58 protein-coding genes and 1 pseudogene (2 of these 59 only partly in view) are annotated in these 55,812 nt (G+C 61.6%); 30 read left to right on the forward strand and 29 right to left on the reverse strand.

The window, feature by feature from the left end; genetic code table 11:
- On the reverse strand, positions 1–383 hold the 5' portion of the coding sequence (locus tag AC1U7K_RS18205; protein ID WP_480253257.1) for a zf-TFIIB domain-containing protein. It extends 166 nt beyond the left edge of the window; 383 of the gene's 549 nt are visible here — the first part of the coding sequence; the start codon lies at positions 381–383; its stop codon lies beyond the left edge, outside the window.
- Between the two features lie 108 nt (positions 384–491).
- Between AC1U7K_RS18205 and AC1U7K_RS18210 the strand changes: the two genes are divergently transcribed.
- Both AC1U7K_RS18210 and AC1U7K_RS18215 read left to right on the forward strand, forming a co-directional pair.
- Complete coding sequence (locus AC1U7K_RS18210) at positions 492–1,382, forward strand: CoB--CoM heterodisulfide reductase iron-sulfur subunit B family protein (protein ID WP_480253258.1); 891 nt, start codon at positions 492–494, stop codon at positions 1,380–1,382.
- A gap of 30 nt (positions 1,383–1,412) precedes the next feature.
- Positions 1,413–1,733 (forward strand): cupin domain-containing protein, encoded by a 321-nt coding sequence (locus AC1U7K_RS18215; protein WP_480253259.1) that lies wholly within the window; start codon positions 1,413–1,415, stop codon positions 1,731–1,733.
- A gap of 66 nt (positions 1,734–1,799) precedes the next feature.
- Here AC1U7K_RS18215 and AC1U7K_RS18220 read toward each other — a convergent pair whose 3' ends face one another.
- From AC1U7K_RS18220 to AC1U7K_RS18265, 10 genes are all read right to left on the reverse strand, one after another.
- Complete coding sequence (locus tag AC1U7K_RS18220; RefSeq protein ID WP_480253260.1) at positions 1,800–2,123, reverse strand: hypothetical protein; 324 nt, start codon at positions 2,121–2,123, stop codon at positions 1,800–1,802.
- The gene (locus AC1U7K_RS18225; protein WP_480253261.1) at positions 2,120–3,280 is read right to left on the reverse strand and encodes a sulfite oxidase; all 1,161 of its coding nucleotides are present in this window, start codon (positions 3,278–3,280) and stop codon (positions 2,120–2,122) included. The genes AC1U7K_RS18220 and AC1U7K_RS18225 overlap by 4 nt, the downstream gene beginning before the upstream one ends.
- 157 nt (positions 3,281–3,437) lie before the next feature.
- Positions 3,438–4,418 carry a multicopper oxidase domain-containing protein gene (locus AC1U7K_RS18230; protein ID WP_480253262.1) on the reverse strand — a complete coding sequence of 327 codons (981 nt, stop codon included), beginning with the start codon at positions 4,416–4,418 and terminating at the stop codon, positions 3,438–3,440.
- 118 nt (positions 4,419–4,536) lie between these two features.
- Complete coding sequence (locus AC1U7K_RS18235) at positions 4,537–5,238, reverse strand: Crp/Fnr family transcriptional regulator (RefSeq protein ID WP_480253263.1); 702 nt, start codon at positions 5,236–5,238, stop codon at positions 4,537–4,539.
- A 400-nt stretch (positions 5,239–5,638) separates the two neighbouring features.
- On the reverse strand, positions 5,639–7,501 hold the full coding sequence (locus AC1U7K_RS18240) for a transketolase (RefSeq protein ID WP_480253264.1): 1,863 nt from the start codon (positions 7,499–7,501) through the stop codon (positions 5,639–5,641).
- Positions 7,502–7,598: 97 nt separating this feature from the next.
- Positions 7,599–8,687, reverse strand: a complete 1,089-nt coding sequence (locus AC1U7K_RS18245; RefSeq protein WP_480253265.1) for a sulfate/molybdate ABC transporter ATP-binding protein — start codon at positions 8,685–8,687, stop codon at positions 7,599–7,601.
- A complete protein-coding gene (locus AC1U7K_RS18250; RefSeq protein WP_480253266.1) occupies positions 8,684–9,496 on the reverse strand; it encodes a sulfate ABC transporter permease subunit in 813 nt (270 codons plus the stop codon). Before AC1U7K_RS18250 ends, AC1U7K_RS18245 begins: the two co-directional genes overlap by 4 nt.
- Before the next feature lie 7 nt (positions 9,497–9,503).
- Positions 9,504–10,373, reverse strand: a complete 870-nt coding sequence (gene cysT / locus AC1U7K_RS18255; RefSeq protein WP_480253267.1) for a sulfate ABC transporter permease subunit CysT — start codon at positions 10,371–10,373, stop codon at positions 9,504–9,506.
- Positions 10,374–10,386: 13 nt separating this feature from the next.
- Positions 10,387–11,463 (reverse strand): sulfate ABC transporter substrate-binding protein, encoded by a 1,077-nt coding sequence (locus tag AC1U7K_RS18260; RefSeq protein WP_480253268.1) that lies wholly within the window; start codon positions 11,461–11,463, stop codon positions 10,387–10,389.
- Entirely contained in the window at positions 11,450–11,911 is a 462-nt protein-coding gene (locus AC1U7K_RS18265) for an RrF2 family transcriptional regulator (protein WP_480253269.1), read from the reverse strand. The genes AC1U7K_RS18260 and AC1U7K_RS18265 overlap by 14 nt, the downstream gene beginning before the upstream one ends.
- 252 nt (positions 11,912–12,163) lie before the next feature.
- On the opposite strand from AC1U7K_RS18265, the gene AC1U7K_RS18270 reads away from it, so the two are divergent.
- The 10 genes from AC1U7K_RS18270 to AC1U7K_RS18315 all read left to right on the forward strand — a co-directional run bounded on the left by AC1U7K_RS18270 (position 12,164) and on the right by AC1U7K_RS18315 (position 24,704).
- A complete protein-coding gene (locus AC1U7K_RS18270) occupies positions 12,164–13,063 on the forward strand; it encodes a glycine--tRNA ligase subunit alpha (protein WP_480253270.1) in 900 nt (299 codons plus the stop codon).
- Between the two features lie 4 nt (positions 13,064–13,067).
- Positions 13,068–15,224 carry a glycine--tRNA ligase subunit beta gene (glyS, locus tag AC1U7K_RS18275; protein WP_480253271.1) on the forward strand — a complete coding sequence of 719 codons (2,157 nt, stop codon included), beginning with the start codon at positions 13,068–13,070 and terminating at the stop codon, positions 15,222–15,224.
- Between the two features lies 1 nt (position 15,225).
- Positions 15,226–15,762 (forward strand): hypothetical protein, encoded by a 537-nt coding sequence (locus AC1U7K_RS18280; protein WP_480253272.1) that lies wholly within the window; start codon positions 15,226–15,228, stop codon positions 15,760–15,762.
- A gap of 55 nt (positions 15,763–15,817) precedes the next feature.
- Positions 15,818–18,730, forward strand: a complete 2,913-nt coding sequence (gene ppdK / locus AC1U7K_RS18285) for a pyruvate, phosphate dikinase (protein ID WP_480253273.1) — start codon at positions 15,818–15,820, stop codon at positions 18,728–18,730.
- The gene (gene ribD / locus AC1U7K_RS18290; protein ID WP_480253274.1) at positions 18,727–19,839 is read left to right on the forward strand and encodes a bifunctional diaminohydroxyphosphoribosylaminopyrimidine deaminase/5-amino-6-(5-phosphoribosylamino)uracil reductase RibD; all 1,113 of its coding nucleotides are present in this window, start codon (positions 18,727–18,729) and stop codon (positions 19,837–19,839) included. Before ppdK ends, ribD begins: the two co-directional genes overlap by 4 nt.
- 177 nt (positions 19,840–20,016) lie before the next feature.
- The gene (locus tag AC1U7K_RS18295; protein ID WP_480253275.1) at positions 20,017–20,715 is read left to right on the forward strand and encodes an HD-GYP domain-containing protein; all 699 of its coding nucleotides are present in this window, start codon (positions 20,017–20,019) and stop codon (positions 20,713–20,715) included.
- The gene (locus AC1U7K_RS18300; protein ID WP_480253276.1) at positions 20,702–22,045 is read left to right on the forward strand and encodes a carboxylesterase family protein; all 1,344 of its coding nucleotides are present in this window, start codon (positions 20,702–20,704) and stop codon (positions 22,043–22,045) included. The genes AC1U7K_RS18295 and AC1U7K_RS18300 overlap by 14 nt, the downstream gene beginning before the upstream one ends.
- A complete protein-coding gene (locus AC1U7K_RS18305) occupies positions 22,042–22,806 on the forward strand; it encodes a hypothetical protein (protein WP_480253277.1) in 765 nt (254 codons plus the stop codon). Before AC1U7K_RS18300 ends, AC1U7K_RS18305 begins: the two co-directional genes overlap by 4 nt.
- Entirely contained in the window at positions 22,803–23,978 is a 1,176-nt protein-coding gene (locus tag AC1U7K_RS18310) for an MFS transporter (protein ID WP_480253278.1), read from the forward strand. The genes AC1U7K_RS18305 and AC1U7K_RS18310 overlap by 4 nt, the downstream gene beginning before the upstream one ends.
- Positions 23,979–24,047: 69 nt before the next feature.
- Entirely contained in the window at positions 24,048–24,704 is a 657-nt protein-coding gene (locus tag AC1U7K_RS18315) for a riboflavin synthase (protein WP_480253279.1), read from the forward strand.
- Positions 24,705–24,712: 8 nt separating this feature from the next.
- On the opposite strand, the gene acs is transcribed toward AC1U7K_RS18315, so the two are convergent.
- On the reverse strand, positions 24,713–26,608 hold the full coding sequence (gene acs / locus AC1U7K_RS18320; protein WP_480253280.1) for an acetate--CoA ligase: 1,896 nt from the start codon (positions 26,606–26,608) through the stop codon (positions 24,713–24,715).
- A 170-nt stretch (positions 26,609–26,778) separates the two neighbouring features.
- Here acs and AC1U7K_RS18325 point away from each other — a divergent pair, with 170 nt between their 5' ends.
- The gene (locus AC1U7K_RS18325) at positions 26,779–28,128 is read left to right on the forward strand and encodes a caspase family protein (RefSeq protein WP_480253281.1); all 1,350 of its coding nucleotides are present in this window, start codon (positions 26,779–26,781) and stop codon (positions 28,126–28,128) included.
- 3 nt (positions 28,129–28,131) lie between these two features.
- Here AC1U7K_RS18325 and AC1U7K_RS18330 read toward each other — a convergent pair whose 3' ends face one another.
- A complete protein-coding gene (locus tag AC1U7K_RS18330) occupies positions 28,132–28,302 on the reverse strand; it encodes a hypothetical protein (RefSeq protein ID WP_480253282.1) in 171 nt (56 codons plus the stop codon).
- A gap of 205 nt (positions 28,303–28,507) precedes the next feature.
- Between AC1U7K_RS18330 and AC1U7K_RS18335 the strand changes: the two genes are divergently transcribed.
- The 4 genes from AC1U7K_RS18335 to AC1U7K_RS18350 all read left to right on the forward strand — a co-directional run bounded on the left by AC1U7K_RS18335 (position 28,508) and on the right by AC1U7K_RS18350 (position 32,336).
- Entirely contained in the window at positions 28,508–29,056 is a 549-nt protein-coding gene (locus AC1U7K_RS18335) for an LPP20 family lipoprotein (protein WP_480253283.1), read from the forward strand.
- Between the two features lie 22 nt (positions 29,057–29,078).
- Complete coding sequence (locus AC1U7K_RS18340; RefSeq protein WP_480253284.1) at positions 29,079–29,705, forward strand: penicillin-binding protein activator LpoB; 627 nt, start codon at positions 29,079–29,081, stop codon at positions 29,703–29,705.
- Between the two features lie 112 nt (positions 29,706–29,817).
- The gene (locus tag AC1U7K_RS18345; RefSeq protein WP_480253285.1) at positions 29,818–31,224 is read left to right on the forward strand and encodes a COG3014 family protein; all 1,407 of its coding nucleotides are present in this window, start codon (positions 29,818–29,820) and stop codon (positions 31,222–31,224) included.
- The gene (locus AC1U7K_RS18350; protein WP_480253286.1) at positions 31,221–32,336 is read left to right on the forward strand and encodes an LPP20 family lipoprotein; all 1,116 of its coding nucleotides are present in this window, start codon (positions 31,221–31,223) and stop codon (positions 32,334–32,336) included. The genes AC1U7K_RS18345 and AC1U7K_RS18350 overlap by 4 nt, the downstream gene beginning before the upstream one ends.
- A 22-nt stretch (positions 32,337–32,358) precedes the next feature.
- Here AC1U7K_RS18350 and AC1U7K_RS18355 read toward each other — a convergent pair whose 3' ends face one another.
- The gene (locus AC1U7K_RS18355; RefSeq protein WP_480253287.1) at positions 32,359–33,438 is read right to left on the reverse strand and encodes a HEAT repeat domain-containing protein; all 1,080 of its coding nucleotides are present in this window, start codon (positions 33,436–33,438) and stop codon (positions 32,359–32,361) included.
- Positions 33,439–33,591: 153 nt separating this feature from the next.
- On the opposite strand from AC1U7K_RS18355, the gene proC reads away from it, so the two are divergent.
- Positions 33,592–34,407, forward strand: a complete 816-nt coding sequence (gene proC / locus AC1U7K_RS18360; protein ID WP_480253288.1) for a pyrroline-5-carboxylate reductase — start codon at positions 33,592–33,594, stop codon at positions 34,405–34,407.
- A gap of 59 nt (positions 34,408–34,466) precedes the next feature.
- On the forward strand, positions 34,467–34,658 hold the full coding sequence (locus AC1U7K_RS18365; RefSeq protein ID WP_480253289.1) for a hypothetical protein: 192 nt from the start codon (positions 34,467–34,469) through the stop codon (positions 34,656–34,658).
- Positions 34,659–34,702: 44 nt separating this feature from the next.
- Here AC1U7K_RS18365 and AC1U7K_RS18370 read toward each other — a convergent pair whose 3' ends face one another.
- The 4 genes from AC1U7K_RS18370 to AC1U7K_RS18385 all read right to left on the reverse strand — a co-directional run bounded on the left by AC1U7K_RS18370 (position 34,703) and on the right by AC1U7K_RS18385 (position 37,592).
- Entirely contained in the window at positions 34,703–35,077 is a 375-nt protein-coding gene (locus tag AC1U7K_RS18370) for a hypothetical protein (protein ID WP_480253290.1), read from the reverse strand.
- Between the two features lie 142 nt (positions 35,078–35,219).
- Complete coding sequence (locus AC1U7K_RS18375; protein ID WP_480253291.1) at positions 35,220–35,396, reverse strand: hypothetical protein; 177 nt, start codon at positions 35,394–35,396, stop codon at positions 35,220–35,222.
- Between the two features lie 18 nt (positions 35,397–35,414).
- The gene (locus tag AC1U7K_RS18380; RefSeq protein WP_480253292.1) at positions 35,415–35,675 is read right to left on the reverse strand and encodes a hypothetical protein; all 261 of its coding nucleotides are present in this window, start codon (positions 35,673–35,675) and stop codon (positions 35,415–35,417) included.
- 267 nt (positions 35,676–35,942) lie between these two features.
- On the reverse strand, positions 35,943–37,592 hold the full coding sequence (locus AC1U7K_RS18385) for an alpha-keto acid decarboxylase family protein (RefSeq protein WP_480253293.1): 1,650 nt from the start codon (positions 37,590–37,592) through the stop codon (positions 35,943–35,945).
- Between the two features lie 174 nt (positions 37,593–37,766).
- Here AC1U7K_RS18385 and AC1U7K_RS18390 point away from each other — a divergent pair, with 174 nt between their 5' ends.
- Entirely contained in the window at positions 37,767–39,731 is a 1,965-nt protein-coding gene (locus AC1U7K_RS18390) for an OPT family oligopeptide transporter (protein WP_480253294.1), read from the forward strand.
- Here AC1U7K_RS18390 and AC1U7K_RS18395 read toward each other — a convergent pair.
- Together AC1U7K_RS18395 and AC1U7K_RS18400 are read right to left on the reverse strand one after the other, a co-directional pair.
- The gene (locus AC1U7K_RS18395; protein ID WP_480253295.1) at positions 39,728–40,195 is read right to left on the reverse strand and encodes a helix-turn-helix domain-containing protein; all 468 of its coding nucleotides are present in this window, start codon (positions 40,193–40,195) and stop codon (positions 39,728–39,730) included. The two genes, AC1U7K_RS18390 and AC1U7K_RS18395, sit on opposite strands and share 4 nt — an antisense overlap.
- A gap of 28 nt (positions 40,196–40,223) precedes the next feature.
- The gene (locus tag AC1U7K_RS18400; RefSeq protein WP_480253296.1) at positions 40,224–40,739 is read right to left on the reverse strand and encodes a hypothetical protein; all 516 of its coding nucleotides are present in this window, start codon (positions 40,737–40,739) and stop codon (positions 40,224–40,226) included.
- Between the two features lie 277 nt (positions 40,740–41,016).
- Between AC1U7K_RS18400 and AC1U7K_RS18405 the strand changes: the two genes are divergently transcribed.
- Both AC1U7K_RS18405 and zwf read left to right on the forward strand, forming a co-directional pair.
- A complete protein-coding gene (locus tag AC1U7K_RS18405) occupies positions 41,017–41,877 on the forward strand; it encodes a TrmH family RNA methyltransferase (RefSeq protein ID WP_480253297.1) in 861 nt (286 codons plus the stop codon).
- A gap of 114 nt (positions 41,878–41,991) precedes the next feature.
- Positions 41,992–43,449 (forward strand): glucose-6-phosphate dehydrogenase, encoded by a 1,458-nt coding sequence (gene zwf / locus AC1U7K_RS18410; RefSeq protein ID WP_480253298.1) that lies wholly within the window; start codon positions 41,992–41,994, stop codon positions 43,447–43,449.
- Positions 43,450–43,496: 47 nt separating this feature from the next.
- Here the strand turns inward: zwf and AC1U7K_RS18415 are convergent, their stop codons facing one another.
- Positions 43,497–43,787, reverse strand: a complete 291-nt coding sequence (locus AC1U7K_RS18415) for a LuxR C-terminal-related transcriptional regulator (protein ID WP_480253299.1) — start codon at positions 43,785–43,787, stop codon at positions 43,497–43,499.
- A gap of 131 nt (positions 43,788–43,918) precedes the next feature.
- Positions 43,919–44,446, reverse strand: coding sequence for a Slp family lipoprotein (locus AC1U7K_RS18420; RefSeq protein ID WP_480253300.1), 528 nt, complete (start codon positions 44,444–44,446; stop codon positions 43,919–43,921).
- Between the two features lie 321 nt (positions 44,447–44,767).
- On the opposite strand from AC1U7K_RS18420, the gene AC1U7K_RS18425 reads away from it, so the two are divergent.
- Complete coding sequence (locus AC1U7K_RS18425) at positions 44,768–45,571, forward strand: PDZ domain-containing protein (RefSeq protein WP_480253301.1); 804 nt, start codon at positions 44,768–44,770, stop codon at positions 45,569–45,571.
- 99 nt (positions 45,572–45,670) lie between these two features.
- Positions 45,671–45,937: a hypothetical protein gene (locus AC1U7K_RS18430; protein WP_480253302.1), complete on the forward strand. Its 267-nt coding sequence runs from the start codon at positions 45,671–45,673 to the stop codon at positions 45,935–45,937.
- Between the two features lie 90 nt (positions 45,938–46,027).
- Here the strand turns inward: AC1U7K_RS18430 and AC1U7K_RS18435 are convergent, their stop codons facing one another.
- Positions 46,028–46,219 (reverse strand): hypothetical protein, encoded by a 192-nt coding sequence (locus tag AC1U7K_RS18435; protein WP_480253303.1) that lies wholly within the window; start codon positions 46,217–46,219, stop codon positions 46,028–46,030.
- Positions 46,220–46,461: 242 nt separating this feature from the next.
- Here AC1U7K_RS18435 and AC1U7K_RS18440 point away from each other — a divergent pair, with 242 nt between their 5' ends.
- The 3 genes from AC1U7K_RS18440 (at position 46,462) to AC1U7K_RS18450 (ending at position 48,406) form a co-directional block, all read left to right on the forward strand.
- A complete protein-coding gene (locus AC1U7K_RS18440) occupies positions 46,462–46,626 on the forward strand; it encodes a hypothetical protein (RefSeq protein ID WP_480253304.1) in 165 nt (54 codons plus the stop codon).
- A 461-nt stretch (positions 46,627–47,087) separates the two neighbouring features.
- The gene (locus AC1U7K_RS18445; RefSeq protein ID WP_480253305.1) at positions 47,088–47,450 is read left to right on the forward strand and encodes a hypothetical protein; all 363 of its coding nucleotides are present in this window, start codon (positions 47,088–47,090) and stop codon (positions 47,448–47,450) included.
- Between the two features lie 23 nt (positions 47,451–47,473).
- The gene (locus AC1U7K_RS18450; RefSeq protein ID WP_480253306.1) at positions 47,474–48,406 is read left to right on the forward strand and encodes a prohibitin family protein; all 933 of its coding nucleotides are present in this window, start codon (positions 47,474–47,476) and stop codon (positions 48,404–48,406) included.
- 107 nt (positions 48,407–48,513) lie between these two features.
- Here the strand turns inward: AC1U7K_RS18450 and AC1U7K_RS18455 are convergent, their stop codons facing one another.
- The 3 genes from AC1U7K_RS18455 to AC1U7K_RS18465 form a co-directional block, all read right to left on the reverse strand.
- On the reverse strand, positions 48,514–48,708 hold the full coding sequence (locus tag AC1U7K_RS18455; protein ID WP_480253307.1) for a hypothetical protein: 195 nt from the start codon (positions 48,706–48,708) through the stop codon (positions 48,514–48,516).
- Between the two features lie 89 nt (positions 48,709–48,797).
- Positions 48,798–49,178 (reverse strand): hypothetical protein, encoded by a 381-nt coding sequence (locus AC1U7K_RS18460; protein ID WP_480253308.1) that lies wholly within the window; start codon positions 49,176–49,178, stop codon positions 48,798–48,800.
- Positions 49,179–49,407: 229 nt separating this feature from the next.
- A complete protein-coding gene (locus tag AC1U7K_RS18465; RefSeq protein ID WP_480253309.1) occupies positions 49,408–49,695 on the reverse strand; it encodes a PEP-CTERM sorting domain-containing protein in 288 nt (95 codons plus the stop codon).
- Between the two features lie 361 nt (positions 49,696–50,056).
- On the opposite strand from AC1U7K_RS18465, the pseudogene AC1U7K_RS18470 reads away from it, so the two are divergent.
- Both AC1U7K_RS18470 and AC1U7K_RS18475 read left to right on the forward strand, forming a co-directional pair.
- Positions 50,057–51,277 (forward strand): annotated as a pseudogene (locus AC1U7K_RS18470) (FAD-binding and (Fe-S)-binding domain-containing protein); the annotation flags it as partial.
- A gap of 174 nt (positions 51,278–51,451) precedes the next feature.
- On the forward strand, positions 51,452–52,339 hold the full coding sequence (locus AC1U7K_RS18475; protein ID WP_480253329.1) for a (Fe-S)-binding protein: 888 nt from the start codon (positions 51,452–51,454) through the stop codon (positions 52,337–52,339).
- 107 nt (positions 52,340–52,446) lie between these two features.
- Here AC1U7K_RS18475 and AC1U7K_RS18480 read toward each other — a convergent pair whose 3' ends face one another.
- Positions 52,447–52,875 carry a hypothetical protein gene (locus AC1U7K_RS18480; protein WP_480253310.1) on the reverse strand — a complete coding sequence of 143 codons (429 nt, stop codon included), beginning with the start codon at positions 52,873–52,875 and terminating at the stop codon, positions 52,447–52,449.
- Between the two features lie 2 nt (positions 52,876–52,877).
- On the reverse strand, positions 52,878–54,353 hold the full coding sequence (locus AC1U7K_RS18485) for a molybdopterin-dependent oxidoreductase (protein WP_480253311.1): 1,476 nt from the start codon (positions 54,351–54,353) through the stop codon (positions 52,878–52,880).
- A gap of 123 nt (positions 54,354–54,476) precedes the next feature.
- On the opposite strand from AC1U7K_RS18485, the gene AC1U7K_RS18490 reads away from it, so the two are divergent.
- Positions 54,477–54,608, forward strand: a complete 132-nt coding sequence (locus AC1U7K_RS18490; RefSeq protein WP_480253312.1) for a hypothetical protein — start codon at positions 54,477–54,479, stop codon at positions 54,606–54,608.
- Positions 54,609–54,620: 12 nt separating this feature from the next.
- Here AC1U7K_RS18490 and AC1U7K_RS18495 read toward each other — a convergent pair whose 3' ends face one another.
- Positions 54,621–55,812, reverse strand: the 3' portion of a protein-coding gene (locus AC1U7K_RS18495) for a GMC family oxidoreductase (RefSeq protein WP_480253313.1). The gene runs 464 nt beyond the window's last position; the window shows 1,192 of its 1,656 coding nt (coding positions 465–1,656); its start codon lies off the right edge, out of view; it ends in the stop codon at positions 54,621–54,623.

The following is a 55,812-nucleotide window of genomic DNA, read 5'->3' on the forward strand; positions in this document are numbered from 1 at the left end:
TCGACCCGCGCGGCCGCACGGCGATAGAAGGAAGATTCGTCCAACCTGCCCGACACCCGGCCACCTCGGAAGTGTTCGTGCAGTCTGGTCAAAGCCCCGTTGGGAAACCATCCTCCTTGGCAACCGGGACATGTCAGGAGAACTTCATCGATCACACGTCGGCTCTGTAACGGAGCCGAACAGCGTGGACACTGACGCTCGGCATGACTCCCACTTGCCTGTTCATGCTCGACCGCGGCGCGAAAGGCCACTGCGTCATCGATGAACAGTGACGCCTCGTTGGTGTCGAGCCAGAGACCGTGAGCTTGAGCGCAGACATCGATCTGCGGGAGTTGAAGAGTCGAAATCTCGACCAGGCTGCTGCGGCACTGTGGACAATCCATAGAAAACCTTATGCCAAAAAAGTATAGCAGGCGACGCGAGCGGTTGGCGGCGTTCGTCCCTGTGATTCGAAGGCAGGGCTGTGCTAGGCTGAACGCTGGGAGGAATCGATGGCCTTGAAGTACGCCTTATATCCGGGGTGCGCGGCGAAAGGCGCGACCTCGGAACTCTATCAATCGACGATGGCGATCATCGGCCGGCTCGGCATTGATGTGGTCGAACTGACGGCTGCGTCCTGTTGTGGGGCCGGCGTGATCAGCGAGGCCGACGCGGATACGGCGCTGGCGCTGAATGCGCGGACGTTCGCGCAAGCCGAAGCGCTGGGTCTCGACGTCATGACGATTTGCGGGACCTGCCAGGGTATCATGAGCGCCGCGAACAACCGGCTGAAAGACGGGGCGACCCGCGATCGGATCAACCGGCTCTTAGCGTCCGACGGCGTGAGCTATCGCGGGACTGTGCAGGTGAAGCATTTGTTGTGGATCGTGGTACGGGAAATCGGGTTGCACCGGCTCCGGGAACAGGTCCGGGTGCCGCTTCAGGATCTCCGGATCGCGCCGTTCTACGGGTGCTATATCTTGCGTCCGTCGTGGGATCTGGGGTTCGATGATCCGGAGAACCCGACGTCGCTGGAGAAGGTCATTCAGGCGCTCGGCGGCGAATCCGTCACCTACGCCGGCCGCACGAAATGTTGCGGCTTCCCGGTCATCCTCGAAAAGGAAGCGATCGCGGTCGCGATGGCCGGCCGGAACATGAAGGAGGCGAAGGACGAAGGCGCGGATTGCATGGTGACCCCGTGCCCGCTCTGTCACATGAGCCTCGATATCTACCAAGAGCGGGCCGGGCAGTCCGTCCAAGCGCCGTTGAATCTGCCGATCCTCCATCTGCCCCAATTGATTGGGATGGCGATGGGCATTCCTGCAAAAGAGTTGGGCGTCGCCCGACACATTGTCCCGGTCGATTCGATTGTGCGGAAGGTTGAGAAGGTGGCGCGGCAGTAAGGGTGTCCCTTGCGATGACAAGGAGCAAGCATGAAGGTCGTGAGCCTCTCCGAGCATGCGCAGTTCAATCCTGAGAAGATGAAGAAGAACAACTTGTTTCAGACGCCGCGGTTCTTCTGCGATGTGTACTGCTTCGAGCCGGGGCAGGAGCAGAAGGGTCATGTGCATGGCGATCAGGACAAGATCTACCTCGTCTTGGACGGGCAGGGCACGTTCCGGGTTGGGAGCGAGGAACGCGTGCTTGGTCCCGGTCAGGCGACGATGGCGCCGGCGGGGGAAGAACATGGCGTTCGCAACTACTCATCCGGGCGTTTGAAAGTGCTGGTCTTCGTTGCGCCGAATCCTTCATGACGCCGGAGGCATGTCCCGCCGTCGCTCATCCACGAGGTCTTCTCCCGCCACCGACGCCGCCTCGCCTTACGGTGCCGCGCCATCCCCATAGTGCTGGACAAGGTACTCAATCAGCATGGCCTGCTCGGAAGGTGAAAGCGGCGCGCCCCAATGGACCATTTTCGTCACCACGCTGGTCCATCTGTCCCTGCTCAAGCGTTGCTGGGTCACGAGGTCGAGACTGTGACAGATCGCACAGCGACCGGTGAGTAGCTCGATGGCCGGATGCTCAACGGGGTCCTGAGGTGCCGCCCGCGGGAGAGAAGGTTCGCTTGCCCACGGTCCGCCATGCATGACCGCCGAAAGCAATAGGCCGACGGCGATGATCGTCTTCGCCCGCGCTCGGATCACGGACGCTGATCCACGATCGACACGTGAACGCGGTCGATTGCATTCCATAGATAGCCGCCAGGATTCCATGCTGTGGCGATCGGTTGCGTCTGCCCATCAGCCGAGGTGGCGCGTGACAAGATCGTACAGGGGCCCGGTCGTGCTGGCCGCCAGTGATATCGCCACTGACGCCACGCATAGGACTCAGACGGCCCGAACAATGTCGCTTCCTGCCAGCTTCCCGCTCCGTCGACCGACACCTCGACCCGTGCAATAGGGCCGGTACCGCTAAATGCCACCCCTTGAACGATCATATCTCCGATCTTGATCAGGCTGCCGTCGACGGGGAACGCGATCAGTGACTTGACCGGATAGGATTCGATCGGGCTCGAGGACGGCTCGCTGGTCGGCTTCGTTGAGGTCGATAGGCGATACGCGCTCTTCATGAAATACCCCTCGGCCTCATGTTCCTGCACGCGGATCGACGTGAGCCACTTCGTCCAGGCATCGCCGGCCCAACCCGGCACGACGAGACGGAGCGGCCCGCCGTGTAGCAGCGGGAGTGGTTCGTCGTTCATTCGATAGGCAAGAAGCGTGGCGGAGTCCATCGCTTTCTCGATCGGGATGCTGCGAATGAACGAGGGGACCGTCGGCAACAAGGGGCGATCGCTTCCCGTCAATTGCACATGATGGCCGTTGCCCTTCACGCCGGCCGCCTCGAGCACGTCCCGGAGTCGCACGCCGGTCCAGCGGGCATTGCCGACCGCGCCTTTTTCCCACTGGGCGCCGGGCACCTTGGGGGAGAAGAAGGCGCGGCCGTTGCCGGAGCATTGCAGGAGCGCGGCCTGCGTGACGGCAGGGAAGCGGGTGAGGTCGGCCAGCGAGAAGACCGACGAGCGGGTCACTTCGCCCTCGATGGTCAGACGCCATTCATGAGGATCGGCCGTGTCCGGCGGGCCGAAATGGCTGCGCACGAAAAAGCGATCGAGCGGGGTGATCCATGTCGTAAAGTCCGTCACCGGTGTTTCGTAATTGACTGGCCGCGCGACGCGGGTGATGAGCGGGGGTGGGCGGTCGTCGGCTCGCGCTCTTGACGAGAGCACAAGGGACAGCGGTCCATTGGTCAGAGCCAATAGACCGACTTCGGAGAGTCGAGCGAGGAGCCAGCGGCGTGACACCGCGCGATCGCTATGGTCTGACACGAGCGATGGCAAGAAGGGATAATGCTGTCACTATGATTGTCGAGAGGCCGGAGTGGCGTCAAGGTGCGGGACGAGTGGGTCAGGAGTGCGGACGCAGCCGGCGAGCGAATCGCCCGCCGGCTGCAGGCACAACTTAGGGAACGGCCGGCGCTGTAATCCCGGGCGGTGGGATCTCGAGTTTCCACGGTGTCTGTGGCATGAGCGGCGCCGGTTTCGCATCAGGTCCGACGACGAGGACCGCGATCGCGCCTCGCAGCGCGCCGGTCAGCGAGTGCGTGACGAGGGGGTAGGCGCCGGCTGATTCGGCGACGACGTCGAACGTCGCGGCGCTCCCCGGACCGATGACATAGGTCTGCACGCCGCTCAGCTTGTTGTGCGGGTTGCCGCTTTCGTAGACGTTGTCCCAAATCTCGCCGATCGGATGGAACGCTGAGAATTCGTTTGGGCCGGCATTGACGAAATAGATCCGCACACGCTCACCCGGCTTCGCCTCCAACGGCTTTCCGCCGGTGACGAAGGGGTGATACTTGAACACGCCGCCGTTGAAAATGATGTGATCGAACTTGCGGTCGAACATGCCCTGCACGTCGTCCGGGTTCTTGAACAATTCCGATTGCACGAGGACGTATTCACGATCCGCCTTGGGCCAGCCTTTCAAATCTTTCGGATCGACGATGATCGCGCCGAACATGCCCCGCGCCACGTGTTGGATCATCGGCGGCGCGCCGCAATGATAGAAGAAGACGCCGGGTTTCTTCGCCACGAAGGTATAGCTGATGGTTTCCCCGGGATTGATCGCGCGATAGTTCTTGAGGAAATCGATTTCCGCCGCGTGGAAATCCATGGCGTGCGGGTAGGTGTTCTCCTTCGGGTTCGTCAGCGTGAACTTCACCGTGTCACCTTCGACCACGCGGATGACCGGACCCGGGAACTGCCCGTTGAAGGTCCACGCCTTGTAGATATCGCCGCCGCCGTCGATCACCACCTCGGTTTCAACGGCGGTCATATTGACCTCGTGCGTTTTGGCGTACGCCGTCTGCCCAACAAGGGAAAGCGTGATTACCGCTGCGGCGAACTTCCAGCCGGAAGTGCCTGCAAGCTGTCGTCTCGACATTGGTCTCCTCCTTCTGCTTCTGATGAGAGAACTGGAACCGCCAGAGCATACGGAGAAGCGCCAGAGAAAAATATGACCGATATCATGTTTTTGAAATCGCGAGGAGGCGTGGTGACCGCTATGAAGCGGTAGGAGAAGGTCCGGCGAGTTGAATGAGTTTCGTGAGGTTCAGAACGACGAGACGTTTCGCGGTGCCGCTCACCAAGCGCGCCTGACGGAAGCGGCTCATGATTCGGATCGCGGTCTCGGTCGTGATGCCGACCATGTTGGCCATATCTTCCCGCGTGAGGCGAACCGTCAGGCGGTAGGCGTCGCCTTCGGGGATGCCCGATCGTTGGACGAGATTGACGAGCAGGCCGGCGAGCCGCTGCTCGGCGCGATCGAGCGCGAGCACCTTCGTCTGTTCCTGCGCTTCCTTGAGCCGGCTGCCGAGATACTTGATGACCTCCAGGGCGGCGTCCGGATTGCGCCGGAGGACGTCGAAATAGGTTTTTTTATGAAGGCGAAGGATGCGGACGTCGCCGATCGGCTGGGCACACCCCGGATGCGGCGCACCGTCGAAGACCGCGGCCTCGCAGCAGAACAGATCGCCCGGCATGAGGACCTTCATCGTCACCTCTTTGCCGTCGGCGGACGTCTTCACGCATTTGACCGAGCCTTCCTTCACGACGTGGAAGTACTCGGTGGGATCCCCTTCCCGGAAGATGAACTCGCCTTTCCGGTAGCAGGTCTCGGTCGCTTCGCGTTCGAGCCGTTGACGATCCCGACCCTTGACGAGATTGAAGAGCGGGATCGTCTTGAGTGGGTCGGCGGGCTTCATCTAGCAGACTGTTGAAAAACGATACCCGGTGCAACGTGAACAGAAAGAGCACTGCAGAATGTTCAAAAAGGCTGTCCATTTCACCCGCCCGCCGCAGGCGCGCCTAGACATGCCACTTCCCGGCCAGGCCGCAGTGAGGCGCACGGCGTCACGGATAAGTGACGCCACATTTGTGCGCGCCCGCGAGTTGGTGAGCGGGCAGTGTCTGTGCGAGACGTACTTATTTTCACCCGCCCACCGCGAGCCCGCCAGGACGGCCTCTTTCCCGGGCTTGTACGTTGGGCCTTCGAACGATGCGAGGTGCGCCAGGCGAGGAATAACTCGCCTCATGTTTGCGCACGGGCGCGAGGTGGTGAGCGCCCAGTGTCTTAGAAAGCTGGCGGCCTTTTTCAACATCCTGCTAGACGAGGCGCTTGACGATATCGACGATCGCTCTTGCGCTGATGCCGTAGCGGTCGAGCAGTTCCTCTGGCTTCCCGCTGTGCGGAATTTCACGGACGGCCATCTTATGGACGCGCACGCCTTCGCTGCCCACCGCGCCGAGCACCGCGTCCCCCAGGCCACCATGGGCATAGTGGTCTTCCACGGTCAGCATGAGTCCGCGCGTGGCCCGCGCGCTTTCCAACAAGGTCTGGCGATCGATCGGCGCGATGCTGTAGAGATCGATCACGCGCACGGCGATCCCGGCCTTCTTGAGCTCGTCGTGTGCTGTGAGCGCCTCGAAGAGCGTGACGCCGGCGGCGACGATCGTGATCCGGTCCTCGGCGCTCCGCCGGACCACTTTCGACCCGCCGATCTGGAATGCCTCGTCATTGCCGTACAGAATCGGCGATTTCGGCCGGCCGGTCCGGATGTACACCATGCCGCGGTGCGAAGCGGCCAACTCCACCAGCCGGTGCGTACAGACCGCATCGGAGGGGTACAGGACCGTCACACCGGGTTCCGCCGCCATCATCGCCAAATCCTCGAGCCCCATCTGTGACGGCCCGTCCTCGCCGATGCTCACCCCCGCGTGGGAACCCATCAATTTGATATTGGCTTGGCTGATGGCCGCCATGCGGATGAAGTCATAGGCGCGCGTCAAGAAGCAGGCGAACGTGGCGGCGAACGGAATCTTCCCACACGCGGCGAGCCCGACAGAGGCGCCGACCATGTTCTGCTCGGCGATGAAATTCTCAAAGAATCGATCGGGGAATTGCTTGCCGAACTTGTCCGTGTACGTCGAGTTCTTCACATCGGCATCGAGCGCGACGACCTGCGGGTTCGCCTCACCCAATAGCGCGAGGGCCGCGCCGAATGCTTCGCGGGTCGCGACCGAGTCGCCCGGCTTATAGGTGGGGGCCGCCATCGGCTTGGCCGGCTTGGCGCCGTTCACGTGGGCTTGCGGCCGCGGGATCTGCAGGGTCGTGGTCGATTGGCGCAACTGCCGCGTCAGTTCGTCGGCGGCTTTTTGCGTGTCCTCGCCCTTCTTGAGCGGCTTTCCATGCCAGTCGGGCTTGTCCTCGATCATTGAGATGCCCTTGCCTTTCAGCGTGCGGGCCAAGATGACGCTCGGCCGGCCCTTCGTGAAGGCCGCTTCTTCGAAGGCCGCGAGGATTTTGGCCATGTCATGGCCGTCCACCACGATGGCATGCCAGCCGAATCCGCTCCAGCGCGACCGATACGCCTCCATGTCGTGCTGCAACATCGTCGGATCGCTCTGCCCGAATCGATTGATATCCACGATCGCGCAGAGGTTATCCAGTGCGTAGTGACGCGCGACTTCCGCCGCTTCCCACACCGAGCCTTCAACGGACTCGCCGTCACCCATCAGCACGTAGATTCGCACGGGCGAGCGGTCCAAGCGTTTCGCGTTCAGCGCCATGCCGACACCGGCTGGGAGCCCTTGTCCCAGTGACCCGGTCGCGATATCGACGAAGGGCAGCCGGGGAGTCGGGTGGCCTTCGAGATCGGAGTTCAGCGTCCGGAGTCGCATCAATTCGGATGGATCGAACAGCCCGGCCTCGGCCCACGCGGCATAGAGCAGCGGCGCAGCGTGGCCTTTGGAGAGGATGAAGCGATCGTTGCTCGGGTTCTTGGGTTGCTTCGGATCGTACCGCATGACGGAAAAGAACAGGGCCGCCACCAGATCGGCGGCCGAGGCGCAACTCGACGGGTGCCCGCTACCCGCTTCGCTCGTGGCCCGCACGCTCTCGATACGGAGTGTGGTCGCCTTGTTCCCGAGCGCCGTAATCAACGCATCTTCGGTCATTCTTGCAGTCATGAGGCTGTCTCCTTCGAAGCGATCGTAGGCGATTGATGGGCTACAGGATGGTAACTACGTTCTAACAAACCGGCGCGCAGCGCGTCAATTGCAGGCCTTACGGCGTCAACGGCGTGTTGATCGGTGCCGGTACGGCGGGCGACGGCAAGCGGTCATGCGGGAGGATGCGGAACTGTGTGATCGCGTATGACACCGGCTGTCCCACGCCGAAGCGCCGCTGGCGAAACTCCTCCTTGTTCATTCGAGAGCGCAGGATCAGGCCGCCGCTCGTTTCGATCTCCAATCGGTACGCGACGCCCAAGAAGAAGATGTGCCGCAAGCGCGCTTGCTGGCGAAAATGGTTGGGGTCTTCGGAGATTTTCACGTAGTACGGACGAAATCCGATCCGGATTCGGTCGCCGTCCGCATAGTCGGGGGCCGGAAACTCCAACTCGCGCACGTGGGCAAGCCCGTGCTTCACTTCCGCCTCGACGATGTTCATCGAGCCGATGAACCGCGCGACGAATTCCGTCGCGGGCTCCTCATACACTTCGGCCGGTGAGCCGACCTGCTCGAGCCGGCCTTTCGAGAAGACGATCAAGCGATCGGACACCTCCATCGCCTCTTCTTGATCGTGAGTGACGAAGAGGCTCGTCACGTTGAGATCGTCGTGCAGCCGAATCAACCATTCTCGGAGCTCCTGGCGCACCTGTGCGTCGACCGCGCCGAACGGCTCATCGAGCAGCAAGACGCTCGGCCGAGGGGCGAGCGCGCGGGCGATCGCCACACGCTGCCGTTGACCGCCCGACAACTGATGAGGGTATCGGTCGGACAAGCCGGACAAGCCCATCAGGCTCAGCAGATCGGAGACCCGGCGGGTGATCTCGGCCCGGGACCATTTGCGGATGCTGAGGCCGAAGGCGATGTTGCCGGACACGGTCATGTGTTTGAAGAGCGCGTAATGCTGAAAGACGAACCCGATGTTCCGCCGCTGCACGGGAAGGTCGTTCACGCGCACGCCGTCGATGAAAATCTCCCCGGCCGTCGGCCTTTCCAGCCCGGCGATCATCCGCAACACCGTCGTCTTGCCGCTGCCGCTCGGTCCAAGGAGTCCTAACAGCTCTCCCTCCCGCACGGCGAAGGACACCTGCGACACCGCGTCGACATTGCCAAACTGCTTCGAGAGGTTGCGGACCTCGATCTTCACGCCATCACCTCACGCTGCTCGGTCAGTGTCGCGCGGCGCACCTTGACCGCTTCCAGCGCGACTAGAATGAGGAACGAGACAGCGAGCAAGACGACGGCGACGCTGTACGCGCCCACGTAATTGAAGTCGACATAGTTTTGATAAATGTGAAGCGTCGTGGTCTGGGTCATCATCAACACGTTGCCGGAGACGACCAGGATGGCGCCGAACTCGCCGATGGCCCGCGCGATCGTGAGCGTGGCCCCATAGAGCAATCCCCAGCGAATCGACGGCAACGTCACGCGCAGGAAAATCTGCCATTCGTTGGCGCCGAGCGTGCGCGCGGCTTCCTCGCTCTCGGTGCCCAATGTGGTGAGGAGCGGGGTGAGTTCCCGCACGACGAACGGAAACGTCACGAACAGCGTCACGATGACCATCGCGGGTAGCGCATACAGCACTTTGATATCGAGACTCCCCAGCCAGGTCCCAAGAATCGTATTCGGACCGAAGAGGAGGATCAACATGAACCCGGTGATAACCGGAGAGACCGCGAACGGCAAATCGATCAAGCCGCTGAACAGTGTTTGTCCCCAAAACCGTTGGCGCGCGAGCACGAGCGCGGTGATCGTCCCGAGTACGAGATTCAGGATAAGGACGAGGATCGTGATCTCGGCGGTCAACCAAAATCCGTGCACGGCTTCCGGCCGCGTGACCTCGTGCCAGAACGTGGCCAGCCCTTCGCCGAAGGCTTGGACACAGAGATAGACGATCGGGCCGATGAGCAGCACCGTAAAGTAGAGCCAGACGACGGCGATCATGAGGAGGCGCATGGTCTGTTCAATGGCGAGTGTCTACTGCGATGGGTTGAGGGCTCACGAGTCGGCGACGTGCAAATGTGGGCACGCGTTCACCGGGCGGGCGCGTCAATCGTTCGAGCAATATGAGGGCGAGAAAGGAGATCAGCAGCACGACGACCGACACGGAGGTGGCGCCCTGCGGGTTGTAGCTTTCGATCTCGCCGTAGACATAAACCGAGGCGACCTGCGTCTTCAGCGGGATGTTTCCGGCCACGATCACGATCGCGCCGAATTCCCCGAGCGCCCGGACGAACGTGAGAAAGATGCCGGTCAGCAGCCCCGGAAGGACCGATGGGAGGGTGACGCGCCAAAACGTCGCCCACGGACCGGCGCCGAGCGTGTAGGCCGCCTCCTCTTGGTCGTGCTCGCGCTCCGCCAACAGGGGCTGGAGGGCCCGGATCGTGAACGGCATCGTGACGAACAGCATGGCGAGGATGATGCCAGGGACATTATAGAGAACCTCGACCCCGCTCTCCTTCAACCAGGCGCCGAGCGGTGTCGTCGTGCCATAGAGCGCGGCGATCATCAGACCGGCCACGAGCGTCGGAATCGCGAACGGCAAATCCACCAAGGCGTTCAGCAACGCACGCCCCGGAAACTCATAACGGACGAGGACCCAGGCAGACAGCGTCCCGAAGAGGCCGTTGATGGCCGTCGCGATCAGCGCGGCCTCGATCGTCAGCAGAAGGGCCGTCCTCGCCTGTGGTTGCTGAATGTCCTCGATGAAGCGCCCAAGGCCATCCTCAACGGATTGATAGCCGATCGCGAGCAGGGGAAGCAGGATCAGACACGCCACATACCCGATGGCGGCTGAACGAAGCGCCAGCTTGGTCAGGGTGTGAGGGGTCACGTGCCGCGGCTCCTCATTCGCCGCGCGCCAATTCTTCGACCGCCCGGACCCACACGCCTTGCGGACCGAACAGACGAGTCGCAATGGCATCCCAGCCGCCGAGGTCGGCGATCGTGAACAGCGCCGCCGGCTGGGCAAAGGCTTTCGCTGCCGCCGGGGACGTCCGCTCCGGGGAGGCCGGGCGAAATTCATAATCGGCGAAGGCGCGCTGCGCCTCATCGCTGTGCAAAAACGCCACGAACGCATCGGCAATGTCTCGGACGCGGTGCTTGTCGGCATAGCGGTCGATCACCGCGGCGGGATTTTCGATCAGGATCGTTTCGGCAGGGACGATGACTTCCATGGGCCGGCCGGCCTTCACCCGTGGCAGCAATTCGTTTTCGTACGTGATGAGCACGTCGCCGATCCCACGCTCGAACGTGGTGACCGATTCGCGGCCGCTCTTGTCCATGACCTTCACGTTTTTTTGGATGCGCTTCAGCAGACTCGCGGCATACACATCGGGGGCGCTGCCTTGCTTCGCGGCAAGCTTGAGACCGGCGCCGTAGATCGCGATCACGTCCCACATGGCGCCCCCGGATGTTTTCGGATTCGGGTAGAGGACTTCGACGCCGGGCTTGGCCACGTCCTCCCAGGTCTTGATCCCTTTGGGATTCCCCTTGCGCACGCCGAACGCGACGACCGACGCCGTCACGTTTCCGCGATCGGGATCCTTGCGCCAGTCGTGCGTGAGCAGCCCGGCTTTCGCGACTTGGTCGAGATCGCCTTCGACGGACAAGGCCGCGACGTCTGCTTCGAACCCGCCGATGATCGCGCGGGCTTGGGCGCCGGATGCGCCGTACGACGTTCGCACACGCAGTTCTTGTCCGGTTCGCTGTTTCCATTGTTGCTTGAACGCGGGGATGAGCCGGTTCTCGTACACTTCCTTAGGGACGCTGTAGATTGCAATGACGAGGTCGCGCGTCTCCGCCGCTTCAAGTCCAGAGGAAGAGGCGAGGGCGGCGAGAACTGAGAGCGCGACCAGCGGGAGGAGTCGAGCCGTCATCCAGCGAAGCATCGGATGATCAACCAAACGGTCAACGTGTGCCATGTGACAAGATCCAGTGGCCCTGCTCGGCGAAATCTTTCAACGTGTAATTGTCCAGAATGTCGGCGATTGCGTTCCGAACGTTCAGCATGACGCCTTGAATGGGGCAGCCATGCGGCTCTTTCTCGTCGGCGTAGGGGCAGTCATGGCACTTTTGATACGCCGTCTTGCTCACACACGCGATCGGCGCGAGCGGCCCATCGAGGATGCGAATGACCTGGCCCAACGTGATGTCTTCTGGGGGTTTGATCAGGGCGTAGCCCCCACCGACACCTCGTCGGCTCGCCAGCAGCCCGGCGTTCTTGAGCGAGAGCAAGATCTGCTCGAGGAACTCGACGGGGATGCGTTGACGTTGGGCGATCTCGTGGCGCTGGAGCAGGTGGCGTCCGTACTGCTTGGTCAATTCGATGAGCGCACGCAGGCCGTACTCGCTTTTTTTGGAGAGCTTCATTGTCGAGTTAGTCAGTTCAGAATTTGCACAATACGCGGTGGGCGCCGCCGAGGTCAAGAGCGCACACAAGAGCACGCACTCCGATTGAGGCAGACAGCCTAGAGATTCGAGTGTATGACTACTGCGCGAAACATCGCAGACTGTAGGCGGTTCGCTTCTTGACAGTCCGCAAAACTTCTTGTTAGCTTGGCACCGGTTCGATGCGAACCCTCGCACGCCCGGTCCTAGAATCTCCATGACAGGGATGCCTTCGTGACCTTCCAGGACCTGATCCTGTCCCTCAACCGGTACTGGGCCGACCAGGGCTGCGTCCTTCACCAACCCTACGACTTGGAAATGGGGGCCGGAACCTTCCATCCGGCGACCTTTCTGCGCGCACTTGGCCCTGAACCGTGGCGATCGGCCTACCCGCAACCGTGCCGACGCCCAACGGACGGGCGGTACGGTGAAAATCCGAACCGGCTCCAGCACTACTATCAATATCAGGTCGTGCTGAAGCCATGTCCGGACGACATTCAAGACCTGTATCTCGAGAGCTTGCGCGTGATCGGGATCGATCCACGCCGGCACGATGTCCGGTTCATGCAGGACGATTGGGAGTCGCCGACACTCGGAGCCTGGGGGCTGGGCTGGGAAGTCCGTTTGGACGGGATGGAAATTACTCAGTTCACCTACTTTCAGGAGATCGGCGGGTTGGAACTCAATCCCGTTACGGTCGAGATTACCTACGGGACCGAGCGGCTGGCGATGTATCTTCAGCAGGTGGACAACGTCTTCGCTCTTGCGTGGACGGATGGGATCAGCTACGGCGACATCCATCATGAGACCGAGGTTCAGTTCTCGACCTACAATTTCGAGCAAGCGGATGTCGCGCTGCTCCAGCGGACCTTTCAGGGCTTCGAGGCTGAATCGAAACGGCTGCTGGCTCAAGGCTTGGTCCTCCCGGCTTACGACTGCTGCATCAAGACGTCTCATCTCTTCAACCTGCTCGATGCCCGCGGGGCAATCAGCGTCGCGGAACGCACCGGGTACATCGCCCGCGTTCGTGCACTCGCCCGCGCCTGCGCCGAGGGCTATGTCAAAGACAGAGAACGGCTTGGCTTCCCGCTGCTGAACGCGTCGAATCGCCCGCGCAAAACTGTGGCCCGGTGACGTGATGGCAAAACAGGCGAAGACGGCCAAAGAGTCGAAGGCAAGCGCGGCGGACCTTCTCTTCGAAATCGGCACGGAAGAATTACCGTATCAATTCGTTCGGCCCGCATTAGGCAGCCTCGACGAATCGGCCCGTCGTCTTCTTGACGCCCAGCGGCTGTCCTTTGGCGCGCTTCGCACGCTCGGCACGCCGCGGCGTCTCGTGCTGATCGTTGAGGGACTCGCGGTTCGGCAGGCGCCTGCGACCACCGAAGCGCTCGGGCCACCGAAGGCCGCCGCGTATGACGCCGTGAGGACACCGACGAAAGCGGCGCTCGGATTTGCCGCCTCCCATCAGGTCAAGGTCGAGGAGCTGGAGATTCGGCAGACACCGCGCGGCGAATACGTCTGTGCCGTGAAGCGGGACCCGGGACGGAGTACCCAGTCCGTGTTGCCCGGTCTGTTGGCGGAACTCATCGGGTCACTCTCGTTTCCCAAAGCCATGCGATGGAATGCCGCGGGGGTGCGTTTTGCGAGGCCGATCCGGTGGATGACGGCGGTCTACGGGGGACGCACCATCGAAGTGAACTTCGGGGGCCTTATTGCCACCAATCGGACCCATGGTCATCGGTTTCTGGCGCGTAAGGGAGGCAAGTCGCCACAAGGACTTCCGGTCACAGACGTCAAGCAATACATGAAGGTTCTCGAGGCGCACGGGGTTATCTGTGACCCGGAGGCGCGCCGCGCGATGATCCTGTCGCAGCTCGCCGAGTTGGCGAAGTCGGCCAAGGGGAACGTACATCGCGACGACGAGCTGCTGGAGCAGGCGGTCTACACTGTCGAATACCCGCATGCCGTGCTCGGCGGCTTCAACCCCACGTACCTTTCGGTCCCGAAGGAAGTGTTGATGACGGCGATGAAGGAGCATCAGGGCTTCTTTTCACTCGTGCGGAAGGATGGCTCGCTGCTTCCGAACTTCATCTCCATCACGAACATGAAGCTCACGGACATGCGGCTGATCCGGGAGGGCAACGAGCGGGTACTGGCGGCGCGGCTGGCCGATGCCAAATTCTTCTTTGACGAAGATCGCAAACTGAAGCTCGCCGACCGGCTGGAACGGCTCAACGGGGTGACGTTCCACCAAAAGCTCGGCACGATTGCGCAGAAGGTCGAGCGGATGACGGATTTGGCAGGCTATCTCGCCTCGGCGCTCGGCCATCGCGAGTTGATCGAGCAGAGCCGGCGTGCCGCACACCTGAGCAAGGCGGATCTCGTGACGGGGCTCGTCGGCGAATTCCCCACCCTTCAAGGCGTGATGGGCGGCGAATACGCCAGGCATGACGGGGAGTCGGATGAGGTGGCGCTTGCCATTCGCGATCATTATCTGCCCAAGGCCATGGAGGGCGAGCTTCCGGAAACGCTCACCGGCAAGATCGTCTCGCTGGCGGACCACCTCGATTCGATCGTCGCCTTCTTTCACGTCGGTATCGTGCCGACCGGCTCGGAAGACCCGCTCGCGCTCCGACGCCACGCTTCGGCGGTGGTGCGACTGATCGTCGAAGGCCGGCTGGCGGTGAATCTGGTGGAAGTGGTGCGGCATGCCAAGGGCCTTGTCGAAACCCAAGGCTTTCGGGCGTCGGGGTCGGCCGATGCGCTTGAGTTCATCGGGGAGCGGCTGCGGTATTATGCGAGGACCCTTGACCGGGTCCGCGAGGACCTCATTGACGCCGTACTCAAGCCCGCCCTGAGACGCGACCGCGAGCGGTTCGACCTCTCGGCTTTACGCGAACGAATGCTCGCGCTCCAGGACATCGCCCAGAGCAAAGAGTTCGATCCGCTGATCGTCGGATTCAAGCGAGCCCACCGGATTGTCGAGAAAGAGCAGTGGACGCATGAGGACGTGAAGCCGGATCTCTTTCAGCACCCGGCCGAGGGCGAACTGTACAAGTCGTTGCTCCAGGCTCGGGAGGTTGTCGAGCCGGCGCTGGCCGGCGGCGATGATCGGCGCGCCCTGGCCGCGCTCGTTGCGATGAAGCCGGCGATCGATGCGTTCTTTACGGGCGTCATGGTCAATGCGGAGGATCCCGCACTCCGCGCCAATCGGTTGTCGCTACTTGCTGCTGTGGATCGGCTCTTTCTCAGTGTCGCCGATTTGTCGTTGATCTCGGTTCAAGGATCGTAGCATGGGAGCGCTGGCGGCCTTGCAGGAAGAGCACATTCGTCATGCCGTCGAGACCCCCGCGCTGACGGACGAGGACGCGGCCCGCCTCCGGCGCTATAACGTCCTGGTCAGCATCGCGCTTATGGTTGTCTGTAACGTCGTCTTCCTCGGCGGCCTGTGGGTGACCGGACTCAAGTTGGATACGCTGGTGCGCATCCCCGAGATTTTCAATCCGACACGCGACGTTTGCTTGCGGTTCATTTGGCGGCCGGTGGAGGGCGGCGACCAGCCGGCGCGCGTATGCTCGGAATGGATCAATCTATCCGACCCGTCGGGGAATACCCACAAGATCCAGAAGGAAACGGAAGTCGTCAAAGGCGGGGACGGCCGCCTGTATTTCGAGCACGGCGCGCGCGTGGATTATCGCTTATTCGTTTTCATCGCGTTTGTCGTGGCGATCATCGTCGTCGGAGTCCGAACCAAACGGTATCTGCTCGCACGCTATCGCCGTCAGCTCATCGACAGGCACTCGTCATTCGATCTTTCATCGCAATCATGAGTAACAGCAGGACCTTCACAATGATCGTTGACGTCCTGCTCAAGAGAGGGTAGCCGTGGCGACCAAGAAATATGTGTATTACTTCGGCGACGGAAAAGCCGAAGGTACCGGAGACATGAAAGAACTGCTCGGCGGGAAGGGCGCGGGCCTGGCCGAGATGACGAACCTTGGCATTTCCGTGCCGGCCGGGTTCACGATCACCACCGAGGCCTGCATCGAATATTACAAGCGGGGGAAGGCGTACCCGCCCGGCCTGTGGGAAGAGGCGCTTCATGCGCTCAAAAAAGTCGAGCGGTCGATGGGCTCGCGATTCGGCGATCCGGCCAACCCGCTGTTGGTGTCAGTCCGTTCAGGCGCGCGGGCGTCGATGCCCGGCATGATGGATACCGTTCTGAACGTCGGGCTCAACGATCGCACCGTGGAGGGCCTGACCGCGAAAACTCGCAACGAACGATTCGCGCTCGATAGCTATCGCCGGTTCATCACGATGTTCGGCAGCATCGTCATGGGCATCAGCCGGCATCATTTCGAAGACGTGCTGGATCGCAAGAAGGAAGAGGTCGGCGCGAAGCTCGACACCGATCTCGACGTCAAGGCGCTCAAGGATCTCGTCATCCGTATGAAGGCGGTCGTGACGAGGGAATCGGGCCGGGCGTTTCCCGAGGATCCGTTGGAGCAGTTACGGATGGCGATCAACGCGGTGTTCGCCTCCTGGTACGGGGCAAGAGCGGTCACGTATCGGCGCCTCTACAACATCCCGGATAGCTGGGGAACCGCCGTAAGCGTGGTCGCCATGGTCTTCGGCAACATGGGCGAGACCAGCGGCACGGGCGTCGCGTTTACTCGCGATCCCGCCTCGGGCCAACGGACGTTCTTCGGCGAGTTCCTGTTCAACGCACAGGGCGAGGATGTGGTCGCCGGGATTCGCACACCGCTGCCCGTGAACGCGCTCGCCAAATCGCTCCCGCAAGCGCACAAGGGGCTGACCGAAACATACAGGAAGCTCGAAAGGCACTACCGCGACATGCTCGACCTGGAGTTCACGATCCAGGAAGGCAAGCTGTACATGCTCCAGACACGAGTCGGCAAACGAACCGGCATCGCGGCCGTGCGCATCGCCTATGAGATGGTGAATGAAGGGTTGATCACGAAGCAAGAAGCCGTGATGCGGGTCAGTCCCGATCAGCTTTCGCAATATCTCTATCCGATCTTCGATACGACGGAGGAAGGCAAGCATCCTCCCATCGGGAAGGGTTTGCCGGCCGGGCCGGGGGCGGCGGCAGGAAAGATCGCCCTCACGCCCGACCGCGCGGTCGAGATGCATGCGCGTGGCGAACGGGTCATTCTGGTCCGGCAGGAGACGAGCCCCGACGACATTCACGGCATGCATGCGGCGCAAGGATTCCTCACCGCGCGTGGCGGCATGACCTCGCACGCAGCCGTCGTCGCCCGGCAGATGGGCAAGGTCTGCGTCGCCGGCTGCGAAGCCGTGGACGTCGAGGACGGCAACCGGGTAAGGATCGGCGGCCTGACGTTGAAGGAGGGCGACGCTCTGTCGATCAACGGATTCAGCGGGAACGTCTACAACGGCGATATCCCGGTCGTCGAATCCGAAGTGATCCAGGTCATTCAGGGCAAGCTTGATGCGAAGCGGTCCGAGAAGTACCGGATCTTCGCGACGTTCCTCAAATGGGCGGATGAATTCCGGAGCCTCAAGGTCAGGGCGAACGCCGATATTCCCGATCAGGCGCGCATCGCGCGGGGGTTTGGGGCCGAAGGCATCGGCCTCTGCCGCACGGAACACATGTTCTTCGCCGAGGACCGGATCCCCATCATGCAGAAGATGATTCTCGCGCGTACCCGCGAAGAACGTGAGCGGTATCTCGAACAGTTGCTGCCGTTGCAACGGCAAGACTTCATCGGGCTGTATCGTGAAATGGAAGGATACCCGGTCACCATTCGCCTGCTCGATCCGCCGCTCCATGAGTTCCTTCCGCACCGGGAGGAGTTGATGGTCGAGATCGCAAAACTCGAGCTGACCGGCGCGCAAGCGGAGGTCATCGAGGAGAAGCGACTGCTGTTGGAGCGGGTGGAGGAGTTGCACGAGTTCAATCCGATGCTGGGTCTCCGCGGCTGCCGCCTCGGTATCACGATGCCGGAAATCACCCGAATGCAGACGCGCGCCATCATCGAAGCGGCGTGCGAGATTTCGCGCGAAGGCAAGAAGATTATCCCGGAGATCATGATCCCGCTCGTCGGCATGGTATCCGAGATGAAGGCTCAGAAGGACCTGGCTCGGGAGGTGGCCGAGGAGACCTTCAAGCACTGCGGGATGAAACTGCCCTATCTCGTCGGGACCATGATCGAATTGCCGCGAGCCGCCGTCACCGCCGGTCGGATCGCCGAGCAGGCCGAGTTCTTCTCGTTCGGCACGAATGACCTCACGCAGACGACGTTCGGCTTTTCGCGTGACGATGCGGCCAAGTTCGTGGCCTTTTACATGAAGCGACAGGATGCCTGCCCCAAGTGTCTCAGCCCGCAAGTCAATTGGAAGGAGATGGTCTGCCAAAGCTGCGGGAGCCACATCGAGCAGAAAGCCGACAACATCCTGGATGCCGATCCCTTCGCCGTCCTGGATCGAGAAGGCGTCGGCGCGATGATGCGGATGGCGATCGCCGACGGCCGTGCGACGCGTCCTGACATCAAGTTGGGCATCTGCGGCGAACACGGCGGGGATCCGAGCTCGGTCGAATTCTGCCATCAACTCGGTCTCGATTACGTGAGTTGCTCGCCGTTCCGCGTGCCGATTGCCCGGTTGGCGGCCGCGCAAGCGGCCATTGGCGGTGCCAAGCCGAACAAGGCTGTGGCCGTCGAGAAGTCCCCCAAGCGCGCGGGCGGTAAGCCGAAGCCTACATCGCGACGCGCGCCGAAGCCTCGGCGCAAGGCGTCGACCTCCCGATCACGGTGACGACCGACCGCGATGTCTTCTACATGCGCCGTGCGTTGCAGCTTGCCGCGCGCGGCCGCGGTCGCACCACGCCAAACCCGATGGTCGGGGCCGTAATCGTGAAGGGGAGCCGGATCCTCGGCGAAGGCTATCATCATCGCGCCGGCGAGCCCCACGCGGAAATCCTCGCGCTGCGCGCCGCGGGGTCCCGAAGTCAAGGCGTCACTCTCTATGTGACCCTCGAACCGTGCTCGCATACCGAAAAGCGAACGCCGCCCTGCGTACCGGCCGTGATCGAGGCGGGGGTTCAACGCGTTGTGATCGCCATGCGCGATCCGAATCCCCTGGTCCGTGGGCGTGGTCTTGCCGCGCTTCGTCGCGCCGGTCTGGCTGTAGATGTCGGCTGTCTCGAAGCGGAAGCGCAGCGGCTGAACGAGACGTACAGTCACTGGATTACGACCGGTCGTCCGTTCGTCGTGCTCAAGGCCGCGATGACGCTGGATGGAAAGATCGCAACGGCAAAGGGCGAGTCACGGTGGATCACCGGTGAGCCGGCGCGGCGAGACGTGCACCGTCTTCGCGCGCAGGTCGATGCGATTATGGTCGGCGTCGGGACGGTGCTGGCTGATGACCCCCAGCTGACCGTGCGTCACGGCACCCGTTCCCTTCGGCCACCTCGGCGTGTCGTCCTCGACAGCCGCCTGCGTCTGCCCCTCACCGCAAAAGTTTTGACACGAAAAGACGGCGAGACGATCGTCGCCACAACCTCGCGCGCCTCGAAGGTAGCCGTCAAGCGACTGCAGGCGTTGGGCACGACAGTCTGGGTCCTGCCCCTAAAGGACGGGCACGTGTCGCTTCGTGCGTGCCTCGATGCGCTGGGTCGGGCGAACGTGACGACGGTATTGATCGAAGGCGGAAGTGAGCTTGCCGCGTCGGCGCTGCGCGAAGGTCTCGTCAATCGGGTTCGGCTCTATATTGCCCCGGCGTTCCTCGGCGGCCACGATGCGAAAGGCATGATCGGCGGCCGCTCCCCCGATCGCCTCGCCGACATGATCGAGTTGGACTCCCTCCGTATCCGCCGTCTTGGTCGCGACCTCCTGATCGAAGCCGACGTTCACCGGCCTCAGTAGCGTTTGATCCTTTTCGATACACGGTAGGGACGATTAGATGAACGGATCTTCGTCCTGTCGACCTTCGATCAGCAAAAATGTTTAGAAAACCGAAGAGCCGCTATGAAACCGAAGCCGGCATCGTCTTTGCTGAACGTCGGTCGCATGAACGCGCCTCAGAATTCGAACCGATCAATAATGGCGACGATGACGGCCTTCGAAGCGATGCTCGATGCGCGTGACCCCGGCACGCTGCATCATGCCTACCGGACGGCCGCGTATGCGGTTGTCCTTGGGCGACGCTTGGGACTCTCCGACGATGCATTGCTCGCGCTCGAACGCGGAACGTTCCTGCACGACGTTGGCAAAATCCATATGCCGGATCGCCTGTTGAAGAAAACGGATGTCTTCAGCGAAGTCGAATGGCGGATGATGCGGGCGCACGCCGTGACGGGCTACGCCATGGTGGCCTCTCTGCCGGCGTTTCACGACATCGCGCAGATCGTCCTGGCCCATCACGAGCGCTTCGATGGGAGTGGATATCCACACCGCCTGGAAGGCGAGGACATTCCGCTTGGCGCTCGAATCTGTGCCGTGGTCGATTGTTTCGACGCACTGACGGCCCCCGATCGTCCCTACGCCACGGTGCTTGGCTTTCGAGACGCCAGACGCTATCTGGAGTCTCAACGCGGCCGTCATTTCGATCCGATGGTCGTCGAGGCCTTTGTTTCGATTGCTCCCGCAGAATGGCACAGCATCGCCGCCTCCGTCCGCCATCCTCGCGTGCGCCGCGCCGAATGGCAGACGGTCCAACCGCCGTCCATCGGAATCGGGGAGCGACCACGTTTTGACAAGGTTTCGACAAAGGTGTTAGCGTGCGTTGGTGTCGAACGATGAGACTCTTTGGCATGTCGTGGCGGTCCTTCCATCCTATCGGTCTGGCCTTCGGTTGGTCCTCCAGATCGTCATCATTCCGCTCCTCCTGATCGCTGGTCTCCTGACTGTTTCAGATGGGGTCGCCTCAGGACCGGAGGCTTCGCTCGACTCACTGATCCACTCGTACCTCGATGAGCCGGACACCGACCGGGCAGAAGCGTTGTTGACGTCAGTCCTGAACGAACCCAGTGCCACGGTTTCGGTCGTCAGCGATGTCCTCCGCAATAGTCGGTCATACGGCTCGCAACCGACCGGTTCACAACCCTCGCGGCCTCTTCGCCTCAAGGGCCGCCGGCATCACTACGCGCTCTATGTGCCGTCGACCTATGATCCAGCCAAACCGTACGCCCTGGTGGTGTGCTTGCACGGCGCCGGCTTTACGGGTGATGCCTATCTCGAGCGATGGCAGACGCGCCTTGGTGAGCAGTACATTCTTGCCTGCCCGACGATGATCCAAGGTGATTGGTGGACCCGCCAGGCTGCGGACCTTGTCTTGGCCACCATTCGGGATGTTGAGGCCCGCTACCACATCGATCCCGACCGCATCTTCCTGACCGGCATGTCGAACGGGGGCATCGGCGTCTATCTCATCGGCACACAGTACGCGCCCCTCTTTGCGGGGCTCGCCCCGATGGCAAGTGGCTTGGATGACGTCCTGTTGCCCTTACTCGAAAACCTGCGCAACACGCCCACCTATATCATTCACGGCGCGAACGACAACGTCATGCCGGTCTCGCTCAGCCGGACCATTGCGGACGAATTGAAGCGACTGGGATACGGCTATGTCTATCGCGAACATGAACGCGTCCATCCGATGGCCGGCGGGCACTATTTCCCGAGGGAAGAACTGCCGGATCTCGTCGCGTGGTTCGACAAGTGCAGGCGCAATGCCCTGCCGACTCATCTGACTGTCGTGCGCGATGCCAGCCATCTCATTCCGTTTAGTTGGGTCAGAATCGATGCGACGGATCGGATCGCGGCCTTCACCGATGCCCTCATCGACTCGCATGACGATCTGGTACGCGGCCGGGTTTATGCGAGGCTGGATGCGACGGTGAATGGTAACCGGATCGAGGTGAGGACCGAGCACGTCCGACGTTACACCCTGTACCTGAATCCAGAGCTCGTCGATCTCTCACAGCCGGTGACGGTGCGGACGAACGGGCAACCGAGTTACGAAGGCATCATGACCCCGAGCGTTGCGACTCTGCTTCGGGATGCTCGGCAGCGCCGCGATCCTCACGCACTCTTTTCAGCCGTCATCACTGTGGCCGTTCCCGACAATCGATGAATGTTGTCGCGGGCGTACTTCTCTTGACCGGCTCGGTCGCGATCGCAGGGCCGGCGCTGGGAGAGCAGGATTGCCTGGTGGCGAAGGATGCCCGGATCGCCGCGATCCTGCCGCACGTGACGGGTTCCAGGATGCAATGTCGCTGCGCGGCCGTGGTGAACGACGCGGACATTTCCGTGGAGATCGTGCGGCATCACGCGCCGATCGGTCTCGCCTTGTACGAGTATTTGCTCGACCATCCGGAGATCACGTCGCGCCTGTCGGCCCAATTCGGTATGGGGCACGGGACGATCGTCGAGGAAGACGCGGATCATTTCCGGGTCGATGACGGAGAAGGGGCCGAGGGGCGCGTCACCGTGGTGCATCGCTATGGCCCGGTGCGGCTCTACCTCATCGACGGACAGCATCGCAGCATTCTTTTCCCGACGGTGAGAGTGACAACGGCCGTCCTCATCAACCTCGAGGAGACGGGCGGCGGCGGGCGGGACACTGTGGACGCAAGCCTGTTGGCGTACAGTCGCTTTGAAAAAGAAGCGTGGGCGCGCATGCTGCTCATGGCGAAGCCACTCATGATTGTGGCGGTGAGACGAATGTTGGAGAAGCAGTTCACTATGACAGATCGGCTCGGAGCCCTCATCGTTGAATCACCTGACCGTGTCATGCGTCAGATTGCCGGTCTCTCTCTTCCTTCCGACGAGCGCGACCGATTGCTCTCGATGATTCGACAGACGACGCTGCCGGCCGGCTCGCCGGTCCCATGACGCCTGCGACCAGCTTCATTCTCCTGTGCGGCGTCGGCGTTCTCTGTTTCATCAGCTATAACCTCGTGCGCATGCCGGTCTTGGCCCTCTTCGCGCAATCGCTCGGTGCTGGTCCTGAGCAGATTGGGCTGGTGGTCTCCGTCTCGACGCTCACCGGGGTCTTCCTGAAGCTGCCCTCCGGCGCCCTGTCGGATATTTATGGGCGCCAACTGTTGATGCGCGTCGGGGTGATCGCCTTCGGCCTGCCGCCGTTCGTGTATCCATTGATCACCGACGTCGGCGCCTTGACCGTCTTGCGATTCGTCCATGGGTTGGCGACGGCGATTTTCGCGCCGACCGCGTTGGCGACCGTTGCCGATCTGTATCGCGAACGGCGCGGCGCGGCGATGGGCACCTATACCGCGAGCACGCAAGCCGGCGCCTTATTGGGGCCGGTGATCGGGGGCTGGCTCGTGTATCAAACCGGGTTCCCGATCACCTTCGTGACGGCCGGCATCTTTGGGTGCGCCGGAGTCCTGCTCTTCGCCGTGCTGCGGCTGACGCCTCCTCCGCCCCGCGTGCGCGACCGGGGTCTGCGGCCCGTGCTCGCCGAGATGTGGAAGGGCTTTCAGATTGTCGCACGGAACGTGCGGGTGCTGGCAACCAGCGCGACGGACGGCGCGAAGATGATTGCGAACGGCGCGCTCATGGCGTTCCTTCCGATCTATGGCGTCTCGGCCGGGCTGAATCCCGGCGAGGTCGGCCTGCTGTTTGGCGTTCAGGGTGTGACGTCGTTTCTGTCAAAGCCAGTGATGGGCCGTGTGTCAGACCGCATCGGCCGGCGGCCCTTGATCGTGCTGGGATTGCTGATCTGCGCGGCGACGTTCGTGCTGATGCCCTGGCTGAGCAGTCTGCCGCTTCTGCTGCTCCTTGCCGCCGGCTTCGGGTTTGGTGAGGCGGTCGTCTCCTCCTCAACGGCAGCCTTCGTTGCGGATCTCTCTGAGCTGAAGACGTTGGGGGCGGGGATGGGTATGCAGGGGACCATCATGGATATCGGCCATGCGAGTGGACCACTGTTGGCCGGCGTTCTGATCGCCCATCTGAGTTTTACATCCGCCTTTGCGATCATTGCCGCGATTCAACTGTTGGCCGCGGCCGCCTTTTGGATGATCGTCAGAAAGCCGCAGGCATAGCACGACAGGACATCGGCCTTCTTCAACGTGTGGCTGATGTTATAATCCCGCGCGTGGAGGGAGGACGTCATGTTTACGGGCATCGTTGAGGAAATGGGCGCGGTGTCCGCCGTGACGAAAACCGGGAGCGGGATGCAGGCGACCATTCTCGCTTCCGTGATCATGGACGATTTGCCGGTCGGGGCGAGCGTGAGCGTCAATGGCGCGTGCCTGACTGTCGCCAAACGCGGCGAGCGCGATTTCTCGGTCGATATTTCGCTGGAGACGTTGGAGGTGACGACGCTCTCTTCGTTGGTGCCGGGGGCGCCGGTCAATCTCGAACGGGCCATGAAGGTGAATCAACGATTAGGCGGCCATCTCGTGGCGGGCCACGTCGACGGCATCGGCATAATTCGAAGTAAGCGCCAGGATGGCAATACGGTCTTCCTCACGATCGAAGCGCCGAGAGACGTGCTGCGCTACTGCGTGGCGAAGGGATCGATTACGGTGGACGGAATCAGTTTGACGATCAACGAGGTCGGGGAACATTCGTTCGGTGTCGCGATCATTCCGCACACGGCAAAAGTCACGACACTCGGTCTCAAGCAGCTCGGTGATCCGGTTAATCTCGAAAGCGATTTGATCGGCAAATACGTCGAGCGCCTGCTCCAGGAGCGAAGTCAAGTTCAGCCGAAGGCGACGCCGGTCATCGACAAAGACTATCTCCAGAAGCGCGGCCTCATCTGACCGCCGGCTCACTCCTCCAGCGTCGAGATATCACCCACGTCCTGGCCGAGCTCCTTGGCCTTAAGCACGCGCCGCATGATTTTCCCGGAGCGCGTCTTCGGCAACGACGGCACGACGTCGATTTCCTGCGGTACCGCGATCTTGCCCAATTCCTTCAAGACGTGATCTTTCAGCGATTGGATCAGGTCTCGGCTGTCCTGTTGCCCTTGCTTGAGGATCACGAAGGCCTTGATCGATTCGCCGGCGGTCTTGTGCGGTTTGCCGATCACCGCCGCCTCGGCCACTGCCGGATGGCTGACGAGCGCGCTCTCGACCTCCGCCGTCCCGATGCGATTGCCGGCGACCTTGATCACGTCGTCGGCACGACCCATGAACCAGAAGTAGCCGTCTTCGTCCTTCCGACAGACATCGCCCGCCGTGTAGCAGCCGGGCACGGTGTTCCAATAGACCGTGTAGCGGTCGGGGTCTTTGTAGATCGTCCGCATCATCGCGGGCCACGGTTTCTTGATGACGGCAAAGCCACCGGTGTTCGGCGGCAGGCTCTTGCCTTCCCGATCCACCACATCCGCCTCGACGCCGAGAAACGGTCGAGTGGCCGATCCCGGCTTCAACGGCTCGCAAGGGAGGGGGGTCACGAGAATCATGCCGGTCTCCGTCTGCCACCACGTGTCCATGATCGGCTTGTCGCCGCCCGTCACCCGGTGATACCACTCCCACGCTTCCGGGTTGATCGGCTCACCCACGCTGCCCAGCACGCGCAGTGAGGAGAGGTCGTACTTCTTGGGCCACTCTTCGCCGTATTTCATGAGCAGTCGAATCGCCGTCGGGGTCGTATAGAAGATCGAGACGCCGTACCGCTCGATAAGCTCCCACCACCGTCCAGGATTCGGATAATCCGGCTTGCCTTCCGCCATGAGGGTCGTCGCGCCGTTGAGCAACGGGCCATAGACGATATAACTATGCCCCGTGACCCAGCCGGGGTCGGCGACACAAAAATAGACGTCCTCTTCTTTCAGATCGAAGACATATTTCGTCGTGATGTAGGTCCCGACCATATAGCCGCCATGCACGTGGACGACACCCTTGGGCTTGCCCGTCGTGCCGGAGGTGTAGAGGATGTAGAGGGGCGTTTCGGAGTCGAGCGGCTCCGCCTCGCAGACCGACTTCTTCCCGCTCAGCCACTCCTCCCAATCGATCTCCTTCGGGCCGGAGAGCGTCATTCCCGGCTTCTCCCGCCGCACCACCACCACGGTTTCGACTGTTCCACAGCTGGCCACGGCCTGATCGACCACGCCTTTTAAATTGATGCTTTTGCCCCGGTCATAGCCGACGTCGGCGGTGATGACCATGCGCGCTTCTGCGTCTTGAATCCGCGTGGCCAGCGCGGGCGCGCTGAAGCCGGAATAAACGACGCTGTGGATCACGCCGATGCGCGCGCAGGCCAGCATCGCAATCATTTGCTCGGGGATCTTCGGGAGATAAATCGTGACGCGGTCGCCCTTGCGTAGGCCGAGCGCTTTGAGCGCGTTCGCGCAACGGTTCACTTGCCGGTACAGCTCACCGTATGTCAGGACGCGCTCGTCACCGTGCTCGCCGACCCAGATGACCGCGACCTTGTTCTTGCGCCAGGTTTTCACATGACGATCGAGACAGTTGTACGCGATGTTGCAAGTCGCGCCGACGAACCATTTCGCCCAGGGAAAGTCCCATTCGAGCACTTTGTTCCACGGCGAGAACCATTCCAGCTCCTTAGCGATTCCGCCCCAGAACGTCTCGGGATCGGCGATCGACTTGCGATACTCGGCGACGTAGTCGGTGATATACGCCCGACGCAGCGTCTCGGGGCTCGGCTGCACCACGCGATCGACGCGCAACAAACTATCGAGCCTGTCTTCTGACGCCATACCTAACTCCTTCCGAAGTGAGTCCCCGTGGCCTCTGCGGCGCCTCATTATGAAGCGCCGTTGTCACCTCTTCAAGATGTCGGTTCGCGGCAGTGCGCTGCATTGTGGGTTTCTTGACAGTGCGCGGAAGCGGGGCGTAGCATGCCTCCAAGACCATCATCGAGGCGTTCATGCCGGTCCGACTGCTGCTCGTGGCGCTCTCCATCGTGCTCCTGTCTCCGATCACCGCAGCCGCGCAACTCGGGAAACCCGAAGGGCTCTATTACAAGTCGTGGGTGATCGTCATTGGCATCGAAAACTATCTTCTCGCCCCGAAGGTGGAGCATGCCAGAGAAAGCGCCAAGGCGGTGGCCGACGCGTTCCGGGCGTTGGGCTTCGACGAGGTCGTCGAAGTGTACGACAAGGACGCGAGTTCCAGGCGCCTGACAAGTCTATTGAACGATATGTTGCCGCGAAAGGTGGGGCGTCAAGACCGGTTGGTCATTTACTTTGCGGGCCATGGCGGGACAACGCTCGACATGCACGGAAAGGATCTCGGTTATCTGGTGCCTTGGGATGCACAGCCGGCGAACGCGACGAAAGCGATCACGCTCGATCAACTCAAGGATTTTTCCCGGCGGGTGATGTCGAAGCACGTGTTGTTTCTCCTGGATACGGCCGTATCCGGCTGGGAAGTCACGCCCCCCCAACAATTATCGCTCGAGGGGCGGGTGGCACCCGAGGCGGAAACCGAGAAGCGCGTGGTTCAAGTGTTGACCGCGGCAGGGAAGGGAGAGCCGGTGGATCGACAGCGCGCTCCCGATGCGTTTGCACGCGCGGTCATCGCCGGCTTGCAAGGCGCCGCTGATGCCGACAAGAACGGCTGGTTGATGGCGAGTGAACTCGGCTCATTCGTCGTGCGGGCGCTGCAGGAACAAGCGCGAGACCAGCACCCGCAATTTGCGCGGCTCGACGGCGACGGCGATACGATTTTGATCGAAGGTCAAAAGAGCAGCTTCCGAGCGGGATCGACGCCAAAGACCGAGGCCGAACGTGTGGCGGCGGCCCGTGAGGAGTACGAGCAAGCGTTCACGATTCTACAGCAGCAACGGTCGCCGCAAGAGGCCATCGAGCGACTGAACAAGGCGCTGCAATACAATCCCAAGTACGGTGACGCGTATGTCTTGAAGAGTTATCTCTACCTTGAATACGCGCCGAATCTGGAGGAAGCGCTGGCGGCCGCCCGCTTAGCCGTCACCTACGCTCCTGAAAACCCCGACTCTGCCTATACGCTCGGACTCGTGCTGCAGCGGCAAGGGAAGTTTGCGGAAGCCGAGAAGGCGATGCGGCAGGCGATCACCGTGAACCCCGCGTACTCCGACGTGTATCTCTCGCTTGGCGACCTGTATGCGGAGGACCTGAAGGAGACCGGCAAAGCCGTCGAGGCCTACCGGCGGTATCTCGAAACGGGTGGAACCGAGGCGCGCGCGAAGACGTACATCGAGCAACATGATTCCGCGAAGCCGGCTGGCCAGTCTTGACGATCAGTCTTGAGCACCGCCACGCAGGTAGCCCAGACCAATTTTGATCGCGCGGCGCGTAATTTCCGCCCAACGCGCCTCGGGATACTCGGCGAGCACCGCCGCCGCCTTCGGGTCTTGGATCTCCAAATCAGCCACTTTGATTACGCCGTTCTCCACTTTCACGTCCGCCACGATGTGCCTCTCGATTGTGCCCGACACCATGCCGCAGACGGGTTCCCCGTGTCAACGGATGCCGGTCAGTTGCGTTGACACAAGTAGGGGTGGATGCTAGCATGAAACAACCTTTCTCTTTAAGGCTTCCACCGTATGCAGCACGCATCATCCCTTCAACCCGAATGCGGTGTTCGGATCCTTTTCGACGCATAAGGAGGCATCCATGAGTTCGATGAGCGGCCTCGTCCGACTGTTCGGCGCTGTTCTGATCCCGTCTCTGCTCCTGCTGACCGCGTGCGGTGGCCCGCCGAAATGGGTCAAGCAAGGGTCCGGTTACAGCGACAAGGCGTTCTATGGCGTGGGCGCGATCAACGGTGTGAAGAACGAGCCGCTTGCCTGGGAAGCGGCGCAGAACCGCGCCAGGGCCGAGATTGCGCGCAACTTCGAAACGTACACCGCCTACTTGATGCGCGATTATGCCGCGTCGACGACCGCCGGCGACTTCACGAAGAACACCGAGGAGCAGAATATCGAACGGGCGATCAAGACGTTCAGCGCGGTCACGTTGAACGGCGTGCGGCAAGAGGAGCGCTATAAGGACGAGAAGACCGGCACGTATTACGTCCTGGCCAAGCTGAATCTGTCGGATGTCAAGGAACAGCTCGCGCAGGCGAAGGAGTTGAGCAGCGAGGTCCGTGATTTCGTCAGAAAGAATGCCGACAGGTTGTTCGAGCGATTGGAAAAGGAAGAGGACAAACGCGCGGGCAAGTAACAGGTCGAGCATGAGGAGTCACATGGATCATCAGAGTCGAGGCGCCGCATCCTTGTTCCGTGTCCTCTTGGCCGCGTTCGTCCTGGCAGGATTGGCCGGCTGCGCGAAAGAAACCAAGGTGACGCGCGTCGATCCCGGCGTCGTCACCGACTTGAGCGGCCGGTGGAACGACACGGATTCGCAGCAGGTGGCCGAGACGATGGTCAAGGAAGCGTTGAGCTACCCGTGGCTCGATAATTACGTCAAGGCCAAGGGCCGGCAGCCGGTCGTCGTGGTGGGGACGATCATCAACCGCAGCCATGAACATATCAATACGCAGACGTTCATTACCGACCTCGAACGGGAGCTGACGAATTCCCAGCGGGTGACGTTCGTCGCCGGAAAAGGGGAGCGAGAGGAATTGCGAGAAGAGCGTCGCGAACAAGCGGTGCATGCCCGCGAAGACACGCAGAAGTCGGCTGGCAAGGAAATCGGCGCGGACTATATGATGAAAGGCAACATCTCGACCATCCTCGACGAGACCGACGGGACGAAGGCGATCTTCTATCAGGTCGATCTCGAGCTCATCGATCTCGAGAGCAACGTGAAAACGTGGTACGGGCAGAAGAAGATCAAGAAAGTGGTCGAACGGAAACGCTTGCTGTTCTGATAGTGCTTTGTTGAATTGTCTTGGTGTCCGCACCTCCATCCACCAGGCTCTGACCGCCTCTCCCGCGCCACCGCCGTGCCGTTCGGCTTTACTCCTCCTTCTGGTTTTCACCGTGCTGCTTGCCGGTTGCGCCTCGAAGGTCAACCGGTACACGCTGGTTGAAGAGAGCCTTCGAGCCGGCAACCCGGGACGGGCTGCCGAGGTCATTCAACGGGCCGAGCCTGAATATGGCAGCGAGAGCCGGCTCCTCTTTTACATGGACCGCGGGATGACGCTTCACTTGGCCGGCGACTATCAAGGCAGCAATGCAGCGTTGAACCAAGCCGACGACGAAGTCGAACGGCTCTACACGCGGCATGTGACCAGCGAGACGAAAGCGTTCCTCACGAACGACTCGAAGCTGCCGTACGAGGGGGATCCCTACGAGCATACGATGATCAACGTCGTGAAGGCGTTGAACTATGCGGCGCTGGGCAGTTGGACCGAGGCCCTCGTCGAAGCACGACGCATCGATCACCGCCTGAATGTCTTGACCGATCGCACGGGGCCTAAGGACGGCTATCGCGACGATGCCTTTGCTCGCTACCTCACCGGCGTGCTCTATGAGGCGGCCGGGGAGCTGAACGATGCGTTCGTTGCCTATCGCAAGGCGTATGAGTTGTATGGCGCCGTACGGACCTGGTGGCACGTGCCGACGCCGCCCGGTCTTCGCGCCGATCTGCTCCGCGTCACCGACGCGCTGCATCTCATCGACGAGCACGAGGGATACAAGCGCGAATTCGGCGAAGTGCCTTGGCGGCCGTATGCCGAGACCAAAGAGTTGGGCCAGGTGATCGTACTGACAGGTATAGGACGAGCCCCGCGCAAAGAAGATCGCTTTATCGACGTCCCGATCAGTTTGGACGCCCTGAACCTCGTCTTGATCTCAAAGGCATACGGCGGCGTTCGGCAAAACAACCATCAGGAACGCCGAGTCGCCGAGAGCGTGTTGTACGGCCTCAACGGGCATATTGTTCGGGTCGCGATCCCGACTTTGGTCCCTCAAAAGACCGACGTTACACAGACGCGCGTGACGGTGACGGGACATGGGGGCAGCTTTGCGACACAGGCTGATCTGGTTGCGAACATCACTGCTGTCGCGGAGCGCACACTTTCCGATCGCTTGCCCGGCATCTCGGTGAAAGCCGTGGCGCGGGCCATCGTGAAATATGGCATGGCGGAGGGGATCGGGCGCGGGGCGTATGCCGCCGCCGGAAAGGATGCCGGTCCGTTGGTCGGCCTGCTCGTCGCCAGCGTGGCGAAGGCGATTGCGATTGCGTCCGAGGAGGCTGACAAACGCAGTTGGCGCACCCTCCCGGATGAGATCCAATTGGCCCGGCTCTGGGTCGCCCCCGGTGACTATGAGGTGCGGACCAGCGCGGTGAGCCGAACAGGAAGCAATGGCGGGCACGACGTGGTTCGATCGATCTCGATCAAGGCCGGCGAAACCAAATTGATCAGCGAGCGGGTGTTGCCATGATGCGCGTTATGCTGCTTGTCTCCGTCACAGTGTTGGCGTTCGTCGCACCGTTCGGCTGCGGGTGGAGGCATCCTCAACCGTCGTGGGTAATGGGCGGTACCCGTGAATACCCGGCGGAGCGGTATCTGGTCGGCGTGGGGCAGGCCGAGTCTCAGGCGTCCGCGGACGAGCGGGCCTATGGCGCGGTGGCAAAGATTTTCAAGGCCGAAATTTCCGCTCAGTCGCGTGACTGGGAGTCGTTTCTCTCGCTGGAAAAACGCGGCCAGGCGGAGACCGAGCATCGCCTCTCACTGGATCAGGTGACGAAGGTCTCGAGCGACAAGGCGCTCGAGAACGTGCGCGTGCTGGACCGGTGGGTGGACGAGAAGCACGGGCAACACTATACGCTTGCCGGGATGGATCGCGCCCAAGCCGCCGCCGCACTTCAGGATCGGATTGCCGAGTTGGACCGCGCAGTCGAGACCGAGATGACGGAGTCGGCGCAGACGAGCGACAAATTGGCCAAGGTCAGAAATCTCAGACGGGCCATCAAGAATTTGATCCTTCGTGAAGCGTACAATGCCGATCTGCGTATCATCCGGGCCAGCGGCCAAGGCGATCCGCCTCCATACCGCGTCGCCGATCTGACGGTTCAACTCGAGCAGTTCCTGGCCGACAGTCTGCTGATCGCCGTCGAAGTTTCCGGCGATCAAGTGGAGCAAACACGGCGTGCAGTCACCGAGGGACTGCTGCGCGAGGGCTTGCCGGTTGTTGAATTATCGGCGAATGGGCATGGCGACGGACACGTGGGGCCACCAGCTGCCGAGTTGCTGGTGAAAGGCGATGTGCATTTATGGGAAGTGCCGGTGCCCGATCCGCGGTTCCGCTACGCCCGCTGGTGCAGCGATTTCGTGATTTCGGAAATTGCCACCCAGCGCATCGTCGGGGCGGTGTCGATCGGAGGGCGAGAGGGGCATATTACATCCGCCGAAGCCATGGCACGGGCCTTCCGCGTCATGCAACAGGAATTGTCGTCGCATCTCGCGAAGACGCTCGCCGCCTACGTCTACGGGGAAAGTCCCGCCACCAAGGACCTTCCCCCGGCCGCGTGTCCAAAACAGGATAGCCGTTAAGCCATCGTGATCGTGTGCCGCCTCAGTTGAATTGGTCGAACGTATCGATCTGCTTCAGGCTCCAGTTCACCGCTTCCTTGAGCTTCCGCACCTGCTCGCCGTCGCCGCTGTTGACGCCTGACGTCTGCAGCGTGCGGTACAGGCCGTAGATCGGTTCATATGACCGCTTGTCGGGCAGCTTGCCCAACGCCCACGCGGCTTCCGTCTTCACCGCGAGGTTGTCGGACTTCAGCGCCTCCAGCAATGGCGGGATGATCGAGAAATCACCGTGCAACGCACCCACCTGCCCCAAGCCCTTGGCCGCCGCGGCTTGGAGTTCGGGCGGGCCGCTTTTCAAGACATCGATCAGGGCAGCAATACTGTCCTTTCGCCCGATGTTCCCCAGCGCGAGCGCCGCGGCTTTGGCAATTGATGGATCGGGGTCCTTGAGCGCGACGATGAGGCGAGGCACGGCTTCGGTCGCAAACATTTCTCCGAGCTGCGTGATGATTTTCGCCTTCAATGCTGGGGACACGCTCGGCTCATCCAGTCGTTTGAGTAACCGGTCTTCCTGTCCCCATTCAGCGGCCAACAGGATGGGGAAATGATACTCCTCCAATCGCTGCCGCAGCGCCGTCAGCGCGTACTGGCCAGGATCCGCCGCCTTCGCGGTTTCGGCTGCTTGACGCGCATCGGCAAAGTCTGTCCGAACCTCCTTGTGCCAGCCGAGCTTCTTACCGTCGAGCAAGTAGACGAGCTGACAGGCGGGCCCTTTCCACACGCGAGACGGCGAGTCGGGGAGATCGGCATCCCCCCCTGACCGCGACGTCCCTTCCCACACCTTGTTCTGCTCGCATTTGACGCGGAGCAGCACGTCGTGAGGTTGGGTCGGATCCGTCACCACGGTATAGCCCAAGGCCTGAAGCCGGTTCCTCACGGTATCAGTGAGCGAGCCGGGATCAGTTGTTCCGTGCTCGGTGATCGCGATGACTTCAATCAGGATCGTTTGGACTTTCTCCAACTTTTTCTTTTGCTCCTCCGACAAGATCTCGCGGCGGGCCTCGGCGAACGGCACGACGAGTGTAAGTGACAAGAGAAGGAAGCATGACAACCACCGGATCATGGTGTACCTCCAAGGCGGTAAGCGGAATGCGGATGAATGATCGACTCTACCGAAGCGTGCCGTTCAACTGCAAGGCGGTGTGGCTCCGGCTCGGCATCCCGTCCCGTACTTCAAATCGTTGAAGCCTTAGGGACCCACCGCTATAATGCCCGCATGTTGCTGGGGAAACGTATTGCGTTCATCGGTGCCGGGAGCATGACCGAAGCGCTCGTCACCGGCATGCTGGCGTCCAGGCTCGCGTCGCCGAACGAGCTCTACGCAACGGACATCCAAGCGGCCCGCCGGCAGCACATAGAGCACCGGTATCGGGTCCGTGTCGGCGCGGATAACCGGGAGGCGGCCGGATGGGCCGACGTTGTACTCGTCTCGGTGGAACCCGACGATCTCGATGCCGTGCTCGGCGAAATCCGCCCCGCGTTGCATCCCGAGTGCGTGCTCATTTCCGTGGCGGCCGGCTACCCGATTGCACGCATTGCCGCTCATGTGAAGCCGGACTGTGCCATTGTGCGCGCCATGCCGAATACGCCGTCCACGGTTCTCGCCGGCATGACGGCGCTGGCCTTCGGCGGCCGACGTGCCGAATCGACCGAGGCCCTGGCGAAGCGGCTGTTCGAATCAGTCGGGAGTGTCGTCGTCGTCGAAGAGGCGTTGATGGATGCGGCCACCGGCGTCAGTGGAAGTGGACCGGCGTACGTTTATGTCATGATTGAAGCGTTGGCCGATGGCGGAGTCCGGATGGGGCTGCCGCGCAGCACTGCTCAACTGTTGGCGGCGCAAACGGTGCTTGGGACGGCGAAAATGCTGATCGAGACCGGTCAGCATCCCGGGGAGTTGAAAGATCGGGTCGCTTCACCGGGCGGGACGACGATCGCCGGCCTCGAAGAGTTGGAGACGGGGCGGTTCCGGGCTGCGTTGATCTCGGCCGTCGAAGCGGCAGTGACGCGATCCCGCGAACTTGGATCGTCGTAACAGGCAAGGAGCGCCGGCTAGGGAACGGTGGGCTGTGAGGCCCGAACGAAGGAGTCATCGTGGTCTATTGGGTGAAGGTCGTGTTCGTCGACAATCAGGAAATCATCTTCAAAGATGCCATCCGTCACACCATCAGCGACGACATGGAGGTCCTCGAAGTCGATACCGCCAAAGAAGTGACGATCATTCCGATGAAGCAGATCAAATACATTTCCTGCGACGCGTCGGTGTTCGCCGCGAAGAAGGGGTGAGGGAATTCAATCTGCGGCTCTTGGTCCACCCGGTTCCCGCGGGTCTATTGCTGGCCGAGGGCGGCGGTCGGCCCCAACAACGTCTGCAGCATGAGGGTGAGTGATGTATTGGTGTGATGTGACTGGAGGGATGATTGAATCTCCTGAAGCAGTCCAGCGGCGTCTGGCCCTAATTCCTGAATCAAGGTCGAAAGATCTCCGTTCTCCAGCTCTTGACCGATCTGTCCTTCCGTCAAGCGTCCTTCGGTAAGGTTGCGCTGAAGAATCGACGCCAGCATTTCAAGCTTGGGTAAGACTTCGGCCGGCATCAGGGCAAGCACGTCTGTCGCAGGCGCTGATGACTCCTCGCGGTGCTGTGCCCATCCCGGGACGGCGAGCAAGCAGACCGTAAGCGCCACAACAGACATGAACGATTTCATGGTGATTCCCTCCGGGCTATCGTCACTCTCCACTCAGTATAGCGGAGAGCCGGCAATGTGGAGTTTCGGATCGACTGGGAGTTGAAGAGCCGGCCGGAAAGCCCAGGATGGCGCGGTGTCGCTGCGGAGCGAGTCCCGGCCCTTAGTCTTTCTTCGCCCTGATCAGGAAGAGACTGATGTGGATCACGACGAGGGTATAGAGCATCTCCATCGAGGCCGGCAGGCGCCGACCGAGGAGGGATTCCTCATAAAACAGCGGGATCAAGCCGAAGCACAAAATCAACGCACACGCGATCGCCGGTTTCAGCAGAGCCTTCACGTAGGGCTGCATCGGCCGTCAGGAGGCCAGGGCCAATTCCGGCGACAGTCGTGCCGCGTACAGGACCGTCCCGTACCGGTCAAGGCCGTCGAGACCACCCACCACGTCGTCGGCCTGTTCGACCGTCGCCATCTTCACGAAGCCATACTCCAGCGACTCGCCGGCTTCGTCCGTGATCACTTCCGCCGACTCCACGATTCCGTACCGGGCACATAAGGCGTGCAAGTCTGCCGAGGTCATCCAAGGAGCCAACCCGTCCACACACACGATCGTCTCCATGCCATCCTCCCGACGCTGGAACGCCTGCATCATGACCGTGTTCGAGGCGTTGTTCAATCCAACATTTGAACTACGACTTTTGGTAGGAACAAGGATGCATCCTACCGGACAAACGCGGCAAAAGGGAACCGGCGGATGATGAGGGGGGCGTGTCGGAACGCGGTTGATCAAAATGCCTGCGCCAGGCCGGTGATTTCACGCCGATGATACCGCAAGTCTTTCGCGCGGCGCGTAGTTTGAAAAGGTCCAAGAATCCGACATCAGTGTTTATGTCTGTCCGACAACCGAGACACGTTTGGCGAGTCGATGTGCCAACCGCATCATGGCGGGCGAACGATCAGCGGGATCCAGCACGACATTGATCACGTGCATCGTGTGTCGATCGGCAAAGGCGGCATCCAACGCCGCCACGAGTTCCCCGTGCGTCCGAACCTTATGGCCGATTCCGCCCCCGACCAGCGCGCAAATCTTTTCATACTGCCATTCAGGGATGTCGTTGAACGGGCCTTCCAGGATTTCACGTTCAGTGGAATAGCCGCGATTGTTCAGAATGATCACGATCGGGGTGTGACCGTACCGGACACAGGTCGCAAGCTCCGTACCGGTCATCTGGAAGGCGCCATCGCCGACGAGCACGATCGGGCGCAACGACGGATCGGCGAAGCTCACACCGACAGCCGCCGGCACGGCGAATCCCATCGAGGTGTAGTACGCAGGGGACATGAACTCGCTGCGGCGCCGCACGTGAAGATCGGCGCCGGCGAACAGCGACTCGCCGATATCGGCGATCACGAGCATCTTCTCGTCGAGCTTGCTCTCCAACAGAGTGAACAGGCCGCGCAGGGTCGCTTGTTGATCCGGGAAGGGGAGGGCCGGCATGAGCGCTTCGGCCGTCGGTAAGTCCCGGGATGGAAAATGGGGCATCGGCGCGTTGATGAGGGCGCGGACGAAATCCTCGAAATAGACCCGCTCGTACCGGTGATGCTTGATGGTAATCGCATCGGCCGTGGCATGCACGGTCCGTCCGGCCCGCATGACGGGCGAGGTCGGGCCCAAGTCTTCGAGATCGGTCAAGATCGATCCGAGCATGATCAAGCAGTCGGCCTCATTCACGAACTTTTGCACTTCATCTCGCCCGATCAATCCGCCGTACACACCGATGAAGAGCGGATGGTCTTCCCGAATGACCGATTTGCCGAGCAAGGTCGACGCCACGGGAATGTTGATCCGTTCGATGAAGCGGGCCACATCGTCCTGGAGATGGAAGCGGTGGACCTCGGCCCCCACCAGTAGGACGGGGCGTTCGACCGTCGCGAGCATTTCGCGGACTTCCGCCACGGCTTCGGCGAGTGCCGCCGGGTTGCTTTTGTCGAGCGGCGGCGTCGAGGCACCCGGCCGCTTGTCGATGGGCACATGGACCAGATCGCGCGGAATTTCGATGTAGATGGGACGTTTGTACCGGACCAGTGCCGAGAGTGCGCGATCGATCTTGCGCTCGGCCGTCAAGGGGTCATCGAGGATCACGGCCGCGACGGTGACTTTTTCGAAGACTTCCTTCTGCGTCGTAAAATCCCGCACCATATGATGAAGCATCGGATTGTGGACCCGCTCGGTGAGCCCCGGCGAGCCGGAGAGGAGCACGACCGGGGAGCGCTCGGCATAAGCACAAGCGATCGGGTTCACGACGTTGAGACCGCCAACGCAATACGTCACACAGGCCGCGCCGATCCCATTGACGCGCGCATAGGCGTCCGCGGCGAAGCCGGCACTATCCTCGCGCGTGGTGCCGACGAGCTGGATCGGCGAGTGCTCGATGAGCTTGTAGAGGCTGAGCACATAGTCGCCGGGGATGCCGAACATGTGCCGCAGCCCTAATTGGGAGAGGCGGTCGAGCAGCGTCGATGCAATTGTCTCCATAGTTCCTCCTTCAGCGCTGACTCTACCCAGGGAGGCAGGGAAAGTCTAGGAGGCAACGCATCGCGTTGCAATTTCCAGCGACGCGACTATGATGGCGCATGCGCTTTCACTGCCACACCGCGTCCCCATCTCCGTCCGGTGGCCGCCCCTCACGATGCTCCTGGTTTTGTTCTGATGAGCACTGAGCGTCCCGTCGTTCCCGCTGAACGCACACTCCCCGAAATTACACCAAAGGCCGTTCTCTTGTCCGTGATCCTCGCCGCCGTCCTCGCGGCCGCAAATGCGTACCTTGGCCTGTTCGCCGGTATGACGGTCTCGGCCTCGATTCCCGCCGCCGTGGCCTCGATGGCCATTCTGCGTCTGTTCCGCCGCTCCAACATTCTCGAGAACAACATCGTGCAGACGGCGGCCTCATCCGGGGAAGCGCTCGCAGCCGGCGTCATTTTCACCGTTCCGGCCCTCGTGTTGATCGGGTATTGGCCCGCGTTTGAGTATTGGCAGACGACGCTGATCGCGGCTGTCGGTGGGCTGCTCGGCGTGCTCTTTACGATCCCGCTGCGTCGCGCCTTGATCGTGACGGCGGCGTTACGGTTCCCTGAAGGGGTTGCGACCGCCGAAGTCTTAAAAGTCGGGGCGGGAGCGGGAGAGGGCCGGAGCGCCGACCTTTCGTCGAGTCGCGATGTGGTGGCCCTGTTCTCCGCTGCGCTGGTCGGTGGCATCGTGAAATTTGCCGAGAGCGGCGTTCGCGCGTGGAGCGAGTCACTCGAGGGAGCGTTGCGGGCAGGCGGTACCGTTCTTTATGGCGGCCTCAATCTCTCACCGGCGTTACTGGCCGTTGGGTACATCATCGGTCTTAAGACCGCCATCGTGGTATTTGTTGGCGGCGTCCTCGGCTGGGTCGTCCTGATGCCGCTCTACGGCCTGTTCACCGGTGTCCCAGAAGGAGTGTCGAGCCTGGCTGCCGCAAAGGCGATCTGGAGTAGTCAGATCAGATACGTGGGCATCGGCGCAATGCTCGTCGGGGGACTCTGGACGCTCACGCAATTGCGAGCACCGGTTTGGGGCAGTGTGCACGCGCTGCGCGAGGGCTACCGAGCGGCGCGCCAAGGCGCGGGAGCGCCGCGATCCATCAGGACCGAGCAGGATGCGCCGTTGCCGTGGATCGTCGTCCCGTTCTTTCTGGTCTTATTCCCCATGGCCGCGATTTACACCGGCGTGGTCGGCACGATTCCTCTTGGGATCCTCATGACCGTCCTCATGGCGGTGGCCGCCTTCCTGTTCTCCTCGGTCGCTGCCTATATGGCCGGCCTCGTCGGCAGTTCCAGCAATCCGGTCTCCGGCGTCACGATCGCGACGATCATGGTCGCTTCGCTGCTCCTGGTTGTCTTGATGGGCCCTGGCGATCCGGCTGGACCGGCGGCGGCGTTGGTCATCGGCGCGGTGGTCTGTTGTGCCGCTGCGATGGGCGGCGACAACTTGCAAGACCTGAAAACCGGCCATCTCGTCGGCGCCACTCCGTGGAAACAGCAAATCATGCAGGTCGTCGGCGTCCTCACGGGCGCGCTCGTTCTCGTGCCGGTGCTGTCGCTGCTGCAAGCCAAGTATGGCATCGGGGAGCCTACACCGGCACACCCCCATCCATTGACTGCCCCGCAGGCCACGTTGATGGCCGGCCTGACCCAGAGCGTCTTCGGAGCCGGACTGCCGTGGCACTTGGTCGGACTTGGTGCGGCCATTGCCGTCGGCATCATTCTGATCGATCAGCGGCGCGCGGCGGCGGGCAAGGCGGATCGCCTGCCGGTGCTTGCGGTCGCGCTCGGTATCTATCTTCCGTTGAAGCTTTCGGCAGCGATCGTCGTCGGGGGGGTCGTGGCACATGTGGCAGCGCAGCGGAGTCGTGGCGGGAGCAGCGCCCGCCGAGGACTCTTGTTCGCAGCAGGGCTGATCACGGGAGAAGCGCTCATGGGCATTCTCTTGGCGCTCCCCGTTGCGTTGACGGCCCTCGTGCCCGGCATGACAGCCGAGCCGTTCGCCATGTTTACCGAACCGCCGCTTGGCGGGTGGCCCGGGCTCGCCGTCGTCGGCCTGGTTGGGCTGGCGCTGTACCGTGCGGCTCTGAATCGTCGAGAACCGCGCTAGTCGCTGGGCGGTTCGAAATGGCCGGGAGGGCGAGATTGCCAGGGAACGGTCGCCTGCCGTGATTGTTTGACCAGGCTGCGAAGGCTGACCTCGGCGGCACGAATCAGCTTCGGATCGCCGGATTGAAGCAGGCGTGTCAGCAGGGCGTACAGTTCCCGGTGATCCTGACCGGCGGCGAGAATCGGTTCGAGGACGGGGTCCACCGACACGTGCCCATCACGACGGCACTCCTCATCATCCGCCTCTTCCGACAGCAGCTCGATCTGTTTGGGATCGACGTGAAGCCAGGAGAGCGGAATCCCTAAGCCAGCCGCCAAGGCTTCCAAGAGAGAAACAGGAGGATCGAGATCCGCGGATTCGATTGCGTCGATCGTGGAAGCGGGGAGGCCGGTTCTAGCCGCTAAGGCCGCGGTCGAATGCTGCCGTGACAGCCGCCAGGCACGGAGGGAGTCGCTGATCGGCATGGGGCGATGATACCGAACGACTTGTCCCTCATTCAACCAGCGAAGCCAGCTCCTGTGCCAGCGCTTCCGCTCGCGCAAGACCCTGATTGGTGAGCCGGTAGCGCCCACCCTTGCCCTGTCCCGCTTTCAAAACCATTTGCTGCTTGCTATAGCGGCCCAACACGCGGTCGAGCCTGGCAACCGGTACGCCCGACTGCCGGAGCGCGTCAGTGATCCGGGTAACTGCGACTTCCTCCTCTCCGCGGAGCACGTGATACCCCCACAGGATCAACAGCGCGGCGTTCGGTTGCCGATCCTCTCCTTGGGGTGGGATGCGCAGCGAGATGGTGTGGCTGTTCGGATTCAGCCGAAAGATGCCGCGCGCCGACGGATGAGACGGCGGCTGCACGGCATGTGTTGGCCGGGCTATCGATGCAATGGTCCCCTCGGCGATCGCACGGAATTCCTCGAAGCGCGCCGCCACGACGTCCGGTTGTCCCTCGGCCTCGAACTCGCGTTCGCCAATCTTCACGCGGAGCTTGAAGGTGCCTTGAAGTTTGTCCATTGCGACGAAACTATGACGTAAAACTCTTCATTTGGCAATCTACAGGATATTGCGGCGCCGATTGTGGCCCGCGACTATTTGGCCCATTCGCGCTGCAACTTGACTACAAACATGGATTGCCCGCTTGTGGATTGTTGGGTATCGTCTCCATTGCGTCAACCTTCTCGGTGTATGCGCCGCTTTGTGGTCAAGATAGCGTCTTGTGGATGCCTGGGGATTCGCGGTCGTCTTCCTTGACAGCGCTACCGCGTTTCCGTAGAGCTGTGTGCTGATCGCCATGCCACTTCGCTCACTTTCCACCGCCCAGAGCCGCGCCATCCGGGAACTCAGCCGCGACAAGAAGCGTCGGGATGCCGACCGAAGCTTTGTGCTGGAAGGTGCGAAGGCGGTGCGGGACCTTCTCGCAACACGGCGGCACCTTGCGCTTTCGGTGGTTGCCGCTCATGACTGGCTCGAACAGGATCATGACCTTCGGACTTTTCTTCTGGATTCCGAGGTGCCGGTCTACACCTGCCCTCAGCAGGTGTACGAGACGTTGTCGGGTCTGAAGGCTCCCCCGGGTGTCTTGGCGGTCGTCCGCCAGCCCGCGTGGGATGCGGAAGGTCTTCTCGGACGTCAGGATCTTTTCGGCGTCTATGGTGAGGCGCTCCAAGACCCGACCAACGTGGGGGCCATCATTCGCACGGCGGCGGCGCTCGGTGCTGATGCCGTTTGGTTGTCCGGCGACTCTGCTGATAACTACAATCCAAAGGTCGTCCGGGCCTCATCCGCCGCCGTCCTTCACATTCCCACGTTTCGGCTTTCCGACGTCAGTATCTTAGTGGCGCACGGATGCACCATCATCACGACGGAGGTGGCTCAGCCGGGGACACAGCCGATTCGCGCCCTCACGCGCAAGTCACCTCGGACTGTGGTTTGTCTGGGCAATGAGAGCCGCGGCCTGTCGGCGTCGACGATCCAGACGGCCACGTACCGGCTCCATATCCCCATCGAGCCGCCCGTCGAATCATTGAATGTGGCGGCGACGGCTGCGATTGCGCTCTTCTATTTGCAATCGACCCCGGTATACCGCGGTTTGGTGGAACAGCGACCCGCCGCATCTGTAGGAGGCAAGCGACTAGGCAGGACCCCACGATGACGACAGACTAACATGCAGTCCGGCGTACAGACATGCCAGCGAGTGGTAGCATGAATAGCAACAACGGAACCGGCGCGCCGCTCGTGGTCGCCGTGTTTGTCACACAGAGGCCCCATGGCGAACCAAGTTGAACCGAACGTTTTTGTCGTGCTCGGCGGCACCGGCGATTTGATGCAGCGGAAATTGCTGCCCGCCATTTATCGGCTTCGCGAGCAGGGTTTGCTTGCCGCGAATTCGGTCGTGCTCGGTGCGGCGCTGCCAGAGCTGTCCGAAGAGGACTATCGAGGCTGGGCCCGCGATGCCCTCGTCGGCAGCGGGTATCGGCCGGTCCGAGATGTCGAGGAGTGGTGCCACAATTCCATCTCCTACGTGTCGGTGGGGAAGGGCGAGACAGCCGACTATCAGCGACTCGCCAAGCACCTGGCGGAGATCGAGCACCATCGCAACCTGCCCGGGAACCGCGTCTTCTATCTGGCCTTGCCGCCTACCGCCTTTCCCCCGACGATCGAAACGTTAGGCGAGGTGGGACTGAATCATAGCCGCGGGTGGACGCGGGTGGTCGTGGAAAAACCATTCGGTCACGATCTGCTCTCGGCCCATCGATTGAACGCCTTGCTCCATTGTTATTTCGAGGAACGGCAGATTTATCGGATCGACCATTATCTCGGTAAGGAGACGGTGCAGAACCTCCTGTCTTTCCGTTTTGCAAATCCCATATTCGAATCGTTGTGGAATCGGGACCGGATCGACAGCGTCCAGGTGACCGTTGCCGAAGACCTCGGCGTGGAGCATCGGGGCGGCTACTACGATCGTGCGGGAGCCCTACGCGACATGGTCCAGAACCACCTGACCCAGTTGATGACCGTCGTTGCGATGGAAGTGCCGGTGACGTTCGAGGCCGAAGCGATCCACAACGAACGGTTGAAAGTGCTTCACGCAATTCCGCCGATCCAGGAGGGTGATAGCGTCTTCGGGCAGTACACGGCGTGGAAGGTCAAGGATCAGGTCATCCCGGGGTATCGTGAAGAGGCGGGCGTCCCTGCAGGTTCGACGACCGAAACCTACGTCGCGATGAAGTTACATATCAACAATTGGCGATGGCAGGGCGTACCTTTCTATCTGCGAACGGGCAAGCGCTTGCCTCGCAAGCTGTCACAAATTTCGGTGCGGTTCAAGGAGGCGCCGACGCGCCTGTTCGAGTCGGTCGGCATCCATCATGTGGAGTCGAATCTTCTGTTGATCACCCTTCAGCCGAGCGAAGGCTTTGCCTTTTGCTTTGCCGTCAAAACGCCCGGCAAACCGTTTCAGTTGAGCGCGCACTCGCTCCAGTTCGACTATGAACGTGCCTTCGGGTCGCTGCCCGATGCCTATCAAACCCTGATTCACGATATTGTCGTCGGGGATCAAACGCTGTTCGTGCGGGCCGACGTCGCTGAGGCGGCATGGCGGCTGTACACGCCGATTCTCGAGCAACATCTACCCGTACACTTTTATACGGCGGGGAGTTGGGGGCCCGAAGCCGCTGACCGTCTTCTCGAGCGCGATGGGCGACGGTGGCAGATCGGCTGGTAAGCGCCGTGTGCACTACAGGAAATCGGGGCCCTGCTCTCGCGCACGCGCTAAGCGCGCCGACCGGTCGAGAGCGGCTTCGTCCGTCGGCCGCCGTATCCGGGGATCAACCGTTGCGCGAGCGCCTGGCGAAGGAGTTGAGCGACGTTCCGCACTTGAAGGCGGCGCATCATATTAAAACGGTGAACTTCCACCGTCCGCCGGCTCAGCCCGAGCCGATCGGCAATCTCCTGATTCGTTAATCCTTCGCTCACCAGCCTGATGATTTCCAGTTGCCGCGGCGTCAACGGCGTCGTGTGGCGAGACTGTGACGTTCCCGTATATCTCTCAGCGTGAGCCATGACGTTATACGTATCAAAAGGCCGCGGGCGCTCACAAGAGTATTCACACACCCTGCACGTCCGACGCCGCGGACAAGTGCGTAGCCGCGCCATGGACGTGGAATACCCTAGCCACCGGCGCAGGGACCCGATCAAAACCACCCGCTGTGGCGCGGTTGGAAGTTCGAGGAGCCGGTCCACGGCTGGCTCCACGGGCGGCCGCCGGGCCATGAATAAGGGCGGACCACCTCCCAGATGCGGACGTATCGAATGGCGATCACCGGGTAGATAGACCGCACGGACCCAATCTGATCTTCCCGAGAGCCGACCACCTCGCCGACGAGTGTCACGCGCGTCCCTTCAGGGAAGAGGGCGGGATCGACAAACCGCTTTTCGGTTGCCTCAAACCGGCCTTCGGATGCCGACAGTGGCGCACGAGGTAGATGAAAGTCGTCCAAGGGCAACTGCAGGATTTCCAACCGGCTTTCGTGCTCTCCGGGGAACACACTCAACACCTTTCCGCCCAACGCCACGACATGCCCGCGATATCGGTCGGGATCCTGCCGCAGCTCCGCAAAGGTGACCGTCTTATCGATTTGCGCATCCATGGCATCGGGAATCACGGCGCTGGCCGTGCAGCCGGTGGTGAGGATCAACATGATGAAGGGAAGCTTGCGCATCGAGCGACACGAATGCGGTCACGTGACGAGGTGACTCTAGCAGGGCGAAACGCGCGAAGACCATCGGCCCGGGTCCTACCCTGAATCCGGCAGTCGCGCTCATGCGGTCTTGCATCACCTCAGCACTATTGACGATGCAGGAGCAGCCGTTACACTTAGGCAACAATGCGACATGCTTTCGCGATGATCCGTCACACAGCGTTCTTTGGTCTTGTGTCTGTCCTCACCGCCTGCAGCCTGACCCGACATCAGGACGTCACGCAGGAGGTAGAACCCTCCCGACGTTCCACAGCTCGTTCGTTCTCCGCTGCTCGACCGGCATTGCTGCCCGCCATACATGTCGCCGGCTCGCTCAGCCCTGCGACGATCGATCACTTTCAGCGGATTGCCGTCGTGCCGTTCCGCGATGCGCCGCAGGCACCCACATCCGGCGTGACCGTCTCGGCTTTGGTGGCGGCGACATTGGGAAAGCACGGATTTACGGTCATCGATTCGAAGCAATTGGGGCGTGCCATGGAACAACAACCTACCCAGAGGGTCCGCATGGGCGATCAGTGGGCGCGGGACATCGGCCGGATCGTTGAGGCCGAGGCAGTCGCGACGGGCGAGGTGTCCTATTGGAGCGCGACCCGCCACACCGATGGTGACGGCCGGGTGATGCGCGACTCGCAGGTGGCATTGGCATGGCGACTGCTCGATGTCGCGACCGGTGAGGTCTTGTTTGCCGGCGAAGGCCATTTTGAAACGCCGGTGCATGAACCGCTTCAACGCGCGGCTCAGGCCATTGTCCGTGAACTGGTTTTTCGGCTTGCCGTGCAGGGCGGTCTGCAGGGCTCCAGCCATACGGGCGTGCGGTGGGTCATGGAAACCTCCGGAACGACGAGGCAAGCCGTAATCGGCGAAGTGGAACCCGATACGCCCGGCGCACGCGCCGGCGTACGTGTAGGCGACATTGTGCTGTCGTGTAACGGCTTAAGTAGCGATCAGTGGTACAGCCAGTGGCAAGCCATGCGGGCGTGCGAAGTCGAAAGCGGTCAGACACTGATTTTAACGGTTCGCCGCGGCAGCCAGCGGCTGACTTTTCAAATTCCCGCTACTGAACGCAGCTACCCGAGAGCGCGATGAAGTTCGTGCGCTATCATTACTCCTCGCCACCCTAAGATCGTTCTAATCCTCGTCTAATCCCGCGTTCAGAATCCAAACGTATAGTAAAGGACGATGCGGGTGCTCCGACTCCATATGCGGATGCGTGCATCCGGCACGCTCGCCTTTCGCTGTGCCCTCGAATACGGCTTGTCGACTTGTGATCGACGACAGATCGTCCTGGTGGAGTCGACCGATCTCCAAGTATTCAGACAGAAGATCGAAGCAGTTCAACGTGAGCTTGAGGAATTGGTGCGCGAAGCCGAGCTACGCTGGGCCCGACATGAGGCGGAGCTCTACGAAGTCACGCCCAAATCAACGCCCGTCAAGGAGCCCAGCTCTGGGTGAGAGTGAGACGATCAGAAGACGACCCGGCTCACGCATGACGCCGGCCTGTGCCGCTCCGTTAACGCCGATAGGCTGGAGATGTCCCGACCGTCACCAATTGCGACGGAGCATCCAGTCTTGTTCGGCCCGACGGATACAGCCGCTAGCAAGGAGTTGATGGTTCAACGTCGGGATTCGATCGGTGCGGCTTCGCCACCGGGGATAAAGCATGCCGATCGCGAGTAGGACGAGGAAAAAGATAAAGACGACATCGTTCAGCGTGAACATGCGTGCCTCCCACATGTCTCGATGTGAATAGCCGCAGAGTAATCAGGCCAGCTGGCTTCGGCCATTCTCCTTAAGAAGGAGGCAATTTTTGTCCTGAAAGAAGTTTCCGTTTGACAGGAATCCGGGTATCGCCGTCAGAGAAGAGCTTACGAGCGTTTGTGAATACCAATGTTAAAGGGTGGGGCGTACAGTGTAGGCCGAGAACGGACAGCGAACGATCGACTCGTCAACGTAAACGGACTGGAGTTAAGGGGGCCATGGACAAAGAAGACGTGATCGAATCCTTCCTCACGGCCTGCGATCATATCCACGAGTGCATCAAACAAGGGCTGTCTATCACCGAAATTGAGAAACTTCGGCTTGAGACCTGCACGCTGAAGTTGCGGTCCATCCTGCTCTTCCTGGAACGTGGACAAGCCTAGGCGCGAACGGTCGATCTGCGATCCGTACGTGTGCGGCCGGCCGGGAACGAAGCAACCGGTCCCTTGGAACCCATCGTCGGGACAGATTGTGCGGCGGCCGCCGTTCTGTCCTCAGCCTCCGCGTCCTCTGAAAGTCTGTGGTGTTGCTGCATCAAGGCTTCAGCTTCCCAGCGCGTCATCTTTTCCTCCATGGTCATTTCTGACCCCGGCTGATTGATCGCCCCCGGAGTCTTGCTCGCTCAAACGACAGCGCTCGATATCGTGAGATAAGCAAATCCTTTGCCTGTCATGACGCGGCGGAGCCGACCAGCCTCCGATGGTGCTGAGCTACGTAAGGCGCCTCCCGATTCCGGTTCTCTGCTCAGCTGATGGTATTGGCTTGACGCCGGTACTACTGTTGATTTACGTAGGGGCTGACGTGTGGCCTTCGTGAGACGACCTGCAACAGTACGATCTCGTTCATGAGTACCATGCGCTCTGTGGTGCTGTTGATTGTCTTCATGTCGCTGACAATCGGACTGTCCGGCTGCTACAGCCCCCGTACCCCGCTCGGCCTCACATCGTTCGACCCCGGCGAAGAGCAGGTGGCCATTGCCCGGTACTACCAACAAGAGGCAGAGCGCTACCGGCGCCGGGCCGAAGAGGCGCTTAGTCAGGCGGCGGTGTACGAACGGCTGTTCGGCGCGGATTCCGATTGGGTCAAGGGCGCACGGTTGCTTGCGGATTCGTACTTCGTGACCGCGGAGCAGCACGATGACTTGGCCGAGCAGCATCTCAAGCGGGCGGATCGGGGACGCCGGACAGCGCCTGACTCCAGCTCGTAGCCCACGGGAGGCAAGGAGGGACCATGCGCGCGCGAATCAGCCTCGTGCTGTGTGTGTTGGTCATGTTTATCTCAGCCTGTGGCTCAACGGTCCAGCCGGGCCAGCGTGGCCTTCGGTGGTATCCGTTTACGCGCGGCTTGGATACTGAGCCGCTCACGAGCGGCTTTTACTGGCGGGCTCCGTGGAACGATATCTATACCTACGATGTGCGATGGCAGAGCTTCACGGAAAACGTCGACGCGCTCAGCGCCGATGACCTCCAAGTCCTCATCAAAGCCGTCATCATTTTGCGGCCCATCGCGGAAGAAATCCATTTCCTGGCGCAGGAAGTGGGGACCGATTTCTATGGGCGCGTCGTCAGGCCGGAATTTATGGCGGCGGTCCGGAGCGTCGTGTCGAATTATCCGATGGTGTCCGTGCCGGAAAAGAGCGTCGAGATCGCCAGCAAGGTACAGGCCGTCGTCGTCGAAAAATTAAAGGGCCGCCACCTCGACATACAGAGCGTCGCATTGGCTGACGTTGATTTTCCGGCCGTCGTGCTGCGCGCTATCGAGGAAAAACAGGCCAAGGAGCAACAGAAGGAGCAGAAGGAGTTCGAGTTGATCATTGCGGAAAAAGACGCCGAGATTGCGAGGCGGCGCGCGCGGGGTGAAGGTGACGCCGTCCGGATTCGGTCGGAAGGAGAGGCGCAGGGACTTCAGATTCGCGCGGCCGGGCAAGCGAAGGCGCAAGAGGCGATCGCCAAGACGCTGACCCCCGAATATCTGCGCTTCAAACTCTATGACAGCCCGAATGCCAAACTCATTCTGCTGCCCGAGAACCTCAACACGCCGCTGCTGGTCACGCCGGGGACCGAGACGCCGCGGCCCGTCACTCCGCTCGAACGAGAAGGCCGGTCCTTTTCACGCCCAGAGCACGAATTAAATCTTCAATCGTTGGAGCCACCGGAGAAGTAGACCGATAACCGAACGCGAAGAGTTCGAGAAGACTCACGCGAACAGGATCAGGTGAGCGTCACCGCGCGGTGCCGGGTGGCAATGCCGGCCGTTCACGGTCTCGATGGTTAAGCGCCGATACGGGTTTCTCGGGTACCGTCGACGATGCCCGGTTCCAGCACATCGCGTCCGTTCGTGAGCGCGATAATCGCGTCATAGAGAGAGCGGGCGCGACGTGTCCACCGCGGGTTTGGGGAATCGCCGTGAAACGCAGCTTCCGCTGCACGCTCTTCCTCGGTCGTGAGTAAGGTATCCCAGGGCATTTTCCACCTCGGCTTAGTGTAGTCCGACTGCATGCCAAGGGGAAAGTCGCGCCTCTCCCTAAACACGAAGCGGTAAGCGCTTCCGGAAGTTACCGTCCGCCGATGGAGGCGGCGAGGTGATCGACGCCTTCGGCGACCTGCTTGAGTCCCGAGCTCATCAATCGAAACGCCCGCATCAGTTCCGACCGCCGGGTCAACGGTTCGACGGCACGTTCATTGTTGTCCCCCGTGGTGCGAGCCATGCGTTGGTGGCCGTTGGCTTGCGGCTGCCGCTTCTTCGCGGCGACCATCGGACGAGCTTTGCGGCCCTGCAGCCGCTCAGCCCACGCTGGAGGGATGCGGCCCTTGCTGAGCGCGATCGAGATCGCTGGGCTGGTAATGCCGAGCGCGCGTGCAAGATCGGCTTTGGTCTCGGCACCGGCTAGTTCCATCAATCGTGCGACTTGTTTCTGTGCAGCGGATTTCGGCATGACGTCTCCTTATTGGTGCATTGCAATCAATCCCTTCCCCGGCGCCATGCCGGGTCGGAAGCATTCTAGCACGAGGCAAATAGGAAACGTCACATAATTTAATGTTAAAGTAGGTCAGGTTAAGTGGCTCCTCTTTCTACGTGAATAGACTGCGGTAACGGCTCTGGTCTTCTCCGTACAGTCAGCAGAGGGGGAGGCGGGCGAGTAATCGCAATCCTGTCGTGACGGCTCAGCGGCCTTTACTCTTTCTCCACCGTAGTATGCCGAGGCCGGCCAGGCCGGACGCGAGGAGCATGATCGTCGAAGGTTCCGGAACCGGGGTGATATACGGGTAGGCATCGATGGGCGTGGGGGAAGCATATGTGGTCGAGGCTCCGGTTGGATGAGGCGCTGTCCCGCCCCCACCCCCGCCGCCATGGTGCCGACCGAACGACATCGCCAATCCCTGTTCGGCCCCGGCGGCAATGATCACCAGCCCAAGCAGGACGGCTCCCAGTTTGCCGACTCGATGATTCATCTTCACTCCTTTCGCCGTACAGTCGTCAACCCGTGGCTCACGATAAATGACGCGCCGGCAGGAAACAATTGGACCTTGGTCGTCATCCCTTCGTCGCGTTCGCTCGACTGTGTTCCTCTTCATTCAACTGTATGCGAATGGGTGTAAGACACTAAAGAATGACAGCACCGCAGTGGTGGTTTACCAGTCGGCAGGCAGGCGACGCCGTTGGTGGAGTTCTCCAATATGGATGATGAGTGAGGCGCAAAGAAACGGGTCTTGTGCAGAAACTGGTACTTCTTCTCGGCGCCGTCGGCGTGTCGGTGTGACATTCGTACCCCCCTTCAGCATGTGCTACGTCGAAGGAGACCTAGGGTGTGGGATGTCGCTCGATCGGCATTGGGCCTCCTACAATTTGCCGGCCTTGCTCGACGAGCATGGATGCGATGTCGCGAAAGCGCTGGTGGGCTCTGAATGCACGTGCGTCCTGGTGCTCGAGGCGACCCTCCGCCTCGTCGACAGCCCGCCGGCGCGTTCCCTGGTCGTCCTCGGCTTCCCTGATGTCGCGCGTGCCGGTGATCACGTCTTGGAGATCATGGCATTTCAGCCGATCGGTCTCGAGGGGATGGACCGCGTGCTCGTCGAGGCGATCACGAAGATGAAGGGCGCGGTCCCGGGGACGAGGAAGCTGCCGGAGGGCGGCGGGTGGCCGCTCGTGGAATTCGGCGGGGAGGTGCAGAAAGAGGCCGATCACCGCGCTCGGCGCATGATCGCGGCGTTGGCGAAACACGGGGATTGGCCGCAGGCGGCGATCTTCAATGATCCCCATGAGTAAGACAGTGTCTGGGCGGTGCGCAAGTTTGGATTTGCCGCTGCGAACGTGCCGGGTGAAAAAATCGACTGGACCGGTTGGGAGGATTCCGCGGTGCCGCCCGAGAAGGTGGGAGCGTACCTACGCGACCTGTGGCGCCTGTTCGACAAGTATGGCTATCAGTGCACGCTCTTCGGTCATTTCGGGCAGGGCTGTATCCATACGCGCATCGATTACGACCTCACGACTGGGGATGGGCTGCGCGCGCTCCGCGCGTTCCATGAAGAGGCGGCCGACATCGTGCTCGCCTATGGCGGTTCGCTCTCCGGTGAGCACGGAGACGGGCAATCGGTCGCCGAGTTCCTGCCAAAGATGTTCGGGCATGAACTGGTCCACGCGTTCGAGGAATTCAAGACGATCTGGGACCCGCGCTGGCGCATGAATCCCGGAAAGGTCGTGCGGCCGTATCGGGTCGACCAAAACTTGCGGTTGGGAACGGACTACGATCCGCCGGTTCTTCACACGCATTTTCGCTTCCCGCACGACGAGTACAGCTTCTCGCGCGCCACGCTTCGGTGCATCGGCATCGGCGAATGCCGCCGGGAGCACAAGGGGACGATGTGCCCAAGCTACCGGGTCACGCGCGAAGAGATGCACTCGACGCGCGGCCGCGCGCGGCTGCTGTTCGAGATGCTCGAAGGCGATCCGGTGAACGGGGGGTGGCGCGACGATCACGTCCATGAAGCGCTCGATCTCTGCCTCGCCTGCAAGGGCTGCAAGGGCGATTGTCCGGTCGGCGTCGATATGGCGACGTACAAGGCCGAGTTCCTCTCCCACTACTATGCGGGGCGCCTGCGGCCGCCGGCCGCCTATTCGATGGGCCTGATCCATATGTGGGCGCGGCTCGCGTCGCTCGTCCCCGACCTTGCCAACTTTCTGACTCAGACCCCGGGACTCAGCGGGGTGATGAAGGCGGTCGCCGGCATCTCGCCCCATCGCACGTTTCCGCCGTTCGCCCGCACGAGCTTCGTGGAATGGTTCCGCCGACGAGGCCGCCCGAGCCGACCCGGCCCACACCGGGTGATCCTCTGGCCTGACACGTTCAACAATTATTTTAATCCTCGGACGGCGAAGGCGGCGGTCGAGGTCCTGGAATCGCTGGGCTGCGAGGTCCTCGTACCAACCGAGCCGTTGTGTTGCGGCAGGCCGCTCTACGACTTCGGCATGTTGGACCACGCGCGCTCCTTGCTGCGGCGGATTCTCACCTCACTCAGGAGCGAGATCGAGGCCGGGACGCCGATCGTCGGGCTTGAGCGAAGTTGCACGGCCGTGTTTCGCGATGAACTGACAAATCTGTTTCCCCATGACCAGACGGCTGTGCGGCTGTCGCGCCAGACCTTCACGCTCGCCGAATATCTGGAACGCGAGCGGCCGCGTGCGCTGCTGCCCCCGCTCCATCGCCGGGCGCTCGTGCATGGGCACTGTCACCACAAGGCCGTCATGAAGCTGCACGCGGAGCCGCGGGTGCTCGACAAGCTCGGCTTGGATTTCACGATTCTGGATTCCGGCTGTTGCGGCATGGCGGGCTCGTTCGGCTTCAAGCGCGAGCACTACGAGACGTCGCTGAAGGTCGGCGAGTTGGTGCTGCTGCCCGCCGTGCGAGCCGCTTCACCGGACACGCTCATCATCGCCGATGGGTTTAGCTGTCGCGAGCAGATCCGACAAACGACGGACCGCCAAGCCCTCCATCTGGCCGAAGTCCTTCATCTCGCGATGCAGGAAGCGATCGCACGCGGCCGAGGGCTCAGCGAGCGGAATGGGCACGGCAAGTTTCCCGAACGACAGTATGCGTGAGCCAACCGAATAGGAGGCGACGGCACGCCCTGGCAGCTCCTTGTCATCTCCGGCCTGGCCGCTGCCGCAATCGGGGGAATCATGCTCGCGGCCCGGCGGCGCAGTGGCTAAGGTCGAACACTATCCGAATGAGTTCTTGCCGGATAGTTCTTGGCGCCGTCTCCTCCTGCTCGGGAGGGGAGAGCAGTCAGCGACGATCGGCGGCCGAGCAGAGTCGACAACCGGCCAACGGCCAGGTTCATTACCTGAACCAGGCGGCGGGCAATTCGCTCGCTCGTTCGCTTGAGGTCCTCCGGCGACGGCACCTCTCCTTGAGCGCTCTTGATTCGCCAGCGAATCTCACTCGACGCCTCCGCTGCCGGAATGCGCTCCTCGTTCTGGAAATGAGCACGTCCGCCTGCCCGGTGAAAATGACGGATCAAGACTTCATCACCGATATCATCGTAATAGTAGCGACTCACGTGAACCATCGCCCGCTCATCTGGCGAGGGATGGTCGAGCGGCGCGGTCGTCTCATGAAGGAAATACGTCGCCATGGCTAAATCGAGGCGACCTTGTCGTAGAACTGATGGTCTTCGCGATATCCGCCGTGCCCCTCGCCGACGTGGGCTAGTTCCTCCACAAAGTAAATGGCGGTGAGATACTTGACCATCTTGTAGCCCAACTTGGTTTCCATGCGAAGCCGACACGGAGCGCCGTGCTGGAGCGGCAACGGCTCCCAGTTCATCTCGTAGGCCAGCAGCGTCTGCGGGTCTTGCACCTCCTCCAGCGTCAAGACCTCGTAATACGATTCTGGCTCGTATTCCGCCTGCATGAAGGCGTGAAAGGCCACGTAGCGGGCGCGCAACAACGGCCGGCACAGGTCGATGACGTCGATCATCCTGGCGCCCGCCCACTGTGCGACGGCGGACCAGCCTTGGATGCAGTTGTGTTTCGCGATGTGTTCATATCGAGGCAGCGCACGCAGATCGTCGAGCGACAGTTCGAGCGGCCGCTCGACCAACCCGTCGACATGGAGCCGCCAGCCCGCAAACCCTTCCTTGGCGAGCTTGTGATATTCCTCACTTGTCGGCGGGTATCCGTTGACCCGGTGGTAGGGCGAGATCTCGGCCTTCGTATAATGTTGGCGCGACTGGAGCCGGCCGAACACGAAGCGGATGAGCGGCTCGAAGATCGCGGTGGAGATCAATTGGAACCGCCGCGGCTGCGTCAGCGTGAAGCGGGTGGCCAGAATGTGAAACCCGATGACAGCGAGGAGCACGGCCGACGCGATCGTCACGGCCAGCGGCGCCTGTTCCGTCCGAATGCCGAGCACCATCTCCGCAATGTCCTCGGGAAACCTCACCACTACGACCAGGGTGAGATGGATGATCGTGTACAGCAGGAGCGTGATGAGGCCGATGAAATGCAGGCTGCGAGCGGCTTGCCGGCCACCGAAGAGTTTCGGGTACCGGGGAAAGCGCGCAATGAAGGCCGGCGACATGCAGAGGCCGGTCGCGATCATGAGCGGTGCGACGAGGAACACGATGGCCGCATACGTGAGCTGCTGCAACGGTTCGTACGGCTGAAACTCGCTCGCGGGCGGGACGTGGAAGCTCGCGTAGGTCAGGAACGCTTCCCAGGCTTTCGGGATGATCGTCCAGCTGGTCGGGATCAGCCGCACCCATTCCCCGGTCGCAAAGAGGAGCGCGACATACGTCAGCCCGTTCACGATCCACAGTGGAATGATCAACAGATGCCAATTCCGACCGGCGCCGAGTCGGTGATGGCCGCCGGGCAACGCGATCAGCGAGCTCACTTCCTCCGCTTCGTCCATCGACGTCCACAGGCGGTCCTTGGGCATGACTTTCTTTCCGAACCGCATCCAATCCGTGCCCGGGGTCGTGCCGTCGTTCCAGTAGAGCTTCGGGTGATCGAAGAGAATTTGAATCCCGCTTCGAATCAGGACGAAAATGCAGAACAGATTGATCAGATGATTGATGCGCAGCCAGAGCGGAAAGCCCAGCGGTTCCATAGTGGTGCCCTTATGTCGTCAGCCTATCAATCCGAATCCACCTCATGCTGTCCATCGCAGTCCCACCCACGCGGTCATGCCTGCCGATAGCTCAGAGAGACGGCTTGGAGTGATCATGGCGGTATGGACCCGATCGTGCTGGCGGTCATCATTCTCGCCATCGTCGCGTGGCTAATCTCCGTGCTCGGCTATTTGGTGCTTCATTACAATCCGCGCCGCGATCCGATGCCTCGCTCGTCTTCTCAGCAACCGTAGCATGACTCACGCTCACAGCTCGCCCCGACGTGCTCGTGCGCAGATGCGGTCGGCCGTCCGCGCTGCGAGCGCCTGAATCGTCAGCGAGGGGTTCACGCCGGTGGATGTGGGAAACACCGACCCATCGCAAATGTACAAATTCGGGATATCGTGACCGCGGCAGTCGGCGCCCACGACGGACGTCGCCGGGTCCCCGCCCATTCGGCACGTTCCCATTAAATGCGCGGTTCGCGGAGCCGTCCAGGACTGCCGGCCGCCCGCGGCCTCGAGAATCTGCGTCATCGTGGTATGCGCATGCCGCATCACACGCGTGTCATTCTCATGGTACGAGAAGCGGACATAGGCGACCGGCAGACCGTAGGGGTCGCGCTCCGTCGAATGCAGGGTCACGGTATTGGAGGCCTGCGGCATGACTTCGCCGACCATCCCGAGCCCCGAATAGAAGTTGTAGTCGAGCATCTCGCGCCGGAGATCCAGGCCCCAGAGTTCGCGTCCCGCCATCAACCGCTCGGCAAACTCCACGGGATGCGGCCCGATGACTTCGATCACGTAGCCACAGATGAAGCCACTCCCCGGGATGGTCCGGTTGAAGTGCTCGCTGATCGCGCCGCCCGGCGGCGGCGCCTTGTACATGTTGATGCGATTCTCGAACTTCGCATACGCCTGATCGCTCGACTGCACCATGAAATATTTCCCGACGACGCCCGATGAATTGGCGAGCCCGTCCGGATAACGGGAGGTCGCCGAGTTGAGCAGCAGGCGAGGCGACTCGATCGCATAGCCGGCCACGACGACCTGCTTTGCGCGCTGCCGATGAAGGCCTTCGCGACCCTTCTTGAAGTACAGGACGCCGTCGACCAAGCCCCGGTGGTTGTGCGTGATCTGCGCTACCATCGAGTCGGGCCGGACTTCGGCGCCGGCGCTGATCGCACGAGGGATGTACGTCACGAGAATGGAGCTTTTCGCGTTCGTCGAGCAGCCGTAGTTGCAGAGGCCGCGGTAGACGCATGGCGGGCGGTCGGCATGCGGTGCGCTGAGCGTGGCGATTGGAGAGGGGGCGACCGGAATCCCAAGCCGCCGGCAGCCGCGGACGAGAATGTTCGCACAGGCGTTCAACTGATGCTCGCGTTGCGGGTAGCGACGTCGGCGACGGCCCCACGGATACAACGTCGGGCCGGCGATTTGAAGCGCCTCTTCGACCTCG

This window comes from Nitrospira sp. Vd2, assembly GCF_979581665.1.

Excerpts from the sequence above, each read along its gene's own strand:
- AC1U7K_RS18440 (WP_480253304.1), top strand. The coding sequence starts at position 46,462 with ATGGACAAAGAAGACGTGATCGAATCCTTCCTCACGGCCTGCGATCAT.
- AC1U7K_RS18445 (WP_480253305.1), top strand. The coding sequence starts at position 47,088 with ATGAGTACCATGCGCTCTGTGGTGCTGTTGATTGTCTTCATGTCGCTG.
- AC1U7K_RS18450 (WP_480253306.1), top strand. The coding sequence starts at position 47,474 with ATGCGCGCGCGAATCAGCCTCGTGCTGTGTGTGTTGGTCATGTTTATC.
- AC1U7K_RS18465 (WP_480253309.1), bottom strand. The coding sequence starts at position 49,695 with ATGAATCATCGAGTCGGCAAACTGGGAGCCGTCCTGCTTGGGCTGGTG.
- AC1U7K_RS18335 (WP_480253283.1), top strand. The coding sequence starts at position 28,508 with ATGAGTTCGATGAGCGGCCTCGTCCGACTGTTCGGCGCTGTTCTGATC.
- proC (WP_480253288.1), top strand. The coding sequence starts at position 33,592 with ATGTTGCTGGGGAAACGTATTGCGTTCATCGGTGCCGGGAGCATGACC.
- AC1U7K_RS18260 (WP_480253268.1), bottom strand. The coding sequence starts at position 11,463 with ATGGCACACGTTGACCGTTTGGTTGATCATCCGATGCTTCGCTGGATG.
- AC1U7K_RS18415 (WP_480253299.1), bottom strand. The coding sequence starts at position 43,787 with ATGGCTCACGCTGAGAGATATACGGGAACGTCACAGTCTCGCCACACG.
- AC1U7K_RS18235 (WP_480253263.1), bottom strand. The coding sequence starts at position 5,238 with ATGAAGCCCGCCGACCCACTCAAGACGATCCCGCTCTTCAATCTCGTC.
- AC1U7K_RS18405 (WP_480253297.1), top strand. The coding sequence starts at position 41,017 with ATGCCACTTCGCTCACTTTCCACCGCCCAGAGCCGCGCCATCCGGGAA.
- AC1U7K_RS18230 (WP_480253262.1), bottom strand. The coding sequence starts at position 4,418 with ATGTCGAGACGACAGCTTGCAGGCACTTCCGGCTGGAAGTTCGCCGCA.
- AC1U7K_RS18240 (WP_480253264.1), bottom strand. The coding sequence starts at position 7,501 with ATGACTGCAAGAATGACCGAAGATGCGTTGATTACGGCGCTCGGGAAC.
- AC1U7K_RS18385 (WP_480253293.1), bottom strand. The coding sequence starts at position 37,592 with ATGGAGACAATTGCATCGACGCTGCTCGACCGCCTCTCCCAATTAGGG.
- AC1U7K_RS18475 (WP_480253329.1), top strand. The coding sequence starts at position 51,452 with ATGAAGGCGGTCGCCGGCATCTCGCCCCATCGCACGTTTCCGCCGTTC.
- AC1U7K_RS18340 (WP_480253284.1), top strand. The coding sequence starts at position 29,079 with ATGGATCATCAGAGTCGAGGCGCCGCATCCTTGTTCCGTGTCCTCTTG.
- AC1U7K_RS18305 (WP_480253277.1), top strand. The coding sequence starts at position 22,042 with ATGAATGTTGTCGCGGGCGTACTTCTCTTGACCGGCTCGGTCGCGATC.
- AC1U7K_RS18380 (WP_480253292.1), bottom strand. The coding sequence starts at position 35,675 with ATGGAGACGATCGTGTGTGTGGACGGGTTGGCTCCTTGGATGACCTCG.
- AC1U7K_RS18485 (WP_480253311.1), bottom strand. The coding sequence starts at position 54,353 with ATGGAACCGCTGGGCTTTCCGCTCTGGCTGCGCATCAATCATCTGATC.
- AC1U7K_RS18295 (WP_480253275.1), top strand. The coding sequence starts at position 20,017 with ATGGCGACGATGACGGCCTTCGAAGCGATGCTCGATGCGCGTGACCCC.
- AC1U7K_RS18480 (WP_480253310.1), bottom strand. The coding sequence starts at position 52,875 with ATGGCGACGTATTTCCTTCATGAGACGACCGCGCCGCTCGACCATCCC.
- AC1U7K_RS18460 (WP_480253308.1), bottom strand. The coding sequence starts at position 49,178 with ATGCCGAAATCCGCTGCACAGAAACAAGTCGCACGATTGATGGAACTA.
- AC1U7K_RS18390 (WP_480253294.1), top strand. The coding sequence starts at position 37,767 with ATGAGCACTGAGCGTCCCGTCGTTCCCGCTGAACGCACACTCCCCGAA.
- AC1U7K_RS18420 (WP_480253300.1), bottom strand. The coding sequence starts at position 44,446 with ATGCGCAAGCTTCCCTTCATCATGTTGATCCTCACCACCGGCTGCACG.
- AC1U7K_RS18455 (WP_480253307.1), bottom strand. The coding sequence starts at position 48,708 with ATGCCCTGGGATACCTTACTCACGACCGAGGAAGAGCGTGCAGCGGAA.
- AC1U7K_RS18370 (WP_480253290.1), bottom strand. The coding sequence starts at position 35,077 with ATGAAATCGTTCATGTCTGTTGTGGCGCTTACGGTCTGCTTGCTCGCC.
- zwf (WP_480253298.1), top strand. The coding sequence starts at position 41,992 with ATGGCGAACCAAGTTGAACCGAACGTTTTTGTCGTGCTCGGCGGCACC.
- AC1U7K_RS18315 (WP_480253279.1), top strand. The coding sequence starts at position 24,048 with ATGTTTACGGGCATCGTTGAGGAAATGGGCGCGGTGTCCGCCGTGACG.
- AC1U7K_RS18250 (WP_480253266.1), bottom strand. The coding sequence starts at position 9,496 with ATGCGCCTCCTCATGATCGCCGTCGTCTGGCTCTACTTTACGGTGCTG.
- AC1U7K_RS18350 (WP_480253286.1), top strand. The coding sequence starts at position 31,221 with ATGATGCGCGTTATGCTGCTTGTCTCCGTCACAGTGTTGGCGTTCGTC.
- AC1U7K_RS18265 (WP_480253269.1), bottom strand. The coding sequence starts at position 11,911 with ATGAAGCTCTCCAAAAAAAGCGAGTACGGCCTGCGTGCGCTCATCGAA.
- AC1U7K_RS18325 (WP_480253281.1), top strand. The coding sequence starts at position 26,779 with ATGCCGGTCCGACTGCTGCTCGTGGCGCTCTCCATCGTGCTCCTGTCT.
- AC1U7K_RS18355 (WP_480253287.1), bottom strand. The coding sequence starts at position 33,438 with ATGATCCGGTGGTTGTCATGCTTCCTTCTCTTGTCACTTACACTCGTC.
- AC1U7K_RS18490 (WP_480253312.1), top strand. The coding sequence starts at position 54,477 with ATGGACCCGATCGTGCTGGCGGTCATCATTCTCGCCATCGTCGCGTGG.
- AC1U7K_RS18280 (WP_480253272.1), top strand. The coding sequence starts at position 15,226 with ATGGGAGCGCTGGCGGCCTTGCAGGAAGAGCACATTCGTCATGCCGTC.
- AC1U7K_RS18435 (WP_480253303.1), bottom strand. The coding sequence starts at position 46,219 with ATGTGGGAGGCACGCATGTTCACGCTGAACGATGTCGTCTTTATCTTT.
- AC1U7K_RS18210 (WP_480253258.1), top strand. The coding sequence starts at position 492 with ATGGCCTTGAAGTACGCCTTATATCCGGGGTGCGCGGCGAAAGGCGCG.
- glyS (WP_480253271.1), top strand. The coding sequence starts at position 13,068 with ATGGCAAAACAGGCGAAGACGGCCAAAGAGTCGAAGGCAAGCGCGGCG.
- AC1U7K_RS18215 (WP_480253259.1), top strand. The coding sequence starts at position 1,413 with ATGAAGGTCGTGAGCCTCTCCGAGCATGCGCAGTTCAATCCTGAGAAG.
- AC1U7K_RS18400 (WP_480253296.1), bottom strand. The coding sequence starts at position 40,739 with ATGGACAAACTTCAAGGCACCTTCAAGCTCCGCGTGAAGATTGGCGAA.
- AC1U7K_RS18395 (WP_480253295.1), bottom strand. The coding sequence starts at position 40,195 with ATGCCGATCAGCGACTCCCTCCGTGCCTGGCGGCTGTCACGGCAGCAT.
- acs (WP_480253280.1), bottom strand. The coding sequence starts at position 26,608 with ATGGCGTCAGAAGACAGGCTCGATAGTTTGTTGCGCGTCGATCGCGTG.
- AC1U7K_RS18310 (WP_480253278.1), top strand. The coding sequence starts at position 22,803 with ATGACGCCTGCGACCAGCTTCATTCTCCTGTGCGGCGTCGGCGTTCTC.